Raw genomic sequence first — 53,892 nt, 5'->3', positions numbered from 1 at the left:
CATGCATCTACTAGGTCCTTCGCTTCCTTCAAGCCGAGGCTTGAATTTAGTCCGCGAACTTCCTTGATCACTGCAATCTTCTGTGATCCTGCGTTTTCCAAGATAACTGTGAACTCATCTTGTGCTGAATCTGCTGCGCCGCCTGCTGCTGCGCCGCCTGCTGCTGCAACTGCTACTGGAGCTGCTGCTGTTACATCGAATTCAGTTTCGAATGACTTAACGAACTCTGAGAGCTCGACCAATGTCATTTCTTTGAACTGACCCAATAGATCTTCTGTGCTGAGCTTTGCCATATTCGTTATTCCTTCTCTTCTGTTTCTGGAGTTGCTTCTGTAGTTACTTCTGTTGCTTCAGCTACAGGAGCTTCTGCTACATCTGTTGGTGTCTCAACTGCTGCTTCTGCAGGAGCCTCGACTACTGCTTCAGCAGCTGGTGCTGCCTCTGCAACTGGCGCAGGTGCGCCTTGTTCTGATTCAAGCTTGATGCGAAGTGCGTCAAATACTCGCGCTGCCTTAGCAAGCGATCCCTTCATTGCACCAGCAAGCTTTGCCAACAGAACTTCACGAGACTCGAGGTTAGCGAGCTGCATGATCTCTGCAGGTGTTACAGCCTTGCCTTCATAGAAACCACCCTTGATAACAAGAAATGGATTCTCCTTTGCAAAATCACGGAGGCTCTTTGCTGCATCAATTGGATCACCGTTAATGAATGCAACAGCCGATGGACCGGTAAGAAGATCATCTGCGATCTCTACTCCAGCATCCTTTGCTGCAATCTTTGTAAGAGTGTTCTTCACTACTGCGTACTTGGTTGTTGTTCCAAGAGCACGGCGAAGTTCCTTCATTGATGTAACAGAAAGACCACGATATTCAGTTAGCACTGTTGCATTAGCTGTGCGGAAGTTCTCCGCAAGTTCAGCAACTGCTGTTGTCTTATCTGGGCGAGCCATTCGGTTCACCTTTCCTGTTTCATTGGCGGCCGCAGGAAATAAAAAAATCCGTAACGCGTAAGCGCCACGGATTTACCATGATCACCTACGCGGGCTGAGATTTCCTCATTTATTTAGATCTACCTCGCGGTTGATCTAGACCTGCGGTCTTTGGTTATGGCGTAAGGCTAAAGGTGGGTGGCCTTCGGGGTCAAATTAAGCGTGTTTTATAGGTCTACGAATGAGGATTGTTGAGGCGGTAATCGATAAGACAACCGCGACCAGTAGCCCAGTAAATTGTGAACGGGTGATCACATCTTCTGCAAAGGCCAGCGAGCCAAGTACGAATGAGAACTCTCCTATTTGGCTGACGCCGACTCCTAACTGGGTTGGGCGCACATTCATCTTTGCGATTTTAGCCAGCGCCAAAGTGGGAAGTGTTTTTAGCAAAATCATCAATGCTAGAACTAAGAGTGCAAAGGGCCACGCTGCTGCAAGCTCTTGTGGTGCGATCAAAGTACCTATGACAACAAAGAACAAGACTGCAAATAGATCTCTAAAAGGCAGGATTACTTTACGCACCTCTTCAGTATCGCGGCTTTGGTTAATCGCTAGCCCTGCAACAAAGCCAGCAAGTGCCATTGGAATTCCAAAGACCACGGTTCCAAGGGCTGCTAGAACAAGACCGAAGGAGACTGAATAGATTAAGAACAAATCCTTTTCCCAACGAACAGCTCGTAAGACTCGCGGCAGTATTCGAGATGCACCAATTGCAATTATTCCAAATCCAAGCAATCCACCAATTGCAGTTAGCAATGACGATTCACCTGCTCCAAAGAGTGCCAAGATGACCGCTGCCATTGCAACGCCAACAACATCTTGCATCAGAGACCAACCCAATAAAGCTTCTTCTGTTGATGTATCTGTGGCACGTCTTGGACTACGCGTGATGTTTACAATTACAACGCTCGAAGACATTGCAATCGATAAGGACATCAAAAGTGCGCCAAAGATTGGTATCCCTAGCCAAAGAAAAATAGGAGTACCGACTAATAATCCAAATCCCATTTGAGCAGGGACTCCCCAAAGAAGTCCTTTCTGCTCACGAGTAATCTTTCGCAGGTCTAATTCGATTCCTACTTCAAAGAGAAGTAAAACAACACCAATGTCTGCAAGTAATGCGAGTTGATTGTTATCTGCAACAAAGCCTGGGGTAAAAGGAGATACTAAAAGTCCTGTAACTAAATATCCGATTACTGATGGCAGACCCAATTTTCTCGCAGCAAAACCCATGGTTGCTGCAGCGGTCAACACAACACCAACATTTAATACAAGCGGTGCGGTTTCAACGATTGATGCCATGGGATAACTCTAATTGGGGTTGGTGAGTTTGAGGGAGAAATTAAAAAGGGCCCCGGCGTAACGCCGAGGCCCTTCTCCATTTAATGCTTAGTTAGCTGCTGGTTCGCGAACTAGGTTTGGATCAATTGCGATTCCAGGTCCCATCGTCGTTGAAACTACAGCCTTTTGCACATAGCGACCCTTTGAAGAGTTTGGCTTGGCACGAAGTACTTCTTCCATCGCAGCGGCATAGTTATCTGCAAGTTGTTCTGCGGTAAATGATGCCTTACCGATTAGGAAGTGAAGGTTTGAGTTCTTATCAACGCGGAATTCAATCTTTCCACCCTTGATATCTTCAACAGCCTTGGCAACATCTGTTGTAACTGTTCCTGTCTTTGGGTTTGGCATCAAGCCACGAGGTCCAAGAACCTTTCCGAGGCGACCGACCTTACCCATGAGATCTGGTGTTGAAACTACTGCGTCGTAATCAAGACGGCCCTTTGAAACTTCTTCAATGAGTTCATCTCCACCGACGATGTCAGCGCCTGCTGCGCGAGCTGCATCAGCATTTGCACCGTTCGCGAAAACCAAAACGCGAGCAGTCTTACCAGTTCCGTGAGGAAGGTTAACTGTTGAACGGATTGCTTGATCAGCTTTCTTAGGATCCACACCAAGTACAAGTGCAACTTCTACAGATGCGTCGTACTTAACTGTTGAAGTTTCCTTAACAAGTGTTACTGCTTGTAGCGGTGTGTATAGGTGATCTTTCTTCACCTTTTCAGCTGCCGCTAAGTATTTCTTTGAGCGCTTCATTTCTTCCTCATTCTTTCCAAGGCTGTGGTTAGCGAACCAGCGAGGTTCTCCCACATCTCATCGCCAATTTGGCGATGAGAAAGTTAGTTATCCGTTTACTGTGATTCCCATTGAACGAGCTGTGCCCGCAATGATCTTTGCTGCTGCATCAATGTCATTTGCATTCAGATCTGACATCTTCTGAGTTGCAATCTCCTTGACCTGAGCCATGGTGATGTTTGCAACCTTTGTCTTGTGTGGAACAGCTGAACCCTTTTCAACGCCAGCAGCCTTCAAGATCAAACGTGATGCAGGAGGTGTCTTAGTGATGAATGTGAATGAGCGATCTTCATAGACAGTGATCTCAACAGGAATGATCTGGCCCTTTTGTGATGCTGTTGCATCGTTATATGCCTTCACGAACTCCATGATGTTGACACCATGCTGACCTAGCGCAGGACCAACTGGTGGCGCAGGTGTTGCTGCTCCAGCCTGAATCTGCAACTTAATGAAGCCGCTTACCTTCTTCTTTGGTGCCATTTCTTTTTCCTCTTTTTCTTGGTTTTCTAATTAAATCTTTTGTACTTGACCGAATGAAAGCTCTACAGGTGTTTCGCGTCCGAAGATTGAAACAAGAACCTTGAGCTTTGCTTGCTCTGGCATGATCTCTGAGATCGACGCTGGCAGCGTTGCAAAAGGGCCATCCATAACTGTTACTGACTCGCCTACCTCGAAATCGATGAGACGGATTTGATCCTTCTCTGACTTCTTCTGCGGACGCGGTGCAAGAATCTTTTCAACTTCATCCATACTCAATGGAGATGGGTGGTGAGCGTTGCCAACGAAACCGGTAACACCAGGAGTGTTACGGACTGCTGACCATGATTCATCTGTAAGATCCATGCGAACAAGAACATAGCCTGGGTAGATGTTGCGCTTAACCATCTTGAACTGGCCATTCTTAAGTTCTTTTACCTCTTCTTCAGGAACTTCAATCTGGAAGATGTAATCCTCCATATTTAATGAAGCAATACGGTTGTGAAGATTGCCTTTAACCTTCTTTTCATATCCTGCATATGAGTGAACCACATACCAGTCACCAAGTGCTGTGCGCAGTGTGCGACGGAACTCTGCATTTGGATCATTCTCATCTGATTCAATGTCGCCATCTTCATCTGATGCGAGCGCAAGCTCTGGCTCAGTTGAAGCTACTGGTGCTTCAACAATTTCCTCTTCAACAACAGGATTAGAAATTTCTGTTGCATTCGCAGCGAGCGCAGCCTCAAAAGCATCTAGCTTTGGGGCGTCTAGGTTCTGTTCTTCAGTCATTGTTTTCCTTTATCCAAATACCCAGAAGACAAGTCTTCCAAGAGCAAGGTCGATGAGGGATACAACAGCAATGATGAAAATTACGAATACAAGTACGACAGCTGTGTATGTCGTTAGTTGATTGCGCGTAGGCCAAACAACCTTGCGAAGTTCAGAAACAACTTGGCGATAGAAAAGTCCAACGCGCGCAAATAGACCGAGCTTCTCGGCTACTTGTTCAACTGACTCTGTCATCGTCATTCCTTTCGATACTTCACGGATACATCTTGTAGTGCACAAACTTCTTGCAGGGCAGGAGGGACTCGAACCCCCAACCGGCCGCTTTGGAGACGGCAACTCTAGCCAATTGAGCTACTGCCCTTCGCGAGAGCATGGCAAAACCATAGGGAAAAGCAAACCCTCGTGAGCGTCGAAGTGTAGAGGCAAGGTGGGGTTCAGGTCTAACTCGCGCTTGAAATACGGCAGACTTACGCCCATGACTCCACGTATCTCGGCCCGAATCGCGGCCATCGCAGAATCAGCCACCTTGGCCGTTGATGCAAAAGCAAAGGCACTGAAAGCCGCTGGTCGTCCAGTAATTGGTTTTGGAGCCGGTGAACCGGATTTCCCAACTCCTGATTACATCGTTGAAGCAGCAGCTGCGGCAACAAAGGTTGTGGCAAATCATCGCTACTCACCAACGCCAGGTTTACCTGATCTACGAGATGCGATTGTTGCCAAGACAAAGCGTGATAGTAATTATGAGATTACCGCTGACCAAGTTTTGGTCACAAATGGTGGAAAGCAATCTGTTTATCAAGCATTTGCAACAATTATTGATCCCGGCGATGAAGTGCTACTTCCATCTCCATTTTGGACCACATACCCAGAGTGCATCAAATTAGCTGGTGGAGTTTCAGTTGAAATCTTTGCTGATGAAACTCAAAACTACTTGGTGTCAGTTGAACAACTTGAAGCTGCTCGCACACCAAAGACAAAGGCGTTACTTTTCTGTTCCCCTTCTAATCCAACTGGTTCTGTTTATTCACCAGAACAAGTCGAAGCAATTGGTGAATGGGCCGTGAAGAACAACATCTGGATCATTAGTGATGAAATTTATGAGCACTTGTTATACGACGGTGCGACCGCACCATCTCTTCCAGTTTTAGTTCCTGCGATCGCAGACACATGCATCATTATTAACGGAGTTGCAAAGACTTACGCAATGACAGGTTGGCGTGTGGGTTGGATGATCGGACCCAAAGATGTGATTAAGGCTGCAACAAATCTACAGTCTCACTTATCGTCAAATGTTTCAAATGTTTCACAACGTGCAGCAATCGCAGCGCTGACTGGAAACCTGGATGCTGTTCACACAATGGGTGAAGCGTTCAACCGACGACGCAAACTTATTGTTGATTTACTAAACGAAATTCCAGGATTTGAATGTCCAACACCTACCGGTGCCTTTTATGTGTACCCATCCGTCAAGGGCGTCCTTGGAACAACTATTCGGGGTAAAACCCCAACAACATCAGCAGAGTTAGCAACCCTGCTGCTTGAAGAGGTTGAAGTTGCCGCAGTTCCAGGTGAAGCTTTTGGTCCTTCTGGGTACTTACGTTTTTCATACGCAACCAGTGATGAAGATATTGTTGAAGGTATTGGTCGCATTAAGAAGCTAATTACAGAAGGTTAAATCTCGATTCCAATCAGATTTACCTCTGCTTCAAGGGTTATTCCAAAGACCTCTCTTACTTGATCGCGCGCACGTCTTGCAAGCTCAGCAATATCTGCAGCGGTTGCATGACCTGAGTTAGTCAATGCAAGAACATGCTTTGTAGAAATTCTTGCGCCCCCAACTTCATCGCCCTTATGCATCCCTGCATTTTCTATTAGCCATGCAGCAGAAATCTTTACACGACCATCGTTAAGAGGCCACTTAGGAGCAGCATCCGGCAGTGCATCTGCTGCTTGCTGAGAAATAATTGGATTAGTAAAAAATGAACCCGCAGACCATGAATCTCGGTCGTCTGGTGATAACAACATTCCTTTACTTGCACGAAGTTCAAGGACAGCAGCTCGCGTAGCAATAACTGAAGCCTTATCTCCTGGCTCAATTCCTAATTTCTTTGACAGCTCAAGGTAAGTAATTGGATCACTGAACTCACCAATGCGAAGTTGGAATTGAACTTCAAGCACCACATACCGTCCAGGGTGCGCTTTGAAATATGAATTTCGATAAGTGAACTCACATTGACTGTTTGTGAATGTGTAGATCTCTTTTAGTTGACGATCATAAGTACGGACACGAGTTATAAATTCAGAAACTTCGTGGCCATATGCACCGATGTTTTGGATTGGCGCAGCACCAACTGTCCCAGGAATCCCACTTAATGTTTCAAGTCCTGCGAATCCACTATTAATTGTGGTTTGAACAAAAGAATCCCAGTCTTCACCAGCACCAATTGTTAACGTGGCACCACTGCATGCATCAACTTCAGATTGCACAGAATTGTTGGAGATTCGAATAACGGTTCCTTCAAAGCCCTTATCTGCAATCAGAACATTGGTGCCACCGCCCATGATCAAAATTGGCGTATCACCTGCCTCTTCAATGGCAGCGATTATTTGTGCCTCTGTAGAAACCTGAACGATTTTCGTAGCCGGGCCACCCACGCGCAAGCTGGTGTATTTGGATAACTCGGTCATGTGGAAAGGCTACCTGCGCGGGGACAAAATTGCGCTTTTACCTCGATACTTATCGAGGATGCGATCGTAATTCTTCTTTGACTGAACTTCACGGTATTCAGGATCTGCATCGTGATACCCATGATGACGCTCTTGCGTGAGAGGCAACTCCATTTGAAGCAACTTGCCACCTGCTTGGCGAATCTTTAGTGAGTATTCAATGTCTGCGTTTCGATAATACAAAGCACGTGGATTAAATCCCCCCACCTCAATCATCGCTAAGCGATTAAATGCCATGAAATACGAAAATAGAACATCAACTTCGCCAGGGCCCTTGTCGTCAACACTTCGCCATTGATCCTCAGTATTAACTAATCCCCCACGCCAACCAACAGCCACGTACTCCCCTTTTTCAAGTTCTTGGACAGCCGGAGTAACTGCGTCTCCTGTAAAGCGCGTTGACGGATCCATGATGATTACATACTTACTCTGAACTTTTTCTAGAAATACATTTGCGCAATCTCCCCATGCTGCCCCTGGATTGACTGAAATTAGATAGGTGCGCTTATCCATTTGCTCGAACAATGAACCAGCATCACCGATAGAAATTATTACAACATCACAATCGCTATTTGCCTTAATACCCTTTACCGTTTCTAAGGCATCTTCAGTAAAGCCATCAACGATTAATCCAACAGTGACATCTTTTTCTAGGTCTATGGTGCGGATATCTCGTGGGTAGGCAAGAGTTATGTATGGCTTCTTTGGTTTTAACTCATATCCGCCTGCAACATCTACGACTTCAAATCCTGCCTGCAGTAATTCATCACGATACTTATCGGCTAATGCAAAATCTTTTGCAGCACGTGCATCCATGCGAGCCTGTGCCAAGGCAGTAACTGAATCTGGAATGCTCACTTAATCACTACCGCTTTAGCCATACCTAGAACCTTTATACCCGCAGATGTAGCGCTTAGAGTTATTGAAATGCGATCCCCATCAATCTCTGAAACTGTTGCTGAGACTGTTAAATCAACCTTTTGATCTGCCGGCACAATCACTGGCTTAACAAAGCGGGCTGAATACTCTTTAACTGCAGCTGCCCCGCCAGCCCAATCAGTTACATACTTTCCCACTAAAGCCATTGTGAGCATGCCATGTGCAATGACATTGGGAAGTCCAACAGAAAGTGCGAACTCTTCATTCTGATGAATTGGGTTCTGATCCCCACTTGCATCGGCATAGGCTTTAAGCATTGCGCGATCAAGATAATAGATGTGCTCTTCTAAAACAGTCCCAACTTCAATCATGCCCGCACCACCAAAGTTGACCAGGAAGAAACGACTAGTTCGGTGCCATTATGTAAATCAGAGCGCACAGAAACAATTTCATTTCCTGCAGCCACTCGAAGTGTTTCGATTGTCGCTGAACACTTAAACACATCGCCAGCAACTATGGGGCGAAAGATCTCAAACTTTTGATCACCGTGGACTAAGCGAGTCCAATCAACACCAATTTCAGGTTGGGTCAGAATTGATTCATATTGGGACAAGGAAATTCGAATTGAAAATGTAGGTGGAGCAACAGTTGTATTGGTTTCTGAAATGACAGCACAAAATGCATCTATTTCAGATTGAGTAACAGTTACAGATCCTGCACCTTCAAAGGTGCGCCCGACCGAATCGGGATTGATCATTAGCGAGTTTCGCGGTGAAGAGTTGAAGACTTGCAACGTGGACAGAACTTCTTGAGTTCCATACGGTCTGGATCGTTGCGGCGGTTCTTCTTTGTAATGTAGTTACGCTCTTTGCAATCCACGCATGCCATGGTGATCTTTGGACGTACGTCCGCACTCTTGCTTGCCATGGTCTTACTCCTTCTGTCGATTGCGAGGGGCTTAGGTTACCTGAGCCATCTCGTAGCGCGAAATTCACGCTTGTTGAACTAGTAGCGGAGGCGGGATTTGAACCCACGACACAGCGATTATGAGCCGCTTGCTCTACCAAGCTGAGCTACCCCGCCAAGGGTTGTGCTTGAACAAGATCTTCATTTGGTGAAGAACTCATTCGAGCCCCCCACCGGAATCGGACCGGTGACCTTTTCCTTACCATGGAAACGCTCTACCAACTGAGCTAGGGGGGCGTTGGTCGAAAGCGAAGCCTACCTGTATTAATAGGAATGGCAAAAAAGAGTCAATTACTCCTTCGGATTTAGCGTGATTTTGCCAGTTGTTTCTCGGCTCAACATTGCCTTGTGAGCACTTGCCGCTTGGCTCATTGGATAGGTGGCACCGATTACCGGCTTCAACTTTCCTTGAACAACTAAGGCAAAGAGTTCTTCGATTACATCATTCATTAACTCTTTTTTGCCAAAGCAATGGGATAACCAGAATCCGGTAATTGTCTTACTGCCACCCATAAGTGTTGCCGGCTGAATCATTGATGGTGCAACACGTGATGCCATTCCATATGTAACCAAACGACCAAAGGGTGCAAGAATTTCTAGGCTTTCATCAAAAGTTTTCCCGCCGACCATTTCGAGGATCAAGTTAACTCGCTTGCCTCCGTTAGCAGCCTTAATTGCATCGCCTAAGTTTTCAGTAGTTGCATCTACAACAGCATCAGCACCCAAGGAAGTTGCTAATGCTCGCTTACCTTCAGAAGATGCAACTGCGATTACCTTTGCTCCCCACATTTTTGCTAATTGAATAGCAATAGTTCCGACGCCTCCCGCTGCTGCATGAACTACAACTGTTTCACCAGCTTGCAGATGACCAACAGTTTTTAGAATATGCCACGCAGTTGAACCCTGCACCAACATACAAAGAGCTTGTTCATCCGTCACGCCATCTGGTACTGGAATCATGGTGGCGGCAAATGTCAACGCTTGTTGGGCATATCCCCCACCATCAACTGGAGCAAGTACGCGAATTCCAGAAGCGGTTGTTCCAACTACTTCAATGCCTGGAATCAATGGAAGTTTCTGCGCAGAAAGATATGAGTTTTCTGTTTGATGTGTGTCTGCATAATTGATTCCAATAGCCGAAACATTTATCAACTCTTGTCCGGCACCTGGCGTTGGTGTTTCTAATTCAACGAGTTGCATAACATCGGGACCACCGAATTCGGTGATCTGTATTGCCTTCATATTTACCCCTAGTTTTCTAACTAGCCCTTAGTTGAGCCGAGAGTTAAGCCTGAAACAAACTGTTTACGTAAAACTATAAAAATTAGAAGGGTGGGAAGGGCAGCCACAATCGCACCTGCCGCAAGTAGGTTGAAATCAGTTACAAACTCGCCTTGCAAGCGGGCTAAAGCAGATGTGATCGGACGCTTGGAATCTGACTTCATTAGAACTAGCGCCCAGAAGAAATCGTTATAAATCCACGTTGTCATAAGCACTGCAAGTGAGGCCAAAGGTGGTCGCAATAAAGGCAAAATTATCTTTGAGTAGTGAACCCAGACAGAGGCGCCATCGACCATGGCGGATTCACTAATTTCTTTTGGAATTGTCTTCAAATACGAAGAAAGAACGAAGGTAGCAAAGCCCAGTTGGAATGCAACGTGAATGAGTACAACACCTAAAATGCTGTCATACAGAAGAGCGCGATTTCCAAAGAAATCACCAATTGCTAGGTACATCTTGAATAGCGGAATGAATACAAGCTGCTGTGGAAGCAAATTTCCTGCTGTGAAGAAAAGAAGCAGAGCAACATTAAATTTAAATGAATAGCGTGAAACCACGAATGCAATCAAAGAACCAAAACCTAAGGTCAGCACAACTGCAGGAATTGTGATGAGGAACGAGTTGGTTAAGTACATCGGCAACTTCATCAAACGTATTGCGTTGTAGTAATTATCAAAATTAAGAGTCTTTGGAACCGAGAAAACACCATTTGCAATTACATCGTTATATGGGCGAAGTGAACTCCAAATAGTCCAAGCAATTGGAAACAACCAGGCCAGAGCGAAGAAGCCAATAAAGATTGAGATGATTCGATCTTTGGTCTTTTGAGAATTCTTATACTTCTTTTCAGCAACTATTGATGACATCACTTAACATCCTCAGCAAAGCTCTGCTTCAAGTAAGAAATCATCGGGCCAATACACAGAGCAAAGAGGATTACTGCATAGGCAGCACCCTTCATAGACATTCCACCACCTGAGATGTTCTGGAATACCAAGATTCCTAAAATTGGCCACCCCGTACTCGACCCATAAATCATGTAAACAATGTCGAAAGCACGTAGGGAATCAATAACTGTAATAACAATAATGATGATGTTTACAGGCTTCATCGTAGGCAAAATGACCTTACGGAAGGTTTGCCATTCGGTAGCCCCGTCGATAGCTGACGCCTCTTTAAGTGAAGCATCAACAGATTTAAGGCCAGATAAATACAAGAGCATGATGTAGCCAATGTGGCGCCACGACGCGATGCCCAGAATTACATAGGTATTAATGTCATAGTTGCCATAAATGGAAATCGGATTACCGATGTCTCGTCCCAATATTCCTTGAACAAAACCACCTGGCTGCAACATGAAATTCCAGATGATTCCAGTAACGGCAAGAGAAAGAACTACAGGCACAAAGAATGCAGATTCGTAAAACCTGTGTCCTCTAATCTGACGATCAATCTGATACGCAAGCAAAATTCCCAATGGTGTTGCAATCAAACCAAACCAGAGAAGCCAAATTACGTTGTGCCAGATTGCATCCCAAAAAACAGGAGTTCCAGTCAAAATATTGTTGTAGTTTTGAAGTCCAGCCCATTTGATATCTGAAATGTGAATGCCGGACCAAAAGGTAAATGACAATCCGATTGTTCCAATAGCTGGAACCCACACTAATAGAATGTGAAAAGCAGTTGGAATACCAACAAAAGCAGTAAGTGTTAAACGATCTTTTGGGGAAAATGCTCGACGGCGACGAACTGTTGAGTCCGTCGCCGTCGATGTCATAATTGTTAGCCTATCTTAAAATTCACAGTACTACTATGAATTAAAGAGCTGGCAATGCATCCCATTGTGCCTGAACGCCTTCAAGGATCTTTGTGATGTCCTTTGGAGCGCGTAGGAAGTTCTGGATTGCAGGTGCAACAACTGGGTTCGCGAAATCTTGACGAGTGTCACGATCAAGGAACTGAGTGATGTACTTTGCCTCATTCATAACAGCAAGCTGCTGGTTCTGGAATGGGTCGTAGCTTGATGTGTCCTGGCCATTGTTTGCAGATGTGAATGTATTGCCAGAATCAAGGCGTGCTTGCATGCCTTCCTTAGAAGCAAGCCACTCAACAAGTGCCTTACCGCCTTCTGGGTTCTCACCATTTGCTGCAACGCAAAGTCCATCGATTGGCGCATCAATTGTGTCGCGGCCAAACTCTGGATTGATTTCTGGGAATGGAACGATCCATAGATCGTCATAGTCAGCCTGTGACAGTGTCTTGAAGTCACCTGAGAACCATGAACCCATCATCATTGCACCGCACTTCTTCTGTAGTAGAAGATCGCGCATGCCTTCCCATGAAATATCAAGAACGTTCTTGTTCATGTAAGGAATCATCATCTCGAAGTACTTGAAGACTTCTGCAACCTTCGCATCTGTCCACTTTTCTTTACCTGCAAGTAGGTCAACGTGGAATTGGTATCCGTTGATACGTGCATTGAGAATGTCGAAGGTTCCCATTGCTTCCCAGCCACCCTTGTCACCAAGTGCGTAGCCGATTAGGCCCTTCTTCTTTGTAGCTTCAAGCATCTTCATGAAATCATCCCAGTTGGCGATGTTCTCAGGATCTAATCCGAGTTCAGTCATTGTTGACTTACGGTAGTGAAGACCCCATGGGTACCAAGAAGTTGGAAGGAAGTATTGCTTTCCATCTGATCCTGTTGATGCGATCTTGTATGACTCAGCAAACTGATCTCCGATTGAATCCCAAACGCTTGATACATCTTCTAGCAAACCTTGGTCTGCGTAGAACTGCATGCGGTATCCAGCCATCCAGTCAAAGCCATCATCAGGTGTTCCCTGAAGATACTGTGACAAGCTGTCCTGGAATGCGTTTGAATCATTCATGTTCAGAGTTACTGTGTTACCAGTTGCTGTCTCGTAAGCAGCCTTAACTGCTTCGTGCCATTGAACTGAAGATTCTTCTAGTCCACGGCCGCCCCATTTCATTGGGCCGACATCTTTGCTTCCGCAACCAGCAAGAAGTGATCCACCTGCTGCTAGTCCCAGACCGCCAACTGCAGCACCCTTAAGTACTGAACGGCGGGAAATGCCATTATTTTGTTCTGACATCATTGTCCTTTTCTCTTAAATTGAGCCTTCGAAGGTCATTGGGATTTGAGGGGTCAAAGCCCTTGGACGCTCGCAATCTACGCTTACTCCTGAGTATTTGATAGGAAGAAGGGATAACAAAATGGTTACGAAATGCAATCTTTTACCTATATACGAGGGATTTCTAGCCATTCCCCGCTCATTTGGGCCGATTGGTGGGCAAGGATTCCGGGCATAGTAAAGCGTGCCGCATCGCCCACACCCATAGGGGCTTTTCTTTCCCCGACCGCATCCATTACAAAGTCATCGACCATGAATTGGTGGGAGCCGCCATGGCCATTTGATAAACCTAAGAACTCCTTTGGTAGCTGTGAACGATCATGCACCTTTGCAAATCCACCATCCCATTTATTTGGTGGAATGTAATCGCTGCGAAGTGAGTATGGATTTTCGACATCTGAAAAAGTTCCAACTTCATCTGTAATGATGTCAAAGCTGTTCTTCGTTGCCCATGATGCATACCCAACTTGTTGTTCAAATGATCCTTCTGTCCCGAAAATACTCATTCTCACAGTTGACTCTAAAGGAGCCGTACCAACGCGACGTAATTCAGCGATTCGCATAACGCCACCATCACTTGTTTTAAACAAAGCAATTTGATTGCTTTGATCGTTACCCCACTTGCTCACTTTCGAATCAAAAATTCCATCTGAGGCCATATCTTGTAGACCAATGCAAGTCACTGAGGTCGCATGTGCGCCGGTCACAGACAAAATAGTGCTTACTGAATGAGTTGAGTACAGCATCGGCGGAAAGCTTGCAGTTGTTTTCCATTCATCTCCACCATTTGCTGCATACGCATCTGTGAAGCCATGAGACATATCGTGAAGGTATTCACCTTCTCCATATACAAAACTTCCCATTTGCCCAGTAGCAAACTTATTACGTGAAAAAACAACTGCTGGATAGTAATAACTTGTCTCGGCCATGAAATATGTCAGTTTGGTTTTGGATGCAACCTCTACAAGTTGTGTTACTTCATCTTGAGTAATTCCCATGGGCACAGCGGTATAAACATGGCGTCCATTTTTCAAAGCTTCTATAGCGATCTGAGCATGTGTCCACCGTGGCGTAAAAATTGCAACAGCGTTAAATTCGCTATCCCATAGTTTTTCAAGAGAAGAAAAGCTTTGTTGTATTTGAAATTGAGAGGAAACAGAGGTTCTGCGCTCGTCATTGGGCTCAACAAGGCCAACCTCTTGAACCATGGGATGTGCTTGGAAGAGATGAATAAATGAGGACGAGAACTGTCCGCCGCCGATGATTGCAACTTTCAGTTTTTGCATCAAGTTTCCCTCTTCTCAATATTTAACTTTTATTCTTACCAAAAATTCTACTGAGAAAACCTGGTTCTTTTGGATCATTGGCATGTCCTTGACAACGATCTTTCTTGGCAACGCCTTTGAGCGCGATTTCAATATGTTGACCACAACCAGACCAACTTGGCTTTCCACATTTACGACAATTAGTTCTGCTACACATATTCTTCCCTGCTTTCTATTTGGTCGCCGCTGGCGAGTTGATCCATGTCTGATAGCCACCATCAAGATTTACGGCATTAAAACCAAGTTCCTTCAGGAGCATTGAGCCGGTGTGTCCTCGTAGTCCAACTTGGCAATTCACGAGAATGTTTTTATTCTTAAGTTCTGTTTGGCGTTCACGAATTTCATCCACAGGAATATTGATCGCTCCTGGAATCATCCCGCGACCACATTCAACTGCAGAACGAACATCAAGAAGTTCGTACCCTTGAGCTCGATACTCCTCAATCTGATCCCACTGAGCTACCTTTGACAAACCAGAGATGACATTTTCAGCAACATAACCAAGCATGTTAACTGGGTCCTTAGCAGAACCAAATGGTGGAGCATAGGCAAGTTCTAGATCAGCTAACTCTGGAGCAGTGATGCCGCCGCGAATAGCTGTTGCAATTACATCGATTCGTTTATCTACCCCTTCAACACCGATACCTTGCGCTCCTAGGATCTCTCCACTTTTTGGATCAAAGATCAACTTCAAAGTCATTTGCTTGGCATCAGGGTAATAGCCGGCATGGGAATTTGGGTGAATATGTATTGCTTGGTGCGCACGTCCAGCTGCCTTTAGGCGCTTTTCATTCCAACCCGTTGTTACAATCATTAAATCAAAGACTTTAACAATTGCTGTTCCAATAGTTTTCACGGGCCGAACTGTTAAGCCGCAAATGTGATCGGCTACCACTCGCCCATGCCGGTTCGCCAAATTTGCCAATGGAACTAGCGTTGCATTGCCGTCGAGAGCATCAGTTTTTTCGGCAGCATCGCCAACTGCGTAAATGTCCTGGTTACTCGTACGATTAAAGTCGTCAACTTTTATTCCATTACGACTTCCAATTTCAAGTCCTGCAGCTTTTGCTAATCCGATTTCTGGGCGGACACCAATTGCCAAGATAACTATCTCTGCTGAGATTACATCACCGTTTGCTAGCGCGACTGTGTCCTCGGAGATATTCACAACGCTAGAGCCAAGTCGAAGATCCACATTATGTGCACGCATCTCATTGGCAACCAAGGTTGCAAGCTCTGGATCTAATGGCATAAGAACCTGGTCGGTTGCTTCAACTAATGCTGTTTGTATTCCACGGTGGACTAAGTTTTCGGCAATTTCAACGCCGATGAATCCTCCCCCAATTACAAGTGCATTGGCCGGCTTCTTGCCAACACTTGCGGCAATTTTCTCAACATCTTCAACGGTGCGAAGAGTCATTCCACGTTCAATACCTGGGATTGGTGGAACAACCGGAGCTGCGCCTGGACTAAGGATCAGCTTGTCGTAGTCAAGTTCTGAGTTTTCAGAAGTATCTAAATTCCTAATCGCTACCGTTTTCTTGCTTGGATTGATAGCAAGGACTTCTGTCCTAACGCGAACATCAAGTCGAAAACGCGCATGAAGGCTGGCAGGTGTCTGAAGCAATAAATCTTTCTCTTCTTCAATTACTCCACCCACGTAATACGGCAACCCACAGTTTGCATAAGAAACATGGCCACTTTTTTCAATCACAATAATCTCTGCTTCAGCGTCTAAGCGCCGAAGTCGAGTTGCCGCAGACATACCGCCTGCAACTCCACCAATCACCACTACGCGCATTAGTTTGTGACCAACAACATTCCTTCATTAGCCCAATCAATGACACCACCATCGAGGTTATAGACTTCATGAAATCCAGCATCATGCATAATCTTTGCTGCTTGGCCAGATCGATTTCCACTTCTGCAATATACGGCGTAGGTAACATTCTTATCTAATGCTGCAATCTCATTTTCAAAGTTTCCGCTTTGGAAATCAATATTCTGAGCACCTTCTATGTAACCTTCAGCAAACTCGCCTGGAGTTCGCACATCTAAAATAACTACACCTGATTCTGTAATCTTTTTTGAAAACTCTGAAACATTCATGTTTGTGGCTCCAGTCGTGGTTGAACATCCAGCAAGTAGTAAGGAAGTCATCACTGCTATAACTTTTTTCATTGGGCTCCTAGGCAAGACTTAAAAACAATTTTTGCAACTGTGCCGTAACGGCTTCTGAATTACTCTTGTCTTTTACCAAACATTCTTTAAGGCTTGCCGAGATAAGAGTAAATGCAGCTGTATTGATCGCTTTAGAGGCTGCTGACATCTGGATGACAATTTCCTCGCAGTTGCGACCTTCTTCAAGCATGCGTGCCACTGCCCCTAGTTGACCCTGGGCGCGCTTTACGCGCTTGGTAATTGCCTCGAGTTGTTCTTGATCGGAAAGTACGTGCGCAACATTTTTGGCCGCCATAATTAGCACTTACAACGATCTGCTTCTGGAACTCCTGCAAGAGCTGACTCAATATGCTCACCACAACCAGACCAGGTGGCTTTCTTACAAACTGTACAAGTAACGCGTGAACACATTCTCAATCTCCTTAGATAGCAACTAAGGAAATAATAGCATACCCCTAGGGGTATCAGTCAAGATCACAGACGGCCGGCTTGGTGCACTCTCTTTAGGAACTCTTGGGTCTTTGGGTTCTGCGGATTGTGAAGCACTTGTTCAGCTGTGCCACGCTCAACGATGTTTCCTGACTCCAAGAAACACACTTCGTCAGCAACTTGGGTAGCAAAGCCCATCTCGTGTGTTGCCAGGACCATCGTCATTCCATCACTCTTCAAATCACGAACAGCAGAAAGAACTTCATTCACCAGAACAGGATCCAGGGCTGAAGTCACTTCATCCAGAAGCAGTAATCGAGGGCTAACAGCCAATGAGCGAATGATGGCAACCCGTTGCTGTTGACCGCCACTGAGTCGATCTGGGTATTGATCAGCCTTATCGGCTAAATCAAACCGCTTCAACAAATACATCGCATGGGTATTGGCTTCATCTTTGCTCTTACCGTGGACTTTAACTGGTGAAAGAGTGATGTTTTCCAAAACAGTTTTGTGAGGGAATAAATTAAATGACTGAAAGACCATGCCGAGCCGGCGCCGAACTTCATCGACATTAATCAGAGGGTCTGAAATCTCCTTCCCGTCTAAGAAGATTTGTCCGTCATCAATAGATTCCAGCAGATTAATGCAACGAAGCAAGGTAGATTTACCTGAACCAGATGCACCAATTAAAACTGTTGCAGTGTGCTCTGGCACCTTGAGAGAAAGGTCCTTTAATACAAGTTCAGAACCAAAGGATTTACGTATATCTACCAGTTCTAAGACATTGCTCATTAGATAGCCCCTTCAGAATTCTGTGCACTGGTGCGCTGTCTGATGGCTCTATCGGTGTATCGGGTCATAGGTATCGTAATCAGCAAAAACAATATTGCTGCAACTACATATGGTGTGTAATTGAAAGTTCGACTTGCATTTATTTGAGCGGCGCGCACCGCATCAGTGACGCCAAGGATTGATACCAAACCTGTGTCTTTAAGCAGTGAGACAAAATCATTTAATAGTGGAGGCACTACGCGGCGAATGGCTTGAGGTAAAACAACAAAACGCATTGTTTGACCAGAAGTTAATCCCAACGATCTTGCTGCAGCCCGTTGGCTTGGGTGAATTGATAAAATTCCACTGCGGATTACCTCTGCTACGTAGGCAGAATAAGTAAGCACAACTGCAACAGTGCCTAAGAAAATCACATTGCTTGAGACGCCTCTTAATCCAAGTGCTGGAACTCCAAATCCAACTAACAAAATAATCAAGATCAGCGGAGCACCACGGAAGATATCAACGTAGGCGGTTGCCAGAAATCTAAATGGAGTTAGCGCAGGGGACTTTGTAGTTCTTAGTAGCGCTAAACCAAGTGCAATAACTCCGATTGCAGCTCCACCAATAAAAGTAAGTTGCAGATTGATCCAGAGACCTTTAATGACTGTGGGAAAAACTTCTTTCCCATATTCAATATCAAAGAATGTTGTTTTTACTGTTTCCCAGCCTGGAGATGTAACAAGAATTACGGCAAAAGTGCCCAATACGAAAATGGAAGAAGCCGCAGCAATGCTTGCTTGCTTACGGCTTATTGCACGCCGAGACTTCCGGCGTTCTTTCTCACGTGAGCTTGGCGACCACGCAGAGTCTTGATTCTCTGACATGGTCGCCAAACTACCGTGTTTACTTCTTAGTTTCTATTAAGGCTTCAGGACAGGAGCGCCAGCATCTGTTGCTAGCCACTTTTCTGTAATAGCCGCCAATGTGCCATCTGCTGTGATCGCATCAACTGCGTCAGTCACAAATGGAGTCAGCTTGCTTCCCTTTGTAAGCAAGAGACCGAACTGATCTCCAGAACCCGTTGAAGGAAGCTGACCAACGATTAGACCGTTTGGAACTTCAACTCCTGATAGGTAGAAAGCTGTTGGTAGATCAACAACTAGACCATCAATCTGCTTGTTCTTGAGAGCTGAAACTCCAGCAGCGTTGTCGTTAAATACCTGTGGCGCTATTCCAATCTGGTTTTGAATTGCATCTAGAGACGTTGTTCCAACAGCAGCGCCAAGCTTTGCACCTTTGAGTTCAGCAAGTGAAGTGATTCCTTCAATCTTGCTTCCCTTGAATGAAACGATTGCTTGTGGAGCTGTGTAGTAAGGAGATGAGAAATCGACAGCTGCCTTACGCTCTTCTGTAATTGAGAATTGCTGCAAGTTGAAGTCAAAGTTCTTTTCTCCAGGTGTTACCGCTGAATCAAATGTTGTGCGCACCCAAACCACACATGTTGCTTCAAAACCAAGTTGCTTAGCAACTGCGTATGCAACTGCGCCTTCAAAACCATTTCCGGTCTCTGGTGCATCATCAATGATCCATGGGTAGTACGCAGGCTCACCAGTTGCGATTGTTAGTTTGCCCTCAGTAATTGTTGGAACATCTACTTTTGGACAAGCTGTGCTCTCAGATGATGAACATCCTGTAAGTGTTAGTGCAGCGGCAATTACAACTGCTGCGAAAATTCCAAAACGATTCTTCACGGTAGCTCCTTTTTGGTTTAGGCGAAATAGATACCGGCAAAGGCTAGTAATGATGCAGAAAAGTGTCTAGTTGCAAGTAAATTGCATGTACTCAGGCCTGAATCAAGTACGCTTTCAATCATGTTCGCCCTATCCCTCGCACTTGGAGCACTATCTGTACTGCTACTTGCTTACCTAGTGCGCGGATCACGCCAAATAGGAACCAAGCTTTCAAAGTTGGAGAGTACGAACGCTAAAGGTTTTAAGAACATAGAAAAGATGTTGAACGCTCAGGAGGCGTTAGCAAAACGAAATAGCCAACTTCTATATCTGATGCAGATTCAAAGGAAAGAATTAGATTGGAAATTTGAAGTTTCAGTGACCAGCCATCCTGCACGCTTTCATGCGTTGGCACTATCTCTTACAGCACTTAAATCACAAATTTTGCAGCCACAATCCATCAATGTGTTTATCGCTGAACGAGACATGGCTGCGCTGCCTGATTCAATTAAAGAATTACAAGAATCTGGTTACATCAAAATCTCACCTTGCCAAGATTTAGGATCAGGAAAGAAATTGATTCCTGCACTTAAAACGCAAGGTCTCTTTCCGATAATCACCATTGATGATGATTTGTATTTTGAAAATGACTTGTTCCTTCACCTGATGATTAACCATTATCTATACCCAGATGCAATTATTGCCGCACGAGTACATCAGCTGGCAGTTAGTGATTCAAAAGATGTTCTCCCCTTTAGTCAGTGGCACAAACACTATGACCTCGGTGAGGGGCCATCTAAAGATTTAATGCCGACTTCTGGTGCAGGCACTTTATTCCCACCAAAAGCAATGCATGATGATGCTTCTAACGCGGCTTTATATACGGAACTCTCACATAACACAGATGATTTGTGGTGGTACTTCCAAGCTCGAAGAAAAGGAACTTTGGTCCGTAGGCTTTCTGGTTTAGATCACTTAAATTTCATCGACAGTACACAGGATGTTGGTCTCTGGAAAAATGGAAATCAGGATCGCAATGAAGTCAATCTCAGCGCACTACTTGCCCAGTATGGGAACCCCATCAACTTTTAGGCTTCTCCCACGAATCGCATGTAAAATTTTTATTCTCATATGAAAGATCATAAGACGACCAATACTTGCCGGAAGCATTGGCCACGTTCCAAAAATCAACAAAACCCTCCGATTTCCCTTTTTTGAGTTTGAATTACCGGTGATGAAGATGTAAGGATCGCCAGATTCTGGGCTTGCAGCAATAGTTAGCAATGTTCCAGTCGAAGGATTTAACGCTATGAAGCCCATTCCTTTCCAAGACAATCCTTAATTACCAGCCTTCTGCCATTTATGACGGTTATTTCGTTGTTTTTGGCGGAACTCGCTTTTCTATCCACCGCGCAATAGCGCTAGATGTGGTTGGCTTCTTATACTCTTCTGAGTGAATTTTCCCTGGATCCTTGATCAAGATTCCTGCCCACGCAAGTTTACTTCGCTCACCTAAGAGCGAGCAGACAGCATCACCCACATAACACACAGATACAATGTGGCTAATGCCTGTCTTCTTCGAGATGTCTGAGGTGGAATCTAATTTAGCTTCTTTCGCTAATGAGACGTCCACGGCAAGAGAGTTTTCACAACCTGAGTAAGTTACACATTCCACTAGCGGAAGAAACTTTTGTATAGATTTTATAAATAGATTTCCGGCCAGGCTTTTTTGAGAAAAAGCACATTCTAATGAGAAGGAAGCTATGAGCCGCACGGCCCCACAAGTCGATTTGGTATCAGTCCATCTGCTATCACTTCCTACTGGGAGGCGCTTATCCTTCGGCGATAAAAGAGGATCTGCAATCAAAATCACCCCCAAAATCCTTTGAATAACATCTGCATCATCAGTTGAGGACAACTCGTTTACTGATAATCGAACAATTGCTGCGCCTTGGGAATATCCAGCAAGGAAAAACTTGGAGTTTGGACATCTAGCTGAGTATTCCCGTAAGGAGATCTCAAGTAATCCTTTATTGCTGATAACTACTTCTCCTATGTAATCGCGTGTCTCCTCGCGATTAAGAAAATTGGGAACTCCAACGGCGGGATAAATTGTTTGAGTGTTATAGACCCCGTAGCTCAACCAGGCAATCGAACGCTTCCCAGAAATTTTCGTATTAGTGTTCTCTGGATTGAATGGAACAAATGGAGTATTTTTCATCGTAATAAGTTCCGTGTACAGGGAGCCAACGGTTTTGCCCAACCATGAGTTGTACGACCTTATTTGGGAAGGCGCACTTGAGTCGATGTACTCACCACTCTTCGATGGAGTCTGATGTGGGGTCTTTTCTCCACTTCCTCTTGCTCCAACAAGAACAAAATCCGGGCAAACATTCTGAGTAGCTTGAGTTGGGCTAACCCAAAAACTCAAAGAGAGCGATAGAACCATGAGGCTAATAAACATGCGCCGAAGTCTTCTCATGCCAGTATTTTTGACCGGTTTAATTGTTTCGTCAAGGGAATTGGATGATTCTGCTGACTTTGCTATTTCATCTGGCGAGGGGCTCTAAAGAAAAAACCAAGGCAATCCTCCTCATTCAGAGTTGCCGGATCTCTTGTCAGCCTCTCGTTCTCCACTTACCCTTATATATTGCCAAATAAGGGTGGTTCCCATGAAGTACAAGTCAGTTAAAGCTTTACTTAAAAATGACGAGTCACTGATTCCTGTGACCTTCATAGACAAACTCGAAGACATTCTCCATGGCTTTCTCGGAATCATTTTGTTTATTGTTTCGATTCTGGCCGCCGGTTATACCCTGCAAAGACTCATTGAAACTCGTCCATTTTTTCCTGTAGGCATGATTCAAGGGATTAACGACATTCTCTTTGTAGTAATCATTCTGGAAATCATGCGAACAGTGATTGTTCGATTTACGGATGGTATTTTCCAGTTAGATAACTTTTTGATCATTGGAGTTATCGCAGCCGTTCGACACATCCTAACTGTTGGCGCTTCCCTTACTATGGAAAAAGAAAAGACAGAGGAGTACTTCAACCGCGCCTTGATTGAAATGGGAGTTAATACCGGAATTGTTTTGGCTTTAGTCTTTGCGCTGTTTTTGTCACGCGCAGCAAGAGCCTCTTCCAATAAATAAAAGCAACTAAGGTTTTGTAAAATACCCCAAGAGAATTCCAACGCGTACTGAGCCTTTATAACTTAAATCTGTAAAGATATACTCAAAGTCGTATAAACCTGCACTATTTATATTGCCAAACTCACTGCTACTGAGTCCAGCGGCAACTGGATAGGTTTGAATTTTTTCCCGTCCTCCATTTGCATCCCGCTTGTACACCGTTAACTCAGCAATTTTTCCACCATTGCCATCACGAGGATCTGTGAATACTTCAACTACCTGACCCATCTCGAGCGCAAAAGTGAAGGTGTAGGTGCGTTCTGCGAGAGTGGTTCCATTAAGCCGAAGGTTTGCATACTGCGGCAATGCTAAGCCACCATTCACATCGCCTGGAATCACATAAGAATTAGATTGAATAACCGGTCGACCTGAAGCGAACAGACTGCTTGTGCCAACTACGTATGACAACGCAGCAAGAGCAAAAATAGATAGGGCTACAACCCCTGAAATGAGCCACTTTCGAAGCCGACGTTTCTTAACTTTTTCAAACACCATGTCTGCAAGAAGATCATTCGAAACAATGTTGAGGCCGAGGGCTTCAAACTCCCGCTTTATTAAAGGGTCGAGATTGTCTTTACTCATCGTTACCCTCCAACTCAATCACAGTAAGGTCATTGGTTAATGACTTTCTTTGGGAGTTTGCTATTGCCGGTGAAAATTGTACATATTCACTAACAGCAGATCGACCGCGTGCTAAATGTGAAGCTGCTGTTCCTGCAGGGATTCCAAGTTGTGATGCCGCTTCCTTTATCGAATACCCGTACTCATAGATCAAAAGAAGCACTGCGCGTTGTGCTGCCGTAAGTGATTTCAAAGCTGCTTGCACGAGCAATCGCTCTGATACATTTTCTGAGTTATCACTTGTTTGTAATAATGTGGCGACAAGCTCTAAAGAAACTTCATTCTCGGCTTTTCGTCTTGCGTACTTGCGTCGAATGTCTGCATGCTTACTTACCATCACCCTAATCACGTAAGCTTCCAGATTTTCATGCTCTTTAAGTTTCTTCCAACGTGGATAAATGTCAGCCAAGGTCTCCTGCAGAACATCTTCAGCATTTTGAACATCAAAGCAGATAGCCCTAGCAGCGCGGATGAGTTCGCGTTCTTTCTCTTGAACCCACGTAGTGAATTCTTCTTCATCTTTGCGGGCCATACCTCTAACTTTAACTGTCTTTTGGTTAGAAATGCTTTTTGAATTGCCTTCACAATGAATAGACCGTTACTAGGGCCTTAATTTATGCAGTTATTGAGATGTCTTTGGGCTCTTTCAAATACCAGTAAGCATGATCTGGGGGCCAGGAGCTAAGAAATTTAGGGCCAACTCCCTTTGCCTGATAACCAGCAAGTCGGACCTAATGACGTCCTGAAAGAAGGCAAATGGCCTGTCTGCCAATTCTAGATTCATGTGACTTCTCTGCATAAAAGACTTAGATAAATACGGTTATGAGCAAAGAAGAGAAACGAGTAAAAAGGGGTTCGAAATGAATTGGAATAGTCAGAAAACCTTCAGAGCGCTAGGTGGGTCTGTCGCCAGCAAAAATGCTCAATATCGAATATGAGATTGCTATTCTAAATACTCCAACTAGCCAAACAGTATTAAACCCATCCACTAAAGAGAGAGAAAAAAATGGCAGGTTCACCTAATCTAAAAAAGAACTTCATAGCATCACTTTTTGACTTTAAACTTGAGCATCTTGTTTCGCTAAAGTTTCTAAAATTTATCTACTTGATTTTCACAGTTGGGGCCACTCTAGTAGCAGGAATTGGCGTGCTCGTCTGTTTACTGTCATTGAAGGATTACTTCTTTTTGATTCCTCTAATTGCGATTGGATATCTTCTAGTCTTAATCTCATTTCGAATTTGGATAGAGTTAATCTCCTCGCTTCTTCAAATTGCTCGAAATACTCATGAATTGGTTCAAATTTCGAAATTTGTAGCTAAGAATGATTAGTCATGGCAGAAGCTAAATCCTTTGGAGACAAAGCTGTAGAACTACTGCTTCGCTCGCTTAGAACAGTTTTCAATGAGCGCGTTGTGCAAACCGTAGAGACATTGATCGTGCAAACGAGAGAGAACTTTATAGGTCAAGAAGAACCCCTTGAACCTAAATCGATTTCCACAAGCGATAGAAAGATCAATGCGAAATCCACTTTGCCCTGGATGTTGAGTGATGAAGAAAAAACCAAGATAGATTTCACTTCTATTGAATTTGCTTCTCAAAATTCCTTAGGTGTTGGCTCAGCTGAAACAGAAGATGTTGATCTTGAAGCAATGAAAGATGCATCAAAGAAAGCTCTGAGTTTTCTTGAAAAACAAGTTCGTGTTCAGAGCGCCAGTTTAAATTCCTTTGCCAAGACTAAAAAGGGTGAACTGGAACAAGTAAGGAAAGAGAGAGCAATTGAGAAAGACAGGCGCCGCGAGCAAGCTTTACTTGCAAAATCTCTTGAAGATGCAGCAAAAAAGAATCCGGAAATTCCTGTCGAGTTGGCGGAGAGCATAGAAGAGCCTCAAATTATCATCCCGGTGAAGCCAGTAGAGATCGCATTAGAAGTGCCTACCGAGCCTGAGGTTAGCCAAGTCCAGCACGCCAATGAACCATCCAAGCAGGCAAAACCTGCTGAGTCGCCACGAGTTGTTGAAACACCAAAGCCTCCGAAACCGCCAAAACCTCCTAAGCCACCAAAGGTCAAACGCTCTTACTCCGCTCGTGAAAAGCGGAAGGCAGGACAACTAGTCGTTGTTGTTGTTATTGCAATAGTTGTCTTAACCTTTTGGCCTCAAATCAAGAGTGGTTTTAGTTTTGACAAGAATTTAACTTCATCTAACTCCGCTAAAGAGGCAACACCAACACCTATTACAACAGAGGTTGAAACTTCTTCCCCAACGCCGACAGCTATTAAAACACCTTCAGCTTCCCCAACTCCAACTAAGACAAAAGCTATAAACAGTGATCCAATAACAGATAGTGCTCGGAGTGCAGTGGTTGCATCACTAAAGAAGTGTGCGTTATCGACTGTGTACTCTCCTCCCGGTTGTCCATTTGAAGAGACCGCATTCATTCATGGAACTAGTATGTATTGGACTCTTTCGGGGGCACCTAAGATCACCTTGGTTTCAAGCAAAGGAGAAGTTCTAACCTTGCTCGTTTCAGGGAAAGCTGTAGCGCATGTGTACTACGGGGAGAACCTTCGAGATCGCGATCATTCCTTTTCTCGTACGGCAATCGCAACACCTTCAGGCGCTACTTACATCATCAAGTGGAAATAAGGAAAAGGGAAATCTGTAAAGATCAAAGGTGTTCTTTGTGGCGCTAATTCACAGATAACTGTTTGGCTTAAATATTAGCCGGTTGATGTAGCAACACGGAACACTGGTGGCGGGTGAAGGATTTGAACCTTCGAAGGCAGAGCCGGGGGATTTACAGTCCCCTCCCATTGGCCGCTCGGGCAACCCGCCAAGGTCGAACAAGTACTGCGGCAATTATGGATAGTGCGAAGGGAAAGGATACCTTAGGCACGTGCGCGCACAAACCGCGCTTTAGTCCAGTGAAAGGGCCCAGAAAATGGCAGCAGATAGCAGTTTCGACGTAACCTCCAAGATCGACCGTATGGAGCTGGAGAACGCTATAAATCAGGCGGTGCGCGAGATTGAGACCCGCTTTGACTTTAAAAATACTGGTTCAAAGATTGAACTAGAAGGCGACAAAGTATTGATTGAAGCAGACACAGAAGAGCGCGCTAAGGCAGCGCTAGATGTTGTTAAGGACAAGATGATCAAGCGAGGCGTTTCTCTAAAGCACCTTGACGCAGGTGCACCACAGTTGTCAGGAAAGATCTATAAAATTGCCGCTCCATTGAAAGAAGGCATCTCAACAGAGAATGCAAAGAAGATTGCCAAGATGGTCCGTGATGAGGGTCCAAAATCTGTAAAGACTCAGATCCAAGGTGATGAACTACGTGTCACCTCCAAGAGTCGTGATGATCTTCAAGAAACTATGGCCATGATTAAAGATGGTGGCTGGGACTTTGCAGTTCAATTCACGAACTTTAGATAATTGAGTAAAAACAAGCTCGGCCTCTTATTCGGAGTAAGCGCATACTCGCTATGGGGTGCATTCCCTTTGTATTGGCCTTTGCTTGAACCTGCCAACCCCTTAGAAATTGTTTCTCACCGTGCTGTGTGGACTTTAGTTTTTTGTTTCTTTGTTCTTGCCGCTACTAAGGCACTGAAATCCACTCTTGCAACGTTGAAGCGTCCTAAAGTTGCTGCAAAACTATTTGCAACGTCTGTTTTGATTTCAATTAACTGGCTTGTCTATATCTGGGCAACAAATAACGGGCACGTAGTTGAAGCATCTCTTGGTTACTACATCAACCCACTCATCATTATTGGTTTCGGCGTACTACTATTGAAAGAAAAGATGCGACCGTTGCAATGGGTTGCGGTGTCTATCGCATCTATTGGAGTTCTTGTTCTCACTATTGATTATGGGCGACTGCCTTGGATCGCGCTCACCCTTGCAGTTTCATGGGGCAGCTATGGATTAATCAAGAAGCAGTTGGGGCTAGGAGCCCTTGAAGGCTTAGCCATTGAGACCTTCATTTCTGCATTTTTCTACCTGGCATACCTGATTTATATAGGTAATCAGGGCACCGGCCAGTTTGGCAATTCTTGGGGATTAACCATTTTGCTCATGAGCGCAGGTGCTGTTACAGCAATTCCATTGCTGCTATTTAATGGCTCGACTAACCGATTGCCCTTTACAACAATTGGCTTGCTTCAATACATCACTCCAACTTTGCAATTCTCTGTGGGTGTTTGGGTTCGACATGAAGATATGCCAACAGCTCGTTGGGCTGGGTTCTTGATTATCTGGATTGCACTGACAACTCTGGCACTTGATCTTGTTAAATCAAGCAGAGCGGTCGATAACAGCGTCGCATAGCGACATTAAAGCACCAGTTGCATCATTGATTGGTAGTGGACCAAGCGCACCACGTGCTTGCTTTGCAATTTGATTGAGCTGCTCGCGCGATTCATCAAGTGCTTTGTGAGTGCGCAAGGCAATCAAGACTTGCTGAACAGTTGGTTCATCCTCAATAGGTGCTGCTAGCAATCTCTTTAAATCGGAATCTGCTGGATCACTTGACTTCATCACATTTAAAGTAACAAGAGTTGGAACGCCTTCGCGAAGATCTGTGCCTGGCGTTTTACCTGATTGATTTGACTCACTAGCGATGTCAATAATGTCATCTGCTAATTGGAATGCAACACCAATCTTTTCACCAAATACCGTGACGGTATCAGTGATGTCTGCAGTGGCACCTGAAACCATTCCACCATAGCGCGCTGAAGCAGAAATCAGCGAACCTGTTTTGTCGGCAACAACCTTTAAGTAATGTTCAAGTGGATCTTGACCTGGGTTTGGACCTTGGGTTTCCATGATCTGACCAATAACTAAACGTTCAAAAGTTCGAGCTTGTAGTCGAACTGCCGCTGGGCCAAGATCTGCCAATAGATCTGAAGATTTAGCGAATAAGAAATCACCTGTAAGGATTGCAATGGTGTTCCCCCAGCGAATGTTGGCACTTTCAACTCCGCGACGAAGTGGCGCTTCATCCATAACGTCATCGTGATAGAGGGTTGCAAGGTGAGTAATTTCGCAGGCGACAGCTGCGGCGATGATTCCATCCCGGGTGGGGTCACCGTATTGGGCGGTTAAAAGGGTCAATAACGGGCGTAAACGCTTACCGCCAGCTGCCACAAGATGATGGGCTGTCTCATCCACAAATGGGTATTCACTTCGGGTATGGCTCCGGAGCAAGGCTTCAACATCAGCCATCTGGCTAATTAACTGCGCCTCTAATGCTGGGGCAACGCTTGGAATGCCGAATGTTGACATTAGCGTATGAAGATAGCGAGATCAGTTATGAAGTTTAGTAATGGTGCTGGATAAACACCAAGTGCCACTGTAATAACTGCTGCAATAACAATTGATGCTCTAGTCAAGATTGATGGAATCTCAACGCTAGTTCCGTCTTCAGTTGCATCCGTTAAAAACATTAAGACGATGACACGAATATAGAAAAACGCTGCAATTGCACTTGAAAGCACACCTGCAATTACAACGCCCTTAGCGCCACTTTCATAGGCGGCGGAGAAAATTGAGAACTTCCCAATGAATCCACTTGTAAGTGGAATGCCAGCAAATGCCAAAAGAAACAGGGTAAAGGTTGTTGCTGCAAATGGTGAACGCTTACCCAAACCTCTCCAACGATTTAGATCTGTCACTTCACCAGATGAATCACGAACAAGAGTCACAACGGCAAATGCGCCAACAGTTGCAATGCCATATGCAAACAAATAGAAGATTGTTGCATCAAGGCCTGCCTTGTTAAGTGCAATAACACCTGATAACAAGAATCCAGCATGGGCGATTGAAGAGTAAGCCAACATGCGCTTCACATCGCGTTGGGCAATTGCTACGAGTGAGCCAAGAAGCATTGTCACGATAGCAATTCCTGACAAGACCGGTGTCCAAGACCATTGTGCGTTAGCAAAGACTGTGTAATAGATACGAAGCATTGCTCCAAATGCCGCAACCTTTGTTGCTGCCGCCATGAAGGCGGTTACAGGTGTAGGCGCACCTTGATAGACATCTGGTGACCAGGCATGGAATGGGACTGCGCCAACTTTAAAGAGCAAGCCAATTGATAGAAATGCCATACCAATTAAGAGCAGGACATCATTTCCACCGCTAGCCACGATTGCTTCGCGTATGCCACTGAAGCTAATTGAGGCTGAGTATCCATACAAATAAGCAGCGCCAAATAAGAAGAATGCAGATGAAAAAGCTCCTAGTAAGAAGTATTTAAGGGCTGCTTCCTGTGAAGCTAAGCGGCGGCGGCGTGAAAGTCCAGCCATCAAATACAGAGGCAATGAGAGCATCTCCAATGCCACAAAAAGTGTGATCAAGTCATTAGCAACGGTAAATAACATCATTCCGGCAACTGCGAACAGAGTCAGCGGATAAACCTCAGTAATCTGATTACCTGACTGAACCGCCTGACGTTCTTCTTCAGATCCTGGCAATGCAGAAGGTAGCGCGGCAAAGTGCTCACCATCAGCAATAAGAAAGACTGAGATCATGGCAATAATCAAAATTGAAGCTTGAAGTAGTACTGCTGGGCCATCGAAAACTACTGAACCCATTGCCGCTGTAAGCGACTGTTGATCGCGAATTTGCCACAACTGCATTAACGCTAGAAGCAAAGATCCAAGCGTGACCGTTAACTGCACCGCTGGGCGGGCAGCCTTAGATACGAATGCCTCAACTAAGACACCAATGAGCGCTCCGACAAGCAAGAAGAGCATCGGTGATAGAAGTGAGTAGGTAAGAACTGGTGCTGTAAAAGTCATTACTTGCCCCCATTAGTTGGTGCAGGATCGGTGAATCCCATTTGTGAAATCACATGGATTGCAGCTGGGTTTATTGCCTTCAGAAGTGGAGCAGGATAGAAACCCAACACCACAATGATTGCAATCACGGGAGCAATTGCTAGCTTCTCGCGAAGGTTGAGATCCTTGAGGTTCTCATTGCCTGGAGTCGTAGGCCCGTGCAATGCTTTTTGCACTGGAATTAAAATGTATAGCGCAGCCAAAACAATTCCGAATGTTGCGATGATTGCATGCACTGGGTAGCGGGTAAAGGTTCCAACTAGAACTAAGAACTCGCTCACAAAACTTGAAAGACCGGGAAGAGCAAGTGAAGACATTCCCGCTAAGAAGAAGGTCCACGCCATAATTGGTGTGACTCGTTGCAATCCCCCAAATTCAGCAATTGTTGAAGAACCACGACGTGAAATCATCCATCCTGCAACCAAGAACAATGCAGCTGTCGAGAAACCGTGATTAAACATATACAAGATAGCCCCACTTTGGGCTTGGGATGTCATCGCGAAGATCCCCATGGTGATGAAACCAAAGTGTGAAATTGATGTGTAGGCGATCAGTCTCTTGATGTCTTTGGCACCAATGGCAAGGAATGCACCGTAAATAATTGAGATAACAGCAAGAACCAAGATGATCGGAGTAAAAGTCTTACTTGCCTCCGGAAACAGTGTTAAGCAGAAACGGATCATTCCGTAAGTGCCAACCTTGTCCAGAACGCCAAGAAGTAGAACTGATGTTCCTGGTGTTGCAGATTTGGCAGCATCTGGCAACCATGTGTGGAATGGCCACACAGGAGCCTTGATGGCAAATGCAATGAAGAAACCTAAGAACAACAGGTTTTGAGTTGTTGACGACATCTGTAATTCTGAAAGCTTATTGACATCAAATGTATGTCCACCTTGTGCACCTGACATTACATACAGGGCAATAATCGAGGCAAGCATTAATAATCCACCGACAAGGCTATAGATCAAGAACTTAACAGCGGCAGCTGCGCGCTCACCAGTTCCGTATCCTCCAATGAGGAAATACACCGGAATCAACATTGCTTCAAAGATTACATAGAACAAGAAAACATCACTTGCGGCAAAAACACCGATCATCATCGTTTCTAGAACAAGAATGAGAATATAGAAAGTCTTAACGCTCCAGCGGCCACCATGTGCTTCATTCCACCCAGCCAGTACCACAACAGGAACAAGAATTGTTGACATCAAAATAAGTACTAGTGCGATTGCATCGACACCTAGCGCGTATTCAATTCCAAAACTTGGGATCCATGAGTATTTCTCAACGAACTGCAAATCAACATTATTGCGCTCGAAACCAGAGGCCATAGCAAATGTTGCTGCCATGACAATGAGAGATGTCGCAAAAGCTGCTTGCTTTGCTGCCTTTTCCTTTGCCTTAGGAAGTGCCGAAATGATTGCCGCTCCCGCGAGTGGCAGGAGCATTAATAGCGTTAACCACTTCATTACTGAACCACCACCCAAATCGCCGCGACCACTGCAACTGCACCAACTAATATCAACGCTGCATAGCTACGAACAAAGCCATTTTGTAGGCCTCGAAGAGCCGAGCCAGAACCCATTGCAATGCTTCCAACCCCGCGCACCGTTCCATCAACGACAAGCTCATCGGTAGCAACCAACGTTGCAGTCAATGCTTGTCCTGGACGCATAAATGCAGCTTCGTTAAAGCGATCCTGCATCAAATCTTGACGAGCAACTCTGGTGAACACTGAGACGTTTTCTGGCGCAGTATTTGCTACTTCACCGCGAGAGTACTTATAGAAGGCAATTGCAACACCAATTGCAACCATCGTTAAAGCAAGTCCTGAAACAACAATTGGTTCCAGTAAATGCTTCTTGTACTCCTCGCTGTGAGCAAAGAGCGGATGCAACCAGTTCTCTAATGCATCACCGCGAGAAAGCAAGAATCCTGATGAAACAGAACCAATTGCAAGAATAGCCATTGGTAACCACATCAACCATGGAGATTCATGAGGATCGGTGTTCTCATCCCAGCGCTTGGTTCCAGTGAAGGTAAGAATCATCACGCGCGTCATATAGAAGGCGGTAATACCTGCGCCAAGCAGAGTTACGCATCCCAAGATTATTCCTTTGACTCCCCCGGAATCGAATGCTGTTTCAATAATCATGTCTTTGGAATAGAAACCAGCAAAAGGTGGAACGCCAAGAATTGCTAGGTAGCCAAGACCAAAGGTGGCAAATGTAATTGGCATGAACTTACGAAGCGCGCCGTATTTGCGCATATTCACTTCATCATTCATTCCGTGCATCACAGAACCTGCACCAAGGAACATTCCTGCCTTAAAGAATCCGTGTGTTAGTAGGTGCATGATTGCAAATGCATAACCAATTGGGCCTAAGCCAGCTGCAAGAATCATGTAACCGATTTGAGACATAGTTGAAGCAGCAAGTGCTTTTTTAATGTCATCTTTTGCAGTTCCGATGATTGCACCAAACATCAAAGTAATTGCACCAACAATAACAACCAATAATTGTGCTGTCGGTGCGGCATCAAAGACGAAGTTAGAACGAGTAATTAAGTAAACACCGGCGGTAACCATTGTTGCTGCGTGGATGAGCGCTGACACAGGTGTTGGACCCGCCATCGCATCGCCCAACCATGCCTGCAATGGGAATTGAGCAGACTTTCCAGCTGCTGCAACTAACAGCATTATTCCCATGCCTGTTAACGCTGCCTCTGAAGTGTTTCCTACTTGCTCTTCCACGCCTGCAAAAGACACTGTGCCCATAGTTGCAAAAGCGATCATGATCGCAAAAGACAATCCCATGTCGCCCACACGGTTCATGACAAAAGCCTTCTTTGACGCTGTCGCATAAGCAGGCTTTTGATTCCAGAAACCGATTAACAAATATGAGGCAAGGCCCACACCTTCCCAGCCAACATAAAGGCTGAGATAGCTATCGCCTAAAACCAATAGCAACATAGCTGCAATAAAAAGATTTAAATAGGCAAAGAATCTGCGACGATCATGATCGTGTGACATATAGGAAATTGAATAGACATGGATAAGTGTTCCGACACCCGTAATCAGTAGAACGAAACAGATTGAAAGCTGGTCCAACAAAAGCCCTGCATCCACATTGAATGTTCCAACATTGATCCAGTTAAAAAGTTTCTGGGAAACAGGACGCGCCTCTTCTGAGCGGCCAAGCATCTGGATCAGTTGGTATAGACCAACACCAAATGATGATGCCGAAAGTGCGGTGGCTAGAAGATGACCCCACTTGTCAGTGCGACGCCCACCTAAGAGTAGAAGTGCTGCTCCCGCCAAGGGCAGAGCAATCAAATAGACGAGGCTCGTAGATGTTGTCATCTTTATCGCTTCAACAAACTAGCATCATCCACAGATGCTGAACGACGTGAACGGTAAATTGTCACGATGATTGCTAAGCCAACAACGACTTCGCAGGCAGCCACGACCATCGTAAAGAAGGCCATAACCTGACCGTCTAGATCGCCATTGATGCGAGAAAATGTTACAAATGAAAGGTTTGCAGCATTAAGCATCAATTCAATGCACATGAAAACAACTATTGCATTGCGGCGAACTACAACGCCAACTGCTCCTATTGTGAAAAGAAGTGCTGAGATATAGAGGTAATTGGAAGCGTCCATTACTTCTCCTCCTCAACCTTTGTATTGACTTCACTAAGATCAAATTTCTTGTAGTCCAACATGTCTCCACGCGCAGAAAGGGTTGCATTTACAGACTCTGCCGCAGGCGTTCCATCTGGAAGAAGGGCTGGAACATCAACCGCGTTATGGCGCGCGTAAACACCTGGACCAGGCAAACCTGCTGCTGTTCCTAAGGAATCCCCGCGGAAGCGATTGATTGAGAGTTGTCGTTGAGTTGGACGCGTTGATGTGCGCTGCTGATGTGCCAAAACCATTGCTCCAAGAGCCGCGGTAATGAGTAGCGAAGAAACAACTTCAAAAGGCCACACATAGGTACTAAACAAAAGCTGGGCTAAACCTTCAACATTTCCATCAGCATTGGCTTGTGATAAACCGACTGCGCCTCTGCCAAGAGTTGCATGGCCCAGAAGTGAAATCATCAAGCCACCAAAACCAACTGCTGCTGTAATTGCAATTGGGCGAAGTCCACGAATAGTTTCAGTTAATGAGTCCGAGGAATCAACACCTACCAACATCAAAATAAACAAGAAAAGCATCATGACAGCGCCGGTGTAAACAACAATCTGAACAATTCCCAAGAAAGCTGCATCTTGTGCGATGTAGAAAATGGCTAGAACAATCATGACAAAAGCCATCAAGATTGCTGAGTGAACAGCCTTTTTCACAAGCAACATTCCAAGTGCAGCGACAACTGCAAGCGGGCCAAGAATCCAGAACATAACAGCTTCTGGTTTAGCGGTCTGTCCGACCTCGAGGGCTAATTGCAACACTTACTTGCCCTCCTGAGATGGATGTGATTGTTTTACATCACCGTTGTAATAGTTAGTGTCAGTCATTTCTGGATACATTGGATGAGGTGGCATCAACATTCCTTGACGAAGTGGTGCCAATAAATCTTGCTTTTCAAAAATTAACTTCGCACGGGAGTCATCTGCAAGTTCATACTCATTTGTCATAGTTAAAGCACGAGTTGGGCAGGCTTCGATACAGAGCCCACAAAATACGCAGCGAAGGTAATTGATCTGATAGACCTTGCCATATCGCTCACCGGGTGACATACGATTTTCTTCAGTATTGGTTTCACCCTCAACATAAATCGCATCAGCAGGACATGCCCAAGCACATAGTTCGCAACCAATGCACTTTTCTAAACCATCTGGGTGGCGATTGAGTTGATGACGCCCGTGGAATCTCTCCTCAGTTGGAGCTTTCACTTCAGGGTATTCAACAGTCAAAGGCTTCTTAAAAATAGTCGAAAAAGTGACCCAGAACCCCTTCAAGCTTCCAAAGAAGCCAACAGGAGGGGTTTGCTCCACTTCATAAAATTCAACGTCGTTAATACCAAGATCTTTTGGCTTTAACGGTTCGAGGTTTTCACTCACGCTTGCCCCCTGTCTTCTGTGAAACATTGATAGTTGAAACTTCTATAGGCAAGGAAGGAACTGCAAACTTTGGTGCGCTTTTATTGTCGCCATCAGCGATCGATTGCTCTTTTTTCTTTTTAGCGGTTTCAAATCCCATATTTGCGGCCATGATGATAAAGACCACGCTGCTTGCAAATGCAACGATAATTAATCTAGGTGCATTCTGTAGTGACAGCACACGAAGTGTTGCAACAACCAAGATCCAAAGAATTGAAACTGGGATCAAAACTTTCCAGCCAAACTGCATGAACTGGTCATAACGCAAACGTGGAAGAGTGCCTCGCAACCATACGAAAACAAAGAAGAAGGTAAGCACCTTTAAGAAGAACCAAATGGCGGTAAACCATCCACCAAGCCAGGCTTCTGTGAACCCAAGTCCTGGAGGAGCTTTATATCCACCAAGGAACAATGTTGTTGCCAGTGCAGATACTGCAATGATATTTACGTATTCAGCTAAGAAAAAGAGTGCGAACTTAAGTGATGAATACTCTGTGTGGAATCCGCCGACTAGTTCACCTTCAGCTTCAGCAAGATCAAATGGTGCACGGTTGGTCTCACCAACCATTGAAATCACATAAATGGCAAATGATGGGAACAAGACCACTGCATACCACCATGTCGATTGTGCGGCCACGATGTCAGATGTTGACATTGAACCGGAGTAAATAAACACAGCAACTAGTGAAAGTCCCATCGCGATCTCATATGAAATTACCTGAGCACTTGAACGAAGGCCGCCCAGTAAAGGATAAGTTGATCCTGAAGACCAGCCAGCAAGAACTATTCCATAAACTCCAACTGATGCGATTGCAAGAATGTATAAAACACCAACCGGAATGTCAGTTAACTGCATGGCAGTTTGGCGACCAAACATTGTTACTTCACCAGTAATTGGGATTACAGCAAAAGCCATAAAGCAGGTCGTGGCGCTGATAACTGGTGCCAAAACGAAAACAACCTTGTCAGCTGCTGAAGGAATAATGTCTTCCTTTAGCGCTAACTTAACTCCATCTGCCAATGCTTGGATTAAACCAAACGGACCGACACGGTTTGGACCCGGGCGTTGCTGCATGCGGCCAACCAGCCGGCGCTCTCCCCACACAGACATAAGCGTTAGCAATACGCAGATCACAAAAACGATTAATGCCTTTACAACAATCAACCAACCTGGATCTGCTCCAATGAGTTCTGCAGTTGTCATGCCTTCACCACCGTAACTACCGCGCCATGTGCAACGCCTAGGTTTACTAACAATTGAGAACCACGTGAATTACGAGGTGCCCACACAGCATCATCATGAATATTTTCAACAAGTGCAGAAAGTGTTACTGAACCTAATTCTGTTGAAATTTTAAGTTGGTCTCCATCAACTACACCCAACACTTGTGCTCGCTTAGGAGAAATAACTGCAACTGTGCGTCGCGCAGTTCCTGCAAGATTTTCCTCGCCTTGTTGCAAAGTACCAAGATCTAATAAGCGGCGCCATGAAGTGATGAGGGCTTGCCCTGCATTGAGAGTAGGTTGTGATGAGGCATTTACTTTATTGAGTGAAACTCGCGCACCCTCCCACTTTCCAATTGATGCGATCTCCTTGATAGCTGCAGTGACCGTTCCCAAATTTAGAGAACTTCCCATTTCTTCAGCAATCATTGAAAGGATTCGGAGATCACTTCGATTTAATGAATCACTCACAGCTGCATCAAATGCGCGAGGGCGGCCTTCCCAGTTGAGGAAAGATCCCGATTTTTCAGTCACTGCAGCAACTGGAAGAACTACATCTGCGCGCTCGGTAACTGCGCTAGGTGCTATTTCGAGTGAAACAACAAATGCCTTATCAAGAGCTGCCAATGTTGCCTGGCTGTTGTCACCATCTAATGGATCGACGCCACCAACAACTAGCGCTCCAATTTTTCCTGCGTGAACAGCATCAATGATTTGTGAGGTGTTTCGACCAATTTCTGTTGGTAAGGAATCGGTATTCCATAGCGCTGCAATATCTACGCGGGCCACTGCATCTGTAACTGGGCGTCCGCCTGGCAAAAGATTGCCAATCGCCCCTGCTTCTAAAGCACCGCGCTCACCAGCGCGACGTGGAATCCATGCAATCTTGGCCCCGGTTACATCAGCAAGTGTTGCAACTGCGCTGAGGGCACCATTACTTTCTGCTGCTCGCTCTCCAACAAGAATCACAGATTTACTTGTGAGGGATTGGGCAGCAATTGCTGCTGCTTCTTGGCCAGGTGCTACTTTCACAAACTCTGCCTTGAGCTTCTCAACGCCAATAGATTCCTTGGACCCAATTGAAACAACCTTTAAGGCGCGTTTACGGAATTGCTTATTTATTCTCAAGAAAACAATTGGTGACTCTTCTTCTGGCTCAAAACCAACAAGAAGAACTTGATCAGCCTTATCAATATCTCTGTAGGTTGTTGAAGAACCAACAACTCGTGCAGCCAAGAACTCACGCTCTTCATCAGATGAAATGCGTGAGCGGAAATCAATATCATTTGTAGAAAGTGCTACACGTGCAAACTTGCTGTAACCATATGCATCTTCATATGTTGCACGACCGCCAACTAGAACAGCTGACTTTGCACCCTTTAGTCCCGTAGCTGCGACAGCAAGTGCTTCAGGCCATGATGCCTCTTCAAGAACTCCAGATGCATTGCGCACCATTGGAGTCTTAAGACGATCAACTGCTGTTACATACTTAAATGCCCAGCGACCCTTATCGCAATTCCACTCTTCATTAACTGATGCATCATCACCAGCAAGGCGACGTAATGTCTTCCCACGGCGCACGTCAGTTCGCATATCGCAACCTGATGCACAGTGCTCACAAGCAGATGGTGTTGATACCAAATCAAATGGGCGGGCACGGAATCGATATGCCGCACCAGTTAAGGCTCCTACAGGACAAATTTGAACTGTGTTACCTGAGAAATAGGATTCAAAAGGTTTGTTCTCATAGATTCCAACTTGCTGCAATGCTCCACGTTCATTCAAGGTAATAAATGGATCACTTGCAATTTGCTCAGAAAAACGAGTACATCGAGCACACAAAACACACCGTTCACGATCAAGCAGAACTTGTGATGAAATATTGATTGGCTTCTCAAACACGCGCTTTACACCCTCAAAACGAGAAGATCCTTGCCCTGTGCTCATTGCCTGGTTCTGCAATGGGCACTCACCGCCCTTGTCACACACTGGGCAATCAAGTGGGTGGTTTACAAGCAAAAGCTCCATTACTCCTCGTTGCGCCTTCTCTGCAACAGTTGAAGTTAATTGCGTCTTAACAATCATCCCTGTTTCAACAGGAATTGTGCATGAAGCTTGAGGCTTTGGAAATGCACGACCATTAATTTCAATATCAACTAAACACTGACGGCACGCACCAACCGGATCAAGTAAAGGGTGATCGCAAAAACGTGGAATCTGAATTCCTAATTGTTCTGCTGCACGTATAACGAGAGTTCCTTTTGGAACAGTTACTTCAAAGCCGTCAATTACGACGGTGATCATGTCTACGACTTCGGTTGTCATTTATGCACCAGCCCCTGCAAAGAGTGTTGATGCGACAGGATCAAATGGGCATCCACCTTGGGTAAGGTGTGCGATGTACTCATCGCGGAAATATTTAATCGAAGAAGTAATTGGGCTTGTTGCTCCATCACCAAGAGCACAGAATGAACGGCCCATGATGTTGTCGCAAAGATCTAGCAACTTCGCAAGGTCTGCTTCAGTTCCCTTTCCCGCTTCGAGATCCCGAAGAATCTGCACCAACCACCAAGTACCTTCACGGCAAGGTGTGCACTTTCCACATGATTCGTGTTTGTAGAACTCTGTCCAACGCAAAACAGCGCGAACTACGCAAGTAGTTTCATCAAAAATTTGAAGTGCTTTAGTTCCAAGCATTGACCCAGCAGCTGCAACGCCTTCGTAATCCAAAGGAACATCAAGGTGTGCATCTGTAAACAATGGTGTTGATGATCCGCCCGGTGTCCAAAACTTCAACTTATGACCCGGGCGAACTCCGCCTGCTAAATCTAGGATTTCGCGGAGAGTAATTCCAAGGGGTGCCTCAAACTGACCTGGATTAACAACGTGACCTGACAATGAGTACAAGGTTGTTCCCTTGCTCTTTTCCGTCCCCATTGATTGATACCACTCAGAACCGTTAGCAACAATTGCTGGAACAGAAGCAATAGATTCAACGTTATTTACAACTGTTGGACGCGCATAAAGGCCTGCAATAGCAGGGAATGGTGGACGCAAGCGTGGTTGCCCGCGGAAGCCTTCTAATGAATCAAGAAGAGCGGTTTCTTCACCGCAAATGTAGGCACCTGCACCGATATGTAGCACTACATCAATTCCGTTACCCAGGATTCCTGCTGCGTAAGCATCTGCAATTGCTTGATTAACTCGACGCACGACATGTGTTACTTCGCCACGAATATAAATGAAGGCATGCTTTGCGCGAATTGCATGGCAAGCGATGATGCAACCTTCGACAAGAACGTGTGGGTTTGCCATAAGTAATGGCATGTCTTTGCATGTTCCTGGTTCTGATTCATCTGCATTAACAACTAAGTAGTGATCCTTGTTATCGCCCTGAGGAATAAAGCCCCACTTCATTCCGGTTGGGAAGCCTGCGCCACCACGACCACGAAGTCCTGAATCCTTTACAAGTTGTATGACTGCATCTGGATCCATTGCAAGTGCTTTTGCAGATGCGGTGTAACCACCATGACGCTTATAACCTTCGAGCGTAAATGAATCTTTTTCATCCCAATGAGCAGAAAGTACGGGAGCAAGTTTTGACATTACTTACCCTCCTTCGAAAGTTTCAAACCAAGCAAAGTTGGTTCACCAGCTTGCACACCTTGATGTGCAAGTCCATCATTTATTCCTGCAAGCACAGCCGATGCTTCTTTCCACGTAACCAATTTGTTTGGACCTCTTGTCGGTGGCTTTGGGTTTCCAGCACGCATTGAATCAACTAACTCTTTTGCAGACTCAACAGTTTGATTGTCGTAGAACTCCCAGTTAGCCATCACAACAGGTGCGTAATCACAGGCAGCATTACATTCGATGTGCTCTAGTGAAACTTTGCCATCGGCCGTGACTTCATCATTTCCAATGCCAAGGTGATCTTTGAGTGAATCAAAGATTGCATCTCCACCCATAACAGCACACAAAGTATTTGTGCACACACCAACGTGGTATTCGCCCACTGGAGTTGGCTTGTATTGGGTATAAAAGGTAGATACAGCAGTAACTTCAGCCGCTTCTAGTTGAAGCACTTTTGCGATTACTTCAATGCCTTCATTGGTTACGTAGCCAGCTTTTGATTGCACATAGTGCAACAAGGGCATGATCGCAGAACGAGAGCGTGGATAACGCTTGATAATTGAATCCATAATTTGGAAGTCTTCTTCTGAAAATGCCATTAGCGATCAACTCCTCCCATTACGGGATCGATTGAAGCAACTGCACCGATGATGTCGGCAACCATGCCACCTTCACTCATCGCAGCTGTTGCTTGCAAATTATTAAATGATGGTTCACGGAAATGGACTCTGTATGGACGAGTTCCGCCATCTGACACAACTGAAGCACCAAGTTCTCCTCTAGGAGATTCAATTGCAACATATGCCTGGCCTGCAGGAACATGGAAACCTTCGGTTACAAGTTTGAAGTGATGAATCAAAGACTCCATTGAAGTACCCATAATCTCGCGAATGTGATCAAGTGAGTTACCAAGTCCATCGCCACCCATTGCAAGTTGTGCAGGCCATGCAATTTTCTTATCTGCAACCATTACTGGTGCACCCTTTAGTTTTTCTAACTTATCAACACACTGTTCAATGATGCGAAGTGATTGCTCTAATTCATTCATGCGAATCAAGAAGCGACCATAAACATCACAAGTATCTGCAGTTACAACATCAAAGTTATAGTTTTCATATCCACAATATGGCTGGACTTTACGGAGATCCCATGGCATTCCTGTTGAACGAAGAACTGGACCAGTGATTCCTAAAGTTGTGCAACCTGCAAGATCAAGATATCCAATTCCTTGTGTGCGCTTCATCCAAATTGAGTTTCCAATAAGCAATGTTGCATTCTCTTTGAAGTTCTTGCGCATTTGCTTCACGCCATCACGAATCTTTGTAAGAGCACCCTCTGGAAGATCTTGTTGAACTCCGCCTGGACGGATGTAGGCCATATTCATACGAAGTCCTGTGATCATTTCAAAGATTTCAAGCACTGTTTCGCGTTCACGGAAAGCAAAGAACATAGGGCTTATCGCACCTAATTCAAGTGCTCCTGTGCCAAGTGCCACCATATGTGAAGAAATACGGTTGAGTTCCATCATCATTACTCGAATTACAGATGCGCGCTCTGGGACATCATTTGTAATCCCCAAAAGCTTTTCGATCGCAAGACAATAAGCGGTTTCATTGTGCAATGGCCCCAGGTAATCCATTCGAGTCACAAATGTTGTTCCCTGAGTCCAGTTGCGGTACTCCATGTTTTTTTCAATTCCTGTATGAAGATAACCAATTCCACAACGAGCTTCCGTAACTGTTTCACCTTCGAGCTCTAGAACTAAACGAAGCACTCCATGAGTTGATGGGTGTTGTGGACCCATGTTCACAACAACACGTTCTTCTTTAGTTGCACCAATATCTTGAACTAGGGAGTCCCAGTCACCGCCAGTTACAGAGAAAACTTTTCCTTCGGTTGTATCACGGGAAGGAGCATATGGATCAAAAGTTGTCACTTGTAACTCCTTCTCTCACTAGGAGGCGGCGTCGTCGCACCTTTGTATTCAATTGCAATTCCACCAAGTGCATAATCTTTACGTTGTGGATGACCTTCCCAGTCATCTGGCATCAAGATTCGAGTTAGACCAGGATGGCCATCGAAAATGATTCCGAACATGTCAAATGTCTCACGCTCATGCCAGTTGTTTCCGGCCCATACCTCTACCAAAGATGGAATATGCGCATCGCCATCTGCAACTGAAACCTCTAAGCGAATTCGCTGATTCTTTGTCATAGATAGCAATGGATACACAGCATGCAATTCGCGGCCAACGTGTTCTGGATAATGCACGCCATTCACACCCATGCACATTTCAAACTTCAATGTATCTCGCAAAATCAATGCAACTTCAACTAGTTTTTCTCGCTTAATGTGAAGAGTTAACTCGCCGCGGTCCACAACTACTCGTTCGATGGCATCAGAAAAATCTGGATAGGCACGTTCTAGGTCGTCGGCAACATCATCAAAGTAACTTCCGTATGGGCGCTCTGAAGAGCCTGCAGTACTTGTTTTTTGGACCAGCCCACCATAACCAGAAGTGTCTCCGGTGCCTTTTGCTCCAAACATTCCTTCAGTCATTACGCAAGTAAGCCCTTCATCTCGTGAGTTGGCTTTGCGTTCATTGCAGCAAGTTCGACTTCCTTAATGATCTGAGCGCGGTTTGCGCCAAGCTTGGTATCGCCAATTTGTTCTTGCAATTTAATGATTGCGTCAAGCAACATTTCAGGGCGTGGTGGACAGCCTGGAAGATAAATATCAACTGGCACGACGTGATCAACGCCTTGCACAATTGCGTAGTTATTAAACATTCCGCCAGATGATGCGCATGCACCCATTGCGATTACCCATTTTGGAGCAGACATTTGATCGTAAATCTGACGAAGTACCGGTGCCATCTTGTTAGAAACACGACCAGCAACAATCATTAAATCTGCCTGACGTGGAGATGCGCGGAAAACTTCACTACCAAAACGCGCGATGTCATACTTTGCTGCAGAACCAACCGCCATCATTTCAATTGCACAACATGCAAGACCAAATGTTGCTGGCCACAAAGAGTTTTTGCGCATATAACCCGCAAGTTTTTCAACAGAAGTTAAAAGGAACCCGCTAGGGATTTTCTCTTCAAGACCCATTTTTTAGTCCCATTCCAATCCGCCGCGGCGCCACACATAGATATAAGCAACAAAAACGGTTGCGATAAAAATTGCCATTTCGACTAGACCAAACAAACCCATTGCATCAAAAGCAACTGCCCACGGGTATAGGAAAACGATTTCAATATCAAAAATAATAAAAAGCATCGCTGTTAAGAAGTATTTGACCGGAAAGCGTCCACCCTCAGCTGCTTGCGGTGATGGTTCAATTCCACATTCATAGGCATCTAGCTTTGCTCGGTTATATCGAGCTGGTCCTGCGAGCGCGCCAGCAACTATTGAGAAGAGGGCGAAGCCAAAACCTATGGCGCCTATCACCAAAATTGGAACGTAAGGGTTTCCTGTGGACATCACGGTCGAAATCCTAAGGTCGATTGGCCTATGCCAGTGACCGCTAGCCCTTAATCCCGCTGTGAACTGCAACAACCCCAAAAGTTAGGTTCTTCCATGTGACCTCTGCCCATCCAGCTTTTTCCATCCGGGCTGCTAAGCCAGCTTGATCTGGCCATGCGCGAATGGATTCAGCCAAATAGACATAAGCATCTGGATTTGAGGCGGTCTTTTTGGCGATGGCTGGCAATAGGCGCATTAGGTATTCGGTATAAATGGTGCGAAACGGGCGCCAGGTTGGGTGGCTGAACTCAACAACCACCATTCGCCCGCCTGGCTTGGCAACGCGGCGCGCTTCAACAAGTGCCTTATCAAAATCAGCGGTGTTCCTTAGCCCGTATGAAATGGTGACAACATCAAAGGTATCGGCCTCAAAGGGCAGGTTGAGAGCATCTGCTCTTGAGAAATTGAGGTAAGGGCGAGCTTTTCTGCCCTGAGCCAGCATCCCTTCGCTGAAATCCGTAGCAAAGACGCTCGCTCCAGCCTTAAATAGGGGCTCAGAGGAGGAGCCAGGACCGGCGGCCAGATCTAAAATCACCATTCCTGGCTTTGGGTCGATAATCCTGGTCGCCGCCTTGCGCCAGGCTTTGGTGCGACCTAGGCTCAAAAGGTCATTGACGAGGTCATACCGCTTGGCGACTCCATCAAACATTGCCGCGACCTCATCGGGGTCTTTGTTCAAATTGGCGCGGGACATAAGCGTATTCTCCCTTGAAGTAGGCTCATCCACAACTTAAGTTCATCGAAAGGCTCTCATGTCGCTATCTGCTACCTCGCTGCGATCCACACTGATCCCCCGATCAACAGCTCTGACAAACGCTGTACTTGTTGTCAGTGGAGTTCTTGGCTTAGCGGCTTTGGCACAAATTGCTCTTCCTGTTCCAGGCTCACCTGTTCCAGTGACCGGCCAAACATTAGGTGTCCTGATCCTTGGCACTGCATATGGATCAACTTTGGGAGTCACAACTTTTGCCCTTTACATCTTGGTGGGAATAGCAGGTGCACCAGTTTTTGCAAATAGCGGACATGGCTTGGATCGAATTGCGGGACCAACTGGTGGTTACTTAGTTGGAATGTTAATTGCCACATTTATATTGGGCCAACTTGCGCGCTTTCGCTTAGACCAGAAATTCTTAACCGCACTTCCATCAATGTTAATTGGAACAGTTACCACTTTTACATTTGGTCTAGTTTGGTTGCAGCAATACACAGGGGAAAGCTGGAGTTGGACATTTAATGCTGGACTAACTCCATTTATTTTTGGTGAAATGTTAAAGATTGCAATTGCCGGAACATCGTTGCCAGTTGTTTGGCGAGTCGTTAACCGCAAAAATTCTTAACAATGTCACAACTCATTCCCATCACAACGACTCGCTTAGGCGAGCATCTGCCATTACTTGAATTGCTTCCAGATTCAAATCCACTCGCTTGGGTTCGAAGCGGTGACGGTTTAGTTGGTTGGGGAACTTACGCAACAACAACAGTGAGCGGTCCACATAGATTTGCAGATGCGCGACATTGGTGGCAAAAGCAGTTAGAAAAGCTTGCGATCACAAATACAGTTCATGGCAGTGGAACTGGCCCCATTGTGTTTACTTCTTTTTCATTCTCACCTGATGATGTTTCAGTCCTTGTGATCCCACAAGTTGTTGTTGGGTCAAGAGGGGAAAAATCTTGGATTACATGGATTGGCTCAGATCCTCAGCCAATTCTAAAAACCACCCCCGATCATGTCTCTAATGCAGAAATGACCTGGGATGAGAATCCACAGTCTGATGTTGATTGGAAAAATCGCGTGAGCACGGCAGTTTCACGTATTCAATCGGGGTCCTTGGACAAGGTTGTTTTGGCCCGAGATATAACTGTTAAATCAAGCAAAAACATTGACCCGCGCCCAATTCTCGAAAAGCTAGCCATGGAGTATCCATCTACATGGAAATATTCGATTTCAGGATTAGTGGGAGCTACTCCAGAACTCTTGCTTCGCTTAACACGTGGAATGATCACTTCACGGGTATTGGCAGGAACCATTAGCAAAACTGGAGATGACGAAAAAGATTTAGCACTTGCTGCATCTCTTGCACGATCTTCAAAGGATCTAGCAGAACATGAGTATGCGGTCAGATCTGTCGCAGATGCAATTGAACCATTTTGCTCATCTACAAATGTTCCTGAATCTCCATTTGTTTTACACCTAGCAAATGTTATGCATCTTGCAACTGATGTGACTGGGGCGCTAGTTGAAACACTCGCGCACACAGATGCCTTCACAATTCTTGAACAATTGCATCCAACTGCTGCTGTATGTGGAACACCTCGCCCAATTGCATCTGCATTGATTTCGGAAATTGAGGGACTGTCTCGTGGTCGTTATGCAGGACCAGTTGGTTGGATTGATGCCGCTGGTGATGGTGAACTAGGAATTGCCTTGAGATGTGGGCAAATAAATGGCGACACTATTCGGATCTTTGCAGGATGTGGAATCGTTGATGGCTCAGATCCTGAAATTGAATTAGCTGAAACCTACGCAAAGTTTTCACCAATGCGTAGTGCTCTTAAATAGAGGTTAGTGCTTCAATAATCTCTTTTAAATTATCCGCGTTTGATTCACGATCAGGTACATCGCAGACAACAACACTAATGCCAGAAACTGGAGCTTTGACTTCTGTTTCTAATTCTTTCAGGGATTTAATTTGCTTGGCTTCTATGCCCATCGCTTGAGCAATAGCAGCGGGGTTTAATCCATGAGGCGTTCCAAATACTGTTTCAAAGCCATTTACACCTCGCTGTGGAAGTGTTGAGAAGATCCCGCCACCATCATTATTCACAACAATAATTCGGCAATTGATCTCTTCCTTGTTTATTAACCCAGTTAAATCGTGCAAGAAAGAAAGATCGCCCAGCACTGCAATAGTGGCTTTGTGACCATAAGCGACACCAAGTGCTGTTGAAATGTTTCCATCAATCCCAGCTAATCCGCGATTTGCATATGTGTGAACGCCGCTTCTAGGTTGGGCAAATCCTTCAAGGTCTCGAATTGGTCGTGATGAAGAAACAAACAATGCCGTTCCATTAGGAATACTCGCAGCAATTGTTCGTGCAATGACCGCTTCATTCCAACCATCTAATGATGCGATCAATTTCTGCGCCCGCTCAGAGACTTTATTCCACTTTGCAATCCATTCATCAGATTGGATAACACCTTGAAGATTAGGTAATTCTGTAAACTTACGGTCCGCTTGGCGATCAGAATCAACTGTTGCAAGTCTTTGATCAACTACATACGTGATCGGGCTTGATTTGATGAAAGCATTGATTGACCGAGACAAGGTTGTCCGTCCAATAACTAGGACTGATTGCGGAATAAGTGTGCTTCGTGTTTCAGGTGAAGCTAAGAAAATAGAAGCATGTGCGACCGCATCGGGAAAAGAAAGTGGATCCTCGGCGATTACAGGCCAACCTAAAACACTTGTAAAGCGCGTGATCTCGTCAACTGTTAAACCACCACGATCATGTCCAATTACAACAACTCCTCGTGCACCAACTAAGCGAAGTGTCCCAGGCTTTGTTCGAGCTACAAATTCTTTTGGTGCGCTATTAATCTGCGAAAGCCAATCAGAAGAATCATCTGGCAACAACGGTTCATCAAACTGCAGATTTAGATGTATTGGTCCAGTGCGCAAGCTATCTAGCGGCAACTCCATCGGGTAAACAGGGCCATCAATATCTGCAAAGTATCGAACAGATTTGCCAAAGATTCGGGCTTGCTCTGTCGTTTGATTTGCGCCGGTTTTGCGCAGCATCGCAGGGCGATCGGCAGTTAAAACCATAAGTGGTGCGTTTGTGTGACTGGCTTCAAGTACTGCAGGATGGTAATTAGCAACTGCTGTTCCGCTTGTACAGACAATTGGTACTGGTCGGCCAGTTGACTTAATTATTCCTAATGCAAAAAAGGCGGCTGTTCGCTCATCAATGCGCACATGAAGCTTTATCAATCCCTCTTGAGAAGCCTCGAAAAATGCCAAAGACAAAGGTGCATTGCGTGATCCAGGAGAGATCACTACATCTTTTATTCCTGCTTCAATGATTTGACGAACAATTACGCGTGCCAACGATGTGGAGTTATTCACTTCAGTAGCTCCGCAGTTCTCATGATGCGATTCTTCCACCATTCGTAGCGATCCGCACCTACATCCAAGCCATCCAAGTTGGGAATCACATCACTAATTGCTATCTTTCCATCAACAATAGGCAATTGCCCAACATTTTTTGCGAGAAGAGATCCTGTGCCAAGTCCGCAGTCGAAGTTCAACTCCTCAAATGAAGCGGCCAAAGTAAGTCCATAACTAATTCCAACCGCACTTTCTAAAGCACTTGAAACTACGACAGGTAATTTGTGATGTTCAGCAATCGCATGAGCGCGTCTAATTCCACCAAGTGGTTGAACCTTGAGCATCACAACATCTGCCGCACCTTTCAAGTCCAGTGCAAACGGATCAACCGACTTTCGGATTACTTCATCGACAGCGACTTTTAGTGGAATACGAATCTTGCTCTTGAGTTCACGTAATTCATCCAGAGTTGCACAAGGTTGTTCTACGTATTCAAAAGGCCCAACATTTTCGTAGAATGCATAGAGATTAGTGAGCGCTTGCTCGACACTCCAAAGACCATTGACGTCGATACGAATGTTAACTTTGCGACCAAGTGATCGAATTCTTGCCAGTCGGACAATATCCTCGCTGAGGTTGTTGCCAACTTTAACTTTGAAGGTTTTTACACCCGAATAGGAATCTACAAGTTCATCCATAACCTTCTTATCGTTGGTCGCGGGGATTGTTCCGTTCACAGCAACTTCAGTGCGATATAGCTTCGGTTTTGGCTGGCTTGCAGCTTCAATGGCAGAAGCTAACCAAGGGGCAGATTCAGCGTCGTCATACTCAAGAAACGGCGAGAATTCACCCCAGCCATACTCACCCTTTATCAAAGCAACTTCACGAACAGTTATGCCACGAAAACTTGTTTTCATTGGCAGCGCAACTACACGCAAACTCTCTAGAAGCAATTGATCCATGGATTATGGGCGCTTTGGAAACTTTCCAAAATCAGGTGCGCGCTTCTCTTTATAAGCATCGCGACCTTCTTGGCCTTCTTCCGTCATGTAGAACAACAAGGTTGCATCACCTGCAAGTTGTTGCACACCTGCAAGTCCATCAGTTGCCGCATTCAAACTTGCTTTTAATAAACGCAACGCCATTGGAGAGTTGCGAAGCATTTCACGGCACCACGAAACAGTTTCTGCTTCTAATTCAGCAATTGGTACAACGGTATTTACAAGACCCATGTTTAATGCCTCTTGTGCATCATATTCACGTGTCATAAACCAAATCTCGCGCGCCTTCTTTTGACCAACATGCGCAGCCAGTAATCCTGAGCCGTATCCACCATCAAAAGAACCAACCATTGGTCCGGTCTGGCCAAACTTGGCATTATCTGCTGCAATAGTTAAATCACAGACAACATGTAACACATGTCCACCACCAATTGCCCAACCAGCAACCATCGCAACAATTGGCTTTGGTGTGCGACGAATCTGTACCTGAAGATCTAGAACATTGAGGCGACCGATTCCTTTTTTCGCCAACTTATCCTCACCCAAATAACCATCATCACCTCGAACGCTGATGTCTCCACCAGAACAGAAGGCCTCTGTGCCTTCACCAGTAAAGATGATCACACCAACTTCTTCGTTGTCACGCGCTAAATCAAAAGCTTCTATCAATTCAATAATTGTCTGAGGGCGAAATGCATTGCGAACCTGCGGACGATTAATCGTAATCTTGGCGATGCCATCGCCCATCTGATATTTGATATCCACAAAATCTTCTCCACCGGGTGCTGTCACCCATTGTGGAATCTCACGGCTACCAAATTCGCGCTTGATCGGCTTGCTCACATTTCCTCCATTGTCGTTGCTAGCGATAGCCTACGGTGGCAATGGATACCTCGTCACAACGAAAAATTCTGCGGGTCAGCCCTGTATGCGAAATCTCCCAATTAGCGGGTGAAATCACAGCAGCGCTCGTGGGCGATGGCCCCACCCTTGGTTTCGGGGAGATTTCATCAGAATACGCTCCAAGCTATGCCGCTGTAGCGATCGGGACTTCGGGGACTTCGGGGACCTCTAAAGAAATCTTGTTATCTGCAACAGCGTTGATTACATCAGCCAGAGCATCCAATAATTTCATTGGCGCAAGACCTGGGCAAACCTGGTCACTTTTACTTCCACTTACTCACATCGCTGCCGTAAACGTAATCGTGCGCTCAATGGAACTCGGGACAACCCCAATTGATCTACGTGATTTCGATGGCGATTATCCAAAAGCAAACTACACAGCAATTGTGCCAACTCAATTGTTTCGTGCACTAAACGGGGATCAACGGTTGCTAAAGCATTTGCAATCTGCCGATACCGTTTTAGTTGGCGGCGCTGCATTAACACAATCAATGCGCAATCAAGCTGAGTTAGCTGGAATCAAGATAGTCACAACTTATGGAATGACTGAAACTTGTGGTGGATGTGTTTATGACGGAAAAGTTCTTCAAGGTGTTGAGATTGAGATACGTGGTGGAAAAATTTGTATTAAGGGCCCTGTTCTTGCATCGTCGATCTCACTCAATGATGGTTGGTATGAAACTAGCGATTTAGGTGAATACGACAATAATCAATTAGCTGTACTTGGTCGATCAGATGATGTGATTATTTCTGGTGGGGAAAATCTCTCACTAAGTGCGGTAGAAAATTCTCTGGGTATTGCTTTTCCAGATATTCAGTTCGCAGCTTTTGCAGTTGAAGACCCGCAATGGGGACAATCTCTTCAGATCGCGGTGGTTGGAATAATTAGTGATGCTCAAATAGTCGAGTACTTAGAAAATGAGCTTGGATCTTTCGCAAAACCAAAAGGCATTCACCACATGAATTCGTTACCCTTGCTAGGTATTGGAAAAGTTGATCGAAAGAGTTTGACGAAAGGTCTCGGGCATGAATAAATGGATACAGGGTGCACGCCCTCGAACTCTGCCCGCAGCAATTGCACCAGTTGTCATCGCCTCGGCGCTAGCAGGATCTGATTTCAATTGGTTTCGCGCTCTTTTAGCGCTCAAGGTCGGCGTATGGCTTCAGATCGGCGTCAACTTCGCAAACGATTACAGCGATGGAGTTAAAGGAACAGATGAAAGCCGAATAGGTCCGATTCGGCTTGTGGCAAGTGGCTTAGCATCGGCAAAAGCTGTCAAGAATGCAGCCTTTCTTTCATTCTTCATTGCAAGTATTGCGGGGCTTTGGTTATCCCTACTCACCTCTCCCATACTGATTCTTGTTGGGGTATTGGCAATCGCTGCAGCATGGGGTTACACCGGCGGGAAGAATCCCTATGGCTATAACGGTTTCGGCGAAGTTTCTGTGTTTACCTTCTTCGGTTTAGTAGCAACAATCGGTACGTATTACGTCCAAACGGAAGAAATAACACTGCTTAGTTTTATAGTGGCAATTCCGATGGGCGCGCTTGCATGTGCAATTCTGGCTGTAAACAATATTCGGGATCGCGCCCAAGATGAACTGGCTGGAAAGCGAACACTCGCAGTCAGGCTGGGTGATGTAACTGCACGACGCGTATATGTATCTTTCTTGGTGATTGCTCATCTGGCAGCAATTGCTACCTTAATTCCAACTGCGTTGTTGACTTTGTTGGCGGTGCCGATGAGTTACTCAATATCTAAGTCGGTTCTCAGTGGTATTTCGGGTAAGGACTTGATTCCTACATTAGGCAGAACCGGCAAGTTACAACTTGTATTCGCAATACTCTTTGCCCTCGGGATAGCGATACAATAAATTCATGTCACGAGTCCTTCCGCTCATCTTGGTCTTTGGTCTAACGATTTATGCGTTGATTGACTGCGCCCGAGCAGATGAATCCCAAATCAAAACACTTCCTAAATGGGGATGGCTTCTACTCATAATTATTCTTGGACCTCAGGCACTTGCAATCGGTCCAATTGCATACTTAATCGCCGGAAGAAATAAGCCAAAGGGGCGCAAAGCTCCTAAGCGTCGAATTTTGCCGCCTGATGACGATCCAGATTTCTTAGGAAAACTTTAAAGACCTGAATAGGTATGTTTTCCAGTACCCCAGACGTTTACATACACATAGTTAAACAAGAATGTAGAACCTGCAAATAAACATAGCCAGGCTGCTCTACGTCCACGCCATCCAACAGTTACGCGTGCATGTAAATATGCTGCATATGCAACCCAAGTGATAAATGCCCATGTCTCTTTTGGATCCCAACCCCAATAGCGACCCCAAGCACTTTCGGCCCATATCGCTCCTGCAATAACTGCGAAGGTCCATAAAGGAAATACAAAGGCAACTAATCGGTAAGACAGTTGATCTAACACTTCTAGCGATGGGAGTCGTTTTGCCCATCCAGTTCGCTCACCTTTTGACTCCATTTTGTCCAAGTACAAATAGGCAGTTGCAATTACATTAGATAACAAGAAGACGCCACCAGAAATGATTGCAGCTGAAACATGGATAACTAGCCAAGGAGATTTTAAGGCTGGGACAAGTGGAGCACTCGGAACATATAAAACAGTTACAGCTGTTCCAAGAGTTAGCAAGACTGAAATCGAAATAAGTAAACCTAGCCAACGTAAATCATATTTCCGCAAAGCTCCTAAATATGCACCAGTAAATGCGAGAGCTCCCGTAATCGAGAATTCATACATGTTTCCCCATGGCACACGCCCAGCTGAAACCCCTCGAGCAATAACGCCTGCAAACAAAAGGACAAATCCTAAAATCATCATCGCGGTTGCAATGCGTGCAACTTTTTCAGTTCGCGTGTAGTCCATAGTTTTAGTTGTGCTGTTTGGAACCTTTACCGCCCAGGCGGTTTCAATTGCATGTGCAATAAATGACAATGTATAGACAGCCATTGCTGAGTAAACAAGATAGTTTGACACGAAAGCCCACGAGCGTGACATCTACTTCTCCCCCTTTAGCGTCTGAACAAATTGTTCTAATTCAAGATCTAATCCCGGAGCGGCATTCTTTGCCAATCCAGCAACTTCAACTTCTGATCCAACTCGAATCCAAATACGTCGTCTGCGCGTAAACAGCGATGCGAGTAACCCAAGGATGGCAACAATACCGCCCAATAACGCAAGATTCTTTCCAGGATCTGCAACAAAGTTTAGGTTTACCCACTGAATGTAACCTTCAAAAGTGATTGATCCTTGCGGATAAATAAAGGTTTCCCCTGGTTTGAGAGTCTTAAGCCCAATTTGTTGCATCGAAGAAGTATCGATTCTATATACCGATTGTGGAATGCCTGAGTCCAGCCCTAAATCACCAACCCAAGCAGCTAAAAGTAGTCGCGGATCTAAAGCTTTAGGGAATGCGCTAAGCGCACCACCTCCATCTGGTGCTCGCGTATAGGTTGGAACAAAGGAGCCGACAAATCCAACTTGCGGATTGGCATCTGGAACTTTAATCGCACCGATTGATCGCAAATTTGAATCTTGTGGCAAAAACGGCACAGGTCCTTGAAATGCAACATCACCCTTTGAATCTCTAACTGTGACAACTGGTGAATAACCATTTGCTTGTAAGTAAACTCGTGTACTCCCGATAGTGAGAGGACTGTTCACTTTGATAACTTTCTTTTCAATGACAGAAGATCCATCTCGCAGAAGAGAAATGTTTAATGTGTAATCTTCTGGTGCGTTAGTTTCGACGTTGTATTCGGCTAAAAACTTATCGGCTGTGAGCATAAACGCTGGAAGATTACCGTCCTTATAAAGTTTTCCATATCTTAAGGTGTCATAGCTTGTTGGTGTATTTACAAATCTTTCG

The 53,892-nt window shown here is 45.2% G+C and carries 61 protein-coding genes and 4 tRNA genes; 12 read left to right on the top strand and 53 right to left on the bottom strand.

The features are described 5' to 3' along the window. The 8 genes from rplL to AC9UH7_RS02615 form a co-directional block, all read right to left on the bottom strand. Positions 1–293: 50S ribosomal protein L7/L12 (gene rplL / locus AC9UH7_RS02650; protein ID WP_509594681.1), on the bottom strand; the 293-nt coding region annotated here is incomplete at its 3' end. A gap of 5 nt (positions 294–298) precedes the next feature. Further along, positions 299–949 (bottom strand): 50S ribosomal protein L10, encoded by a 651-nt coding sequence (gene rplJ / locus AC9UH7_RS02645; RefSeq protein WP_509594678.1) that lies wholly within the window; start codon positions 947–949, stop codon positions 299–301. A 195-nt stretch (positions 950–1,144) separates the two neighbouring features. Then, positions 1,145–2,290 (bottom strand): cation:proton antiporter domain-containing protein, encoded by a 1,146-nt coding sequence (locus AC9UH7_RS02640; RefSeq protein ID WP_509594676.1) that lies wholly within the window; start codon positions 2,288–2,290, stop codon positions 1,145–1,147. 87 nt (positions 2,291–2,377) lie between these two features. Then, the gene (rplA, locus tag AC9UH7_RS02635; protein ID WP_509594673.1) at positions 2,378–3,082 is read right to left on the bottom strand and encodes a 50S ribosomal protein L1; all 705 of its coding nucleotides are present in this window, start codon (positions 3,080–3,082) and stop codon (positions 2,378–2,380) included. A gap of 87 nt (positions 3,083–3,169) precedes the next feature. Further along, the gene (gene rplK, locus AC9UH7_RS02630; protein ID WP_506626660.1) at positions 3,170–3,601 is read right to left on the bottom strand and encodes a 50S ribosomal protein L11; all 432 of its coding nucleotides are present in this window, start codon (positions 3,599–3,601) and stop codon (positions 3,170–3,172) included. Positions 3,602–3,631: 30 nt separating this feature from the next. Next, a complete protein-coding gene (nusG, locus tag AC9UH7_RS02625) occupies positions 3,632–4,390 on the bottom strand; it encodes a transcription termination/antitermination protein NusG (protein WP_509594671.1) in 759 nt (252 codons plus the stop codon). Positions 4,391–4,399: 9 nt separating this feature from the next. After that, positions 4,400–4,624: a preprotein translocase subunit SecE gene (gene secE, locus AC9UH7_RS02620; protein WP_509594668.1), complete on the bottom strand. Its 225-nt coding sequence runs from the start codon at positions 4,622–4,624 to the stop codon at positions 4,400–4,402. Between the two features lie 53 nt (positions 4,625–4,677). Continuing rightward, positions 4,678–4,751, bottom strand: a tRNA-Trp gene (locus AC9UH7_RS02615). Positions 4,752–4,865: 114 nt separating this feature from the next. Here AC9UH7_RS02615 and AC9UH7_RS02610 point away from each other — a divergent pair. Then, entirely contained in the window at positions 4,866–6,065 is a 1,200-nt protein-coding gene (locus AC9UH7_RS02610; protein WP_509594666.1) for a pyridoxal phosphate-dependent aminotransferase, read from the top strand. On the opposite strand, the gene AC9UH7_RS02605 is transcribed toward AC9UH7_RS02610, so the two are convergent. From AC9UH7_RS02605 to AC9UH7_RS02510, 20 genes are all read right to left on the bottom strand, one after another. Beyond that, positions 6,062–7,078, bottom strand: a complete 1,017-nt coding sequence (locus AC9UH7_RS02605; RefSeq protein ID WP_509594663.1) for a UDP-N-acetylmuramate dehydrogenase — start codon at positions 7,076–7,078, stop codon at positions 6,062–6,064. The genes AC9UH7_RS02610 and AC9UH7_RS02605 overlap by 4 nt on opposite strands. A 9-nt stretch (positions 7,079–7,087) precedes the next feature. Then, a complete protein-coding gene (locus AC9UH7_RS02600; RefSeq protein WP_509594660.1) occupies positions 7,088–7,975 on the bottom strand; it encodes a glycosyltransferase family protein in 888 nt (295 codons plus the stop codon). Further along, positions 7,972–8,367 carry a MaoC/PaaZ C-terminal domain-containing protein gene (locus tag AC9UH7_RS02595; protein ID WP_509594657.1) on the bottom strand — a complete coding sequence of 132 codons (396 nt, stop codon included), beginning with the start codon at positions 8,365–8,367 and terminating at the stop codon, positions 7,972–7,974. The genes AC9UH7_RS02600 and AC9UH7_RS02595 overlap by 4 nt, the downstream gene beginning before the upstream one ends. Continuing rightward, complete coding sequence (locus AC9UH7_RS02590; protein WP_509594654.1) at positions 8,364–8,753, bottom strand: FAS1-like dehydratase domain-containing protein; 390 nt, start codon at positions 8,751–8,753, stop codon at positions 8,364–8,366. The genes AC9UH7_RS02595 and AC9UH7_RS02590 overlap by 4 nt, the downstream gene beginning before the upstream one ends. Continuing rightward, positions 8,753–8,923: a 50S ribosomal protein L33 gene (gene rpmG, locus AC9UH7_RS02585; RefSeq protein ID WP_017955317.1), complete on the bottom strand. Its 171-nt coding sequence runs from the start codon at positions 8,921–8,923 to the stop codon at positions 8,753–8,755. The genes AC9UH7_RS02590 and rpmG overlap by 1 nt, the downstream gene beginning before the upstream one ends. Before the next feature lie 82 nt (positions 8,924–9,005). Then, positions 9,006–9,079, bottom strand: a tRNA-Met gene (locus AC9UH7_RS02580). Positions 9,080–9,126: 47 nt separating this feature from the next. Beyond that, a tRNA-Thr gene (locus AC9UH7_RS02575) sits at positions 9,127–9,199 on the bottom strand. Positions 9,200–9,253: 54 nt separating this feature from the next. After that, entirely contained in the window at positions 9,254–10,204 is a 951-nt protein-coding gene (locus AC9UH7_RS02570; RefSeq protein ID WP_509594651.1) for a quinone oxidoreductase family protein, read from the bottom strand. A 20-nt stretch (positions 10,205–10,224) separates the two neighbouring features. Then, positions 10,225–11,109 (bottom strand): carbohydrate ABC transporter permease, encoded by an 885-nt coding sequence (locus tag AC9UH7_RS02565; protein WP_509594649.1) that lies wholly within the window; start codon positions 11,107–11,109, stop codon positions 10,225–10,227. Continuing rightward, positions 11,109–12,020: a carbohydrate ABC transporter permease gene (locus tag AC9UH7_RS02560; RefSeq protein WP_509594646.1), complete on the bottom strand. Its 912-nt coding sequence runs from the start codon at positions 12,018–12,020 to the stop codon at positions 11,109–11,111. Before AC9UH7_RS02560 ends, AC9UH7_RS02565 begins: the two co-directional genes overlap by 1 nt. 40 nt (positions 12,021–12,060) lie before the next feature. Further along, positions 12,061–13,359: an ABC transporter substrate-binding protein gene (locus tag AC9UH7_RS02555; RefSeq protein WP_509594643.1), complete on the bottom strand. Its 1,299-nt coding sequence runs from the start codon at positions 13,357–13,359 to the stop codon at positions 12,061–12,063. Between the two features lie 143 nt (positions 13,360–13,502). Next, positions 13,503–14,681: a Gfo/Idh/MocA family protein gene (locus AC9UH7_RS02550; RefSeq protein ID WP_509594641.1), complete on the bottom strand. Its 1,179-nt coding sequence runs from the start codon at positions 14,679–14,681 to the stop codon at positions 13,503–13,505. Between the two features lie 22 nt (positions 14,682–14,703). Continuing rightward, positions 14,704–14,877 carry a DUF8730 family Cys-rich protein gene (locus AC9UH7_RS02545; protein ID WP_509594639.1) on the bottom strand — a complete coding sequence of 58 codons (174 nt, stop codon included), beginning with the start codon at positions 14,875–14,877 and terminating at the stop codon, positions 14,704–14,706. A 15-nt stretch (positions 14,878–14,892) separates the two neighbouring features. Beyond that, entirely contained in the window at positions 14,893–16,521 is a 1,629-nt protein-coding gene (locus AC9UH7_RS02540; RefSeq protein ID WP_509594637.1) for an FAD-dependent oxidoreductase, read from the bottom strand. Beyond that, the gene (locus AC9UH7_RS02535) at positions 16,521–16,901 is read right to left on the bottom strand and encodes a rhodanese-like domain-containing protein (RefSeq protein ID WP_509594635.1); all 381 of its coding nucleotides are present in this window, start codon (positions 16,899–16,901) and stop codon (positions 16,521–16,523) included. Before AC9UH7_RS02535 ends, AC9UH7_RS02540 begins: the two co-directional genes overlap by 1 nt. Before the next feature lie 7 nt (positions 16,902–16,908). Beyond that, entirely contained in the window at positions 16,909–17,196 is a 288-nt protein-coding gene (locus tag AC9UH7_RS02530; RefSeq protein WP_509594632.1) for a metal-sensitive transcriptional regulator, read from the bottom strand. Positions 17,197–17,198: 2 nt separating this feature from the next. After that, positions 17,199–17,312: a DUF8730 family Cys-rich protein gene (locus tag AC9UH7_RS02525; protein WP_509594629.1), complete on the bottom strand. Its 114-nt coding sequence runs from the start codon at positions 17,310–17,312 to the stop codon at positions 17,199–17,201. 63 nt (positions 17,313–17,375) lie between these two features. Beyond that, complete coding sequence (locus AC9UH7_RS02520; protein WP_509594627.1) at positions 17,376–18,122, bottom strand: amino acid ABC transporter ATP-binding protein; 747 nt, start codon at positions 18,120–18,122, stop codon at positions 17,376–17,378. After that, positions 18,122–18,988, bottom strand: coding sequence for an amino acid ABC transporter permease (locus AC9UH7_RS02515; protein ID WP_509594624.1), 867 nt, complete (start codon positions 18,986–18,988; stop codon positions 18,122–18,124). The genes AC9UH7_RS02520 and AC9UH7_RS02515 overlap by 1 nt, the downstream gene beginning before the upstream one ends. 36 nt (positions 18,989–19,024) lie before the next feature. After that, positions 19,025–19,855, bottom strand: a complete 831-nt coding sequence (locus AC9UH7_RS02510) for an ABC transporter substrate-binding protein (protein ID WP_509594621.1) — start codon at positions 19,853–19,855, stop codon at positions 19,025–19,027. 120 nt (positions 19,856–19,975) lie between these two features. Here AC9UH7_RS02510 and AC9UH7_RS02505 point away from each other — a divergent pair, with 120 nt between their 5' ends. Continuing rightward, a complete protein-coding gene (locus tag AC9UH7_RS02505; RefSeq protein ID WP_509594618.1) occupies positions 19,976–20,926 on the top strand; it encodes a hypothetical protein in 951 nt (316 codons plus the stop codon). A 277-nt stretch (positions 20,927–21,203) separates the two neighbouring features. Here the strand turns inward: AC9UH7_RS02505 and AC9UH7_RS02500 are convergent, their stop codons facing one another. Then, positions 21,204–22,298, bottom strand: coding sequence for a cutinase family protein (locus tag AC9UH7_RS02500; RefSeq protein ID WP_509594616.1), 1,095 nt, complete (start codon positions 22,296–22,298; stop codon positions 21,204–21,206). Positions 22,299–22,506: 208 nt separating this feature from the next. Between AC9UH7_RS02500 and AC9UH7_RS02495 the strand changes: the two genes are divergently transcribed. Beyond that, entirely contained in the window at positions 22,507–22,989 is a 483-nt protein-coding gene (locus AC9UH7_RS02495; RefSeq protein WP_509594613.1) for a phosphate-starvation-inducible PsiE family protein, read from the top strand. A 6-nt stretch (positions 22,990–22,995) separates the two neighbouring features. On the opposite strand, the gene AC9UH7_RS02490 is transcribed toward AC9UH7_RS02495, so the two are convergent. After that, positions 22,996–23,610: a hypothetical protein gene (locus tag AC9UH7_RS02490; RefSeq protein WP_509594611.1), complete on the bottom strand. Its 615-nt coding sequence runs from the start codon at positions 23,608–23,610 to the stop codon at positions 22,996–22,998. Continuing rightward, on the bottom strand, positions 23,603–24,181 hold the full coding sequence (locus AC9UH7_RS02485; RefSeq protein ID WP_509594609.1) for an RNA polymerase sigma factor: 579 nt from the start codon (positions 24,179–24,181) through the stop codon (positions 23,603–23,605). Before AC9UH7_RS02485 ends, AC9UH7_RS02490 begins: the two co-directional genes overlap by 8 nt. 474 nt (positions 24,182–24,655) lie before the next feature. Here AC9UH7_RS02485 and AC9UH7_RS02480 point away from each other — a divergent pair, with 474 nt between their 5' ends. Together AC9UH7_RS02480 and AC9UH7_RS02475 are read left to right on the top strand one after the other, a co-directional pair. Next, positions 24,656–24,979: a DUF4282 domain-containing protein gene (locus tag AC9UH7_RS02480; RefSeq protein WP_509594606.1), complete on the top strand. Its 324-nt coding sequence runs from the start codon at positions 24,656–24,658 to the stop codon at positions 24,977–24,979. Between the two features lie 2 nt (positions 24,980–24,981). Next, on the top strand, positions 24,982–26,295 hold the full coding sequence (locus AC9UH7_RS02475; protein WP_509594603.1) for a hypothetical protein: 1,314 nt from the start codon (positions 24,982–24,984) through the stop codon (positions 26,293–26,295). A 104-nt stretch (positions 26,296–26,399) separates the two neighbouring features. On the opposite strand, the gene AC9UH7_RS02470 is transcribed toward AC9UH7_RS02475, so the two are convergent. Beyond that, positions 26,400–26,484, bottom strand: a tRNA-Tyr gene (locus tag AC9UH7_RS02470). Positions 26,485–26,590: 106 nt separating this feature from the next. Between AC9UH7_RS02470 and AC9UH7_RS02465 the strand changes: the two genes are divergently transcribed. Together AC9UH7_RS02465 and rarD are read left to right on the top strand one after the other, a co-directional pair. Continuing rightward, positions 26,591–27,082, top strand: a complete 492-nt coding sequence (locus tag AC9UH7_RS02465) for a YajQ family cyclic di-GMP-binding protein (protein WP_509594601.1) — start codon at positions 26,591–26,593, stop codon at positions 27,080–27,082. Continuing rightward, positions 27,083–27,973 (top strand): EamA family transporter RarD, encoded by an 891-nt coding sequence (gene rarD, locus AC9UH7_RS02460; protein WP_509594599.1) that lies wholly within the window; start codon positions 27,083–27,085, stop codon positions 27,971–27,973. Here rarD and AC9UH7_RS02455 read toward each other — a convergent pair. The 16 genes from AC9UH7_RS02455 to AC9UH7_RS02380 are packed head-to-tail and all read right to left on the bottom strand — an operon-like array spanning position 27,941 to position 44,672. Beyond that, on the bottom strand, positions 27,941–28,930 hold the full coding sequence (locus AC9UH7_RS02455) for a polyprenyl synthetase family protein (RefSeq protein ID WP_509594597.1): 990 nt from the start codon (positions 28,928–28,930) through the stop codon (positions 27,941–27,943). The two genes, rarD and AC9UH7_RS02455, sit on opposite strands and share 33 nt — an antisense overlap. Continuing rightward, positions 28,930–30,447, bottom strand: a complete 1,518-nt coding sequence (nuoN, locus tag AC9UH7_RS02450) for an NADH-quinone oxidoreductase subunit NuoN (RefSeq protein WP_509594595.1) — start codon at positions 30,445–30,447, stop codon at positions 28,930–28,932. Before nuoN ends, AC9UH7_RS02455 begins: the two co-directional genes overlap by 1 nt. Then, entirely contained in the window at positions 30,447–31,955 is a 1,509-nt protein-coding gene (locus AC9UH7_RS02445; protein ID WP_509594593.1) for an NADH-quinone oxidoreductase subunit M, read from the bottom strand. The genes nuoN and AC9UH7_RS02445 overlap by 1 nt, the downstream gene beginning before the upstream one ends. Continuing rightward, positions 31,955–33,847 carry an NADH-quinone oxidoreductase subunit L gene (gene nuoL / locus AC9UH7_RS02440; RefSeq protein WP_509594590.1) on the bottom strand — a complete coding sequence of 631 codons (1,893 nt, stop codon included), beginning with the start codon at positions 33,845–33,847 and terminating at the stop codon, positions 31,955–31,957. The genes AC9UH7_RS02445 and nuoL overlap by 1 nt, the downstream gene beginning before the upstream one ends. 2 nt (positions 33,848–33,849) lie before the next feature. After that, on the bottom strand, positions 33,850–34,149 hold the full coding sequence (gene nuoK, locus AC9UH7_RS02435) for an NADH-quinone oxidoreductase subunit NuoK (RefSeq protein WP_509594587.1): 300 nt from the start codon (positions 34,147–34,149) through the stop codon (positions 33,850–33,852). Next, positions 34,149–34,940, bottom strand: coding sequence for an NADH-quinone oxidoreductase subunit J (locus AC9UH7_RS02430; RefSeq protein WP_509594585.1), 792 nt, complete (start codon positions 34,938–34,940; stop codon positions 34,149–34,151). The genes nuoK and AC9UH7_RS02430 overlap by 1 nt, the downstream gene beginning before the upstream one ends. Further along, a complete protein-coding gene (nuoI, locus tag AC9UH7_RS02425; RefSeq protein ID WP_509594582.1) occupies positions 34,941–35,552 on the bottom strand; it encodes an NADH-quinone oxidoreductase subunit NuoI in 612 nt (203 codons plus the stop codon). After that, the gene (nuoH, locus tag AC9UH7_RS02420; protein ID WP_509594580.1) at positions 35,545–36,795 is read right to left on the bottom strand and encodes an NADH-quinone oxidoreductase subunit NuoH; all 1,251 of its coding nucleotides are present in this window, start codon (positions 36,793–36,795) and stop codon (positions 35,545–35,547) included. Before nuoH ends, nuoI begins: the two co-directional genes overlap by 8 nt. Then, positions 36,792–39,140, bottom strand: a complete 2,349-nt coding sequence (locus AC9UH7_RS02415; RefSeq protein WP_509594579.1) for an NADH-quinone oxidoreductase subunit G — start codon at positions 39,138–39,140, stop codon at positions 36,792–36,794. Before AC9UH7_RS02415 ends, nuoH begins: the two co-directional genes overlap by 4 nt. Further along, positions 39,141–40,421 carry an NADH-quinone oxidoreductase subunit NuoF gene (nuoF, locus tag AC9UH7_RS02410; RefSeq protein ID WP_509594577.1) on the bottom strand — a complete coding sequence of 427 codons (1,281 nt, stop codon included), beginning with the start codon at positions 40,419–40,421 and terminating at the stop codon, positions 39,141–39,143. Then, a complete protein-coding gene (nuoE, locus tag AC9UH7_RS02405; protein ID WP_509594575.1) occupies positions 40,421–41,047 on the bottom strand; it encodes an NADH-quinone oxidoreductase subunit NuoE in 627 nt (208 codons plus the stop codon). Before nuoE ends, nuoF begins: the two co-directional genes overlap by 1 nt. Further along, the gene (locus AC9UH7_RS02400) at positions 41,047–42,384 is read right to left on the bottom strand and encodes an NADH-quinone oxidoreductase subunit D (RefSeq protein WP_509594572.1); all 1,338 of its coding nucleotides are present in this window, start codon (positions 42,382–42,384) and stop codon (positions 41,047–41,049) included. The genes nuoE and AC9UH7_RS02400 overlap by 1 nt, the downstream gene beginning before the upstream one ends. Further along, positions 42,381–43,007, bottom strand: a complete 627-nt coding sequence (locus AC9UH7_RS02395) for an NADH-quinone oxidoreductase subunit C (RefSeq protein WP_509594569.1) — start codon at positions 43,005–43,007, stop codon at positions 42,381–42,383. Before AC9UH7_RS02395 ends, AC9UH7_RS02400 begins: the two co-directional genes overlap by 4 nt. Next, entirely contained in the window at positions 43,007–43,564 is a 558-nt protein-coding gene (locus AC9UH7_RS02390; protein WP_509594566.1) for a NuoB/complex I 20 kDa subunit family protein, read from the bottom strand. Before AC9UH7_RS02390 ends, AC9UH7_RS02395 begins: the two co-directional genes overlap by 1 nt. A 3-nt stretch (positions 43,565–43,567) precedes the next feature. After that, positions 43,568–43,936 (bottom strand): NADH-quinone oxidoreductase subunit A, encoded by a 369-nt coding sequence (locus AC9UH7_RS02385; protein ID WP_509594563.1) that lies wholly within the window; start codon positions 43,934–43,936, stop codon positions 43,568–43,570. 43 nt (positions 43,937–43,979) lie between these two features. Continuing rightward, on the bottom strand, positions 43,980–44,672 hold the full coding sequence (locus tag AC9UH7_RS02380; protein ID WP_509594561.1) for a demethylmenaquinone methyltransferase: 693 nt from the start codon (positions 44,670–44,672) through the stop codon (positions 43,980–43,982). Positions 44,673–44,730: 58 nt separating this feature from the next. Here AC9UH7_RS02380 and AC9UH7_RS02375 point away from each other — a divergent pair, with 58 nt between their 5' ends. Together AC9UH7_RS02375 and AC9UH7_RS02370 are read left to right on the top strand one after the other, a co-directional pair. Continuing rightward, complete coding sequence (locus tag AC9UH7_RS02375; RefSeq protein WP_509594559.1) at positions 44,731–45,315, top strand: biotin transporter BioY; 585 nt, start codon at positions 44,731–44,733, stop codon at positions 45,313–45,315. A 2-nt stretch (positions 45,316–45,317) separates the two neighbouring features. Continuing rightward, positions 45,318–46,538, top strand: coding sequence for an isochorismate synthase (locus AC9UH7_RS02370; RefSeq protein WP_509594556.1), 1,221 nt, complete (start codon positions 45,318–45,320; stop codon positions 46,536–46,538). Here AC9UH7_RS02370 and menD read toward each other — a convergent pair. Genes menD through menB form a run of 3 tightly spaced genes read right to left on the bottom strand, consistent with a single transcriptional unit; the run spans position 46,531 to position 49,892 of the window. Beyond that, on the bottom strand, positions 46,531–48,147 hold the full coding sequence (menD, locus tag AC9UH7_RS02365) for a 2-succinyl-5-enolpyruvyl-6-hydroxy-3-cyclohexene-1-carboxylic-acid synthase (RefSeq protein WP_509594553.1): 1,617 nt from the start codon (positions 48,145–48,147) through the stop codon (positions 46,531–46,533). The two genes, AC9UH7_RS02370 and menD, sit on opposite strands and share 8 nt — an antisense overlap. Beyond that, entirely contained in the window at positions 48,102–49,049 is a 948-nt protein-coding gene (locus AC9UH7_RS02360) for an o-succinylbenzoate synthase (protein WP_509594551.1), read from the bottom strand. Before AC9UH7_RS02360 ends, menD begins: the two co-directional genes overlap by 46 nt. A gap of 3 nt (positions 49,050–49,052) precedes the next feature. Further along, on the bottom strand, positions 49,053–49,892 hold the full coding sequence (gene menB / locus AC9UH7_RS02355; protein ID WP_509594684.1) for a 1,4-dihydroxy-2-naphthoyl-CoA synthase: 840 nt from the start codon (positions 49,890–49,892) through the stop codon (positions 49,053–49,055). An 80-nt stretch (positions 49,893–49,972) separates the two neighbouring features. Here menB and AC9UH7_RS02350 point away from each other — a divergent pair, with 80 nt between their 5' ends. The 3 genes from AC9UH7_RS02350 to AC9UH7_RS02340 are packed head-to-tail and all read left to right on the top strand — an operon-like array spanning position 49,973 to position 52,134. Further along, the gene (locus AC9UH7_RS02350; protein ID WP_509594548.1) at positions 49,973–51,025 is read left to right on the top strand and encodes an AMP-binding protein; all 1,053 of its coding nucleotides are present in this window, start codon (positions 49,973–49,975) and stop codon (positions 51,023–51,025) included. Continuing rightward, a complete protein-coding gene (locus AC9UH7_RS02345; RefSeq protein WP_509594545.1) occupies positions 51,018–51,866 on the top strand; it encodes a 1,4-dihydroxy-2-naphthoate polyprenyltransferase in 849 nt (282 codons plus the stop codon). The genes AC9UH7_RS02350 and AC9UH7_RS02345 overlap by 8 nt, the downstream gene beginning before the upstream one ends. Positions 51,867–51,870: 4 nt before the next feature. Next, positions 51,871–52,134, top strand: a complete 264-nt coding sequence (locus AC9UH7_RS02340) for a PLD nuclease N-terminal domain-containing protein (RefSeq protein WP_509594543.1) — start codon at positions 51,871–51,873, stop codon at positions 52,132–52,134. Here AC9UH7_RS02340 and ccsB read toward each other — a convergent pair. Together ccsB and AC9UH7_RS02330 are read right to left on the bottom strand one after the other, a co-directional pair. Beyond that, on the bottom strand, positions 52,131–53,021 hold the full coding sequence (gene ccsB, locus AC9UH7_RS02335) for a c-type cytochrome biogenesis protein CcsB (protein WP_509594540.1): 891 nt from the start codon (positions 53,019–53,021) through the stop codon (positions 52,131–52,133). The genes AC9UH7_RS02340 and ccsB overlap by 4 nt on opposite strands. Continuing rightward, on the bottom strand, positions 53,022–53,892 hold an 871-nt coding region (locus AC9UH7_RS02330; protein ID WP_509594537.1), incomplete at its 5' end, for a cytochrome c biogenesis ResB family protein.

This window comes from Candidatus Planktophila sp. (assembly GCF_044348745.1).
Taxonomy (GTDB): Bacteria; Actinomycetota; Actinomycetes; order Nanopelagicales; family Nanopelagicaceae; genus Planktophila.
This window is presented reverse-complemented; position numbering and strand designations above follow the sequence as displayed.

Bases quoted from the DNA above. Each gene is read 5' to 3' on its own strand.
- rplK (WP_506626660.1), bottom strand. From the start codon at position 3,601: ATGGCACCAAAGAAGAAGGTAAGCGGCTTCATTAAGTTGCAGATTCAG.
- AC9UH7_RS02485 (WP_509594609.1), bottom strand. From the start codon at position 24,181: ATGGCCCGCAAAGATGAAGAAGAATTCACTACGTGGGTTCAAGAGAAA.
- AC9UH7_RS02570 (WP_509594651.1), bottom strand. From the start codon at position 10,204: ATGAAGGCAATACAGATCACCGAATTCGGTGGTCCCGATGTTATGCAA.
- AC9UH7_RS02360 (WP_509594551.1), bottom strand. From the start codon at position 49,049: ATGGATCAATTGCTTCTAGAGAGTTTGCGTGTAGTTGCGCTGCCAATG.
- AC9UH7_RS02390 (WP_509594566.1), bottom strand. From the start codon at position 43,564: ATGGGTCTTGAAGAGAAAATCCCTAGCGGGTTCCTTTTAACTTCTGTT.
- nuoE (WP_509594575.1), bottom strand. From the start codon at position 41,047: ATGGCATTTTCAGAAGAAGACTTCCAAATTATGGATTCAATTATCAAG.
- AC9UH7_RS02345 (WP_509594545.1), top strand. From the start codon at position 51,018: ATGAATAAATGGATACAGGGTGCACGCCCTCGAACTCTGCCCGCAGCA.
- menD (WP_509594553.1), bottom strand. From the start codon at position 48,147: ATGGTGGAAGAATCGCATCATGAGAACTGCGGAGCTACTGAAGTGAAT.
- AC9UH7_RS02565 (WP_509594649.1), bottom strand. From the start codon at position 11,109: ATGTCATCAATAGTTGCTGAAAAGAAGTATAAGAATTCTCAAAAGACC.
- AC9UH7_RS02545 (WP_509594639.1), bottom strand. From the start codon at position 14,877: ATGTGTAGCAGAACTAATTGTCGTAAATGTGGAAAGCCAAGTTGGTCT.
- AC9UH7_RS02445 (WP_509594593.1), bottom strand. From the start codon at position 31,955: ATGAAGTGGTTAACGCTATTAATGCTCCTGCCACTCGCGGGAGCGGCA.
- AC9UH7_RS02375 (WP_509594559.1), top strand. From the start codon at position 44,731: ATGTCGCTATCTGCTACCTCGCTGCGATCCACACTGATCCCCCGATCA.
- AC9UH7_RS02530 (WP_509594632.1), bottom strand. From the start codon at position 17,196: ATGGCGGCCAAAAATGTTGCGCACGTACTTTCCGATCAAGAACAACTC.
- AC9UH7_RS02495 (WP_509594613.1), top strand. From the start codon at position 22,507: ATGAAGTACAAGTCAGTTAAAGCTTTACTTAAAAATGACGAGTCACTG.
- nusG (WP_509594671.1), bottom strand. From the start codon at position 4,390: ATGACTGAAGAACAGAACCTAGACGCCCCAAAGCTAGATGCTTTTGAG.
- AC9UH7_RS02395 (WP_509594569.1), bottom strand. From the start codon at position 43,007: ATGACTGAAGGAATGTTTGGAGCAAAAGGCACCGGAGACACTTCTGGT.
- AC9UH7_RS02535 (WP_509594635.1), bottom strand. From the start codon at position 16,901: ATGAAAAAAGTTATAGCAGTGATGACTTCCTTACTACTTGCTGGATGT.
- nuoN (WP_509594595.1), bottom strand. From the start codon at position 30,447: ATGACTTTTACAGCACCAGTTCTTACCTACTCACTTCTATCACCGATG.
- AC9UH7_RS02560 (WP_509594646.1), bottom strand. From the start codon at position 12,020: ATGACATCGACGGCGACGGACTCAACAGTTCGTCGCCGTCGAGCATTT.
- AC9UH7_RS02465 (WP_509594601.1), top strand. From the start codon at position 26,591: ATGGCAGCAGATAGCAGTTTCGACGTAACCTCCAAGATCGACCGTATG.
- AC9UH7_RS02590 (WP_509594654.1), bottom strand. From the start codon at position 8,753: ATGATCAATCCCGATTCGGTCGGGCGCACCTTTGAAGGTGCAGGATCT.
- AC9UH7_RS02540 (WP_509594637.1), bottom strand. From the start codon at position 16,521: ATGCGCGTAGTGGTGATTGGTGGAGTTGCAGGCGGTATGTCTGCGGCA.
- rplJ (WP_509594678.1), bottom strand. From the start codon at position 949: ATGGCTCGCCCAGATAAGACAACAGCAGTTGCTGAACTTGCGGAGAAC.
- rplA (WP_509594673.1), bottom strand. From the start codon at position 3,082: ATGAAGCGCTCAAAGAAATACTTAGCGGCAGCTGAAAAGGTGAAGAAA.
- AC9UH7_RS02385 (WP_509594563.1), bottom strand. From the start codon at position 43,936: ATGTCCACAGGAAACCCTTACGTTCCAATTTTGGTGATAGGCGCCATA.
- AC9UH7_RS02640 (WP_509594676.1), bottom strand. From the start codon at position 2,290: ATGGCATCAATCGTTGAAACCGCACCGCTTGTATTAAATGTTGGTGTT.
- AC9UH7_RS02525 (WP_509594629.1), bottom strand. From the start codon at position 17,312: ATGTGTTCACGCGTTACTTGTACAGTTTGTAAGAAAGCCACCTGGTCT.
- AC9UH7_RS02605 (WP_509594663.1), bottom strand. From the start codon at position 7,078: ATGACCGAGTTATCCAAATACACCAGCTTGCGCGTGGGTGGCCCGGCT.
- rpmG (WP_017955317.1), bottom strand. From the start codon at position 8,923: ATGGCAAGCAAGAGTGCGGACGTACGTCCAAAGATCACCATGGCATGC.
- AC9UH7_RS02595 (WP_509594657.1), bottom strand. From the start codon at position 8,367: ATGATTGAAGTTGGGACTGTTTTAGAAGAGCACATCTATTATCTTGAT.
- AC9UH7_RS02340 (WP_509594543.1), top strand. From the start codon at position 51,871: ATGTCACGAGTCCTTCCGCTCATCTTGGTCTTTGGTCTAACGATTTAT.
- nuoL (WP_509594590.1), bottom strand. From the start codon at position 33,847: ATGACAACATCTACGAGCCTCGTCTATTTGATTGCTCTGCCCTTGGCG.
- AC9UH7_RS02380 (WP_509594561.1), bottom strand. From the start codon at position 44,672: ATGTCCCGCGCCAATTTGAACAAAGACCCCGATGAGGTCGCGGCAATG.
- AC9UH7_RS02455 (WP_509594597.1), bottom strand. From the start codon at position 28,930: ATGTCAACATTCGGCATTCCAAGCGTTGCCCCAGCATTAGAGGCGCAG.
- AC9UH7_RS02550 (WP_509594641.1), bottom strand. From the start codon at position 14,681: ATGCAAAAACTGAAAGTTGCAATCATCGGCGGCGGACAGTTCTCGTCC.
- AC9UH7_RS02520 (WP_509594627.1), bottom strand. From the start codon at position 18,122: ATGAGCAATGTCTTAGAACTGGTAGATATACGTAAATCCTTTGGTTCT.
- AC9UH7_RS02490 (WP_509594611.1), bottom strand. From the start codon at position 23,610: ATGAGTAAAGACAATCTCGACCCTTTAATAAAGCGGGAGTTTGAAGCC.
- AC9UH7_RS02610 (WP_509594666.1), top strand. From the start codon at position 4,866: ATGACTCCACGTATCTCGGCCCGAATCGCGGCCATCGCAGAATCAGCC.
- AC9UH7_RS02515 (WP_509594624.1), bottom strand. From the start codon at position 18,988: ATGTCAGAGAATCAAGACTCTGCGTGGTCGCCAAGCTCACGTGAGAAA.
- AC9UH7_RS02480 (WP_509594606.1), top strand. From the start codon at position 24,656: ATGGCAGGTTCACCTAATCTAAAAAAGAACTTCATAGCATCACTTTTT.
- nuoH (WP_509594580.1), bottom strand. From the start codon at position 36,795: ATGACAACTGCAGAACTCATTGGAGCAGATCCAGGTTGGTTGATTGTT.
- AC9UH7_RS02370 (WP_509594556.1), top strand. From the start codon at position 45,318: ATGTCACAACTCATTCCCATCACAACGACTCGCTTAGGCGAGCATCTG.
- AC9UH7_RS02350 (WP_509594548.1), top strand. From the start codon at position 49,973: ATGGATACCTCGTCACAACGAAAAATTCTGCGGGTCAGCCCTGTATGC.
- nuoK (WP_509594587.1), bottom strand. From the start codon at position 34,149: ATGGACGCTTCCAATTACCTCTATATCTCAGCACTTCTTTTCACAATA.
- AC9UH7_RS02555 (WP_509594643.1), bottom strand. From the start codon at position 13,359: ATGATGTCAGAACAAAATAATGGCATTTCCCGCCGTTCAGTACTTAAG.
- AC9UH7_RS02505 (WP_509594618.1), top strand. From the start codon at position 19,976: ATGTTCGCCCTATCCCTCGCACTTGGAGCACTATCTGTACTGCTACTT.
- ccsB (WP_509594540.1), bottom strand. From the start codon at position 53,021: ATGTCACGCTCGTGGGCTTTCGTGTCAAACTATCTTGTTTACTCAGCA.
- secE (WP_509594668.1), bottom strand. From the start codon at position 4,624: ATGACAGAGTCAGTTGAACAAGTAGCCGAGAAGCTCGGTCTATTTGCG.
- AC9UH7_RS02475 (WP_509594603.1), top strand. From the start codon at position 24,982: ATGGCAGAAGCTAAATCCTTTGGAGACAAAGCTGTAGAACTACTGCTT.
- nuoF (WP_509594577.1), bottom strand. From the start codon at position 40,421: ATGTCAAAACTTGCTCCCGTACTTTCTGCTCATTGGGATGAAAAAGAT.
- AC9UH7_RS02415 (WP_509594579.1), bottom strand. From the start codon at position 39,140: ATGACAACCGAAGTCGTAGACATGATCACCGTCGTAATTGACGGCTTT.
- AC9UH7_RS02500 (WP_509594616.1), bottom strand. From the start codon at position 22,298: ATGTTTATTAGCCTCATGGTTCTATCGCTCTCTTTGAGTTTTTGGGTT.